The 53,245-nt window shown below is 40.4% G+C and carries 44 protein-coding genes; 29 read left to right on the top strand and 15 right to left on the bottom strand.

What is annotated here, in order from left to right; genetic code table 11:
• Window positions 1-46: 46 nt before the first annotated feature.
• The 7 genes from F1E73_RS08855 to F1E73_RS08825 form a co-directional block, all read right to left on the bottom strand.
• Window positions 47-739, bottom strand: coding sequence for an OmpA family protein (locus F1E73_RS08855; RefSeq protein ID WP_150451706.1), 693 nt, complete (start codon window positions 737-739; stop codon window positions 47-49).
• Complete coding sequence (locus F1E73_RS08850) at window positions 739-1,230, bottom strand: lipocalin-like domain-containing protein (RefSeq protein ID WP_086478327.1); 492 nt, start codon at window positions 1,228-1,230, stop codon at window positions 739-741. Before F1E73_RS08850 ends, F1E73_RS08855 begins: the two co-directional genes overlap by 1 nt.
• A gap of 327 nt (window positions 1,231-1,557) precedes the next feature.
• Window positions 1,558-1,977: a GreA/GreB family elongation factor gene (locus F1E73_RS08845; protein ID WP_086478328.1), complete on the bottom strand. Its 420-nt coding sequence runs from the start codon at window positions 1,975-1,977 to the stop codon at window positions 1,558-1,560.
• 22 nt (window positions 1,978-1,999) lie between these two features.
• Entirely contained in the window at window positions 2,000-3,283 is a 1,284-nt protein-coding gene (locus F1E73_RS08840) for a Glu/Leu/Phe/Val family dehydrogenase (RefSeq protein ID WP_150451705.1), read from the bottom strand.
• Window positions 3,284-3,643: 360 nt separating this feature from the next.
• Window positions 3,644-4,978 (bottom strand): sigma-54-dependent transcriptional regulator, encoded by a 1,335-nt coding sequence (locus F1E73_RS08835; protein ID WP_150451704.1) that lies wholly within the window; start codon window positions 4,976-4,978, stop codon window positions 3,644-3,646.
• Window positions 4,979-4,981: 3 nt separating this feature from the next.
• Window positions 4,982-6,079, bottom strand: coding sequence for a sensor histidine kinase (locus tag F1E73_RS08830; RefSeq protein WP_150451703.1), 1,098 nt, complete (start codon window positions 6,077-6,079; stop codon window positions 4,982-4,984).
• A gap of 24 nt (window positions 6,080-6,103) precedes the next feature.
• On the bottom strand, window positions 6,104-8,080 hold the full coding sequence (locus tag F1E73_RS08825) for an alpha-ketoacid dehydrogenase subunit alpha/beta (RefSeq protein ID WP_150451702.1): 1,977 nt from the start codon (window positions 8,078-8,080) through the stop codon (window positions 6,104-6,106).
• A gap of 125 nt (window positions 8,081-8,205) precedes the next feature.
• Between F1E73_RS08825 and F1E73_RS08820 the strand changes: the two genes are divergently transcribed.
• The 5 genes from F1E73_RS08820 to F1E73_RS08800 all read left to right on the top strand — a co-directional run bounded on the left by F1E73_RS08820 (window position 8,206) and on the right by F1E73_RS08800 (window position 12,393).
• Window positions 8,206-9,156 carry an isopenicillin N synthase family dioxygenase gene (locus F1E73_RS08820; RefSeq protein WP_150451701.1) on the top strand — a complete coding sequence of 317 codons (951 nt, stop codon included), beginning with the start codon at window positions 8,206-8,208 and terminating at the stop codon, window positions 9,154-9,156.
• Window positions 9,157-9,233: 77 nt separating this feature from the next.
• Window positions 9,234-9,563, top strand: coding sequence for a translation initiation factor (locus F1E73_RS08815; protein WP_086478334.1), 330 nt, complete (start codon window positions 9,234-9,236; stop codon window positions 9,561-9,563).
• 74 nt (window positions 9,564-9,637) lie between these two features.
• On the top strand, window positions 9,638-10,570 hold the full coding sequence (locus F1E73_RS08810) for a DUF1835 domain-containing protein (protein ID WP_150451700.1): 933 nt from the start codon (window positions 9,638-9,640) through the stop codon (window positions 10,568-10,570).
• 1 nt (window position 10,571) lies between these two features.
• Window positions 10,572-11,444, top strand: a complete 873-nt coding sequence (locus F1E73_RS08805; RefSeq protein WP_086478336.1) for a nucleoside phosphorylase — start codon at window positions 10,572-10,574, stop codon at window positions 11,442-11,444.
• A 100-nt stretch (window positions 11,445-11,544) separates the two neighbouring features.
• Entirely contained in the window at window positions 11,545-12,393 is an 849-nt protein-coding gene (locus F1E73_RS08800) for a substrate-binding domain-containing protein (RefSeq protein ID WP_150451699.1), read from the top strand.
• A 58-nt stretch (window positions 12,394-12,451) separates the two neighbouring features.
• Here the strand turns inward: F1E73_RS08800 and ung are convergent, their stop codons facing one another.
• Complete coding sequence (gene ung / locus F1E73_RS08795; protein ID WP_086478338.1) at window positions 12,452-13,117, bottom strand: uracil-DNA glycosylase; 666 nt, start codon at window positions 13,115-13,117, stop codon at window positions 12,452-12,454.
• 235 nt (window positions 13,118-13,352) lie between these two features.
• On the opposite strand from ung, the gene F1E73_RS08790 reads away from it, so the two are divergent.
• The 3 genes from F1E73_RS08790 to F1E73_RS08780 are packed head-to-tail and all read left to right on the top strand — an operon-like array spanning window position 13,353 to window position 14,892.
• Entirely contained in the window at window positions 13,353-13,895 is a 543-nt protein-coding gene (locus F1E73_RS08790; protein ID WP_150451707.1) for an RNA polymerase sigma factor, read from the top strand.
• Window positions 13,896-13,928: 33 nt separating this feature from the next.
• Window positions 13,929-14,435, top strand: coding sequence for a hypothetical protein (locus F1E73_RS08785; RefSeq protein WP_086478339.1), 507 nt, complete (start codon window positions 13,929-13,931; stop codon window positions 14,433-14,435).
• Window positions 14,425-14,892 (top strand): hypothetical protein, encoded by a 468-nt coding sequence (locus F1E73_RS08780; RefSeq protein WP_140157775.1) that lies wholly within the window; start codon window positions 14,425-14,427, stop codon window positions 14,890-14,892. Before F1E73_RS08785 ends, F1E73_RS08780 begins: the two co-directional genes overlap by 11 nt.
• Window positions 14,893-14,970: 78 nt before the next feature.
• Here F1E73_RS08780 and F1E73_RS08775 read toward each other — a convergent pair whose 3' ends face one another.
• On the bottom strand, window positions 14,971-16,002 hold the full coding sequence (locus F1E73_RS08775) for a WD40/YVTN/BNR-like repeat-containing protein (protein ID WP_150451698.1): 1,032 nt from the start codon (window positions 16,000-16,002) through the stop codon (window positions 14,971-14,973).
• A 72-nt stretch (window positions 16,003-16,074) separates the two neighbouring features.
• On the opposite strand from F1E73_RS08775, the gene F1E73_RS08770 reads away from it, so the two are divergent.
• Complete coding sequence (locus tag F1E73_RS08770; protein ID WP_150451697.1) at window positions 16,075-17,292, top strand: RsmB/NOP family class I SAM-dependent RNA methyltransferase; 1,218 nt, start codon at window positions 16,075-16,077, stop codon at window positions 17,290-17,292.
• A gap of 91 nt (window positions 17,293-17,383) precedes the next feature.
• Here F1E73_RS08770 and F1E73_RS08765 read toward each other — a convergent pair whose 3' ends face one another.
• Window positions 17,384-17,830 (bottom strand): hypothetical protein, encoded by a 447-nt coding sequence (locus F1E73_RS08765; protein ID WP_086478343.1) that lies wholly within the window; start codon window positions 17,828-17,830, stop codon window positions 17,384-17,386.
• Between the two features lie 106 nt (window positions 17,831-17,936).
• Window positions 17,937-19,745, bottom strand: a complete 1,809-nt coding sequence (locus tag F1E73_RS08760) for an acyl-CoA dehydrogenase (protein WP_150451696.1) — start codon at window positions 19,743-19,745, stop codon at window positions 17,937-17,939.
• 155 nt (window positions 19,746-19,900) lie between these two features.
• On the opposite strand from F1E73_RS08760, the gene F1E73_RS08755 reads away from it, so the two are divergent.
• From F1E73_RS08755 to F1E73_RS08740, 5 genes are all read left to right on the top strand, one after another.
• Entirely contained in the window at window positions 19,901-20,767 is an 867-nt protein-coding gene (locus F1E73_RS08755; protein ID WP_150451695.1) for a cation diffusion facilitator family transporter, read from the top strand.
• A gap of 278 nt (window positions 20,768-21,045) precedes the next feature.
• Window positions 21,046-24,714 (top strand): phosphoribosylformylglycinamidine synthase, encoded by a 3,669-nt coding sequence (purL, locus tag F1E73_RS08750; RefSeq protein ID WP_086478345.1) that lies wholly within the window; start codon window positions 21,046-21,048, stop codon window positions 24,712-24,714.
• 267 nt (window positions 24,715-24,981) lie between these two features.
• Window positions 24,982-25,797 (top strand): class I SAM-dependent methyltransferase, encoded by an 816-nt coding sequence (locus tag F1E73_RS08745; RefSeq protein WP_150451694.1) that lies wholly within the window; start codon window positions 24,982-24,984, stop codon window positions 25,795-25,797.
• A gap of 141 nt (window positions 25,798-25,938) precedes the next feature.
• On the top strand, window positions 25,939-26,097 hold the full coding sequence (locus F1E73_RS18055; protein ID WP_317132953.1) for a hypothetical protein: 159 nt from the start codon (window positions 25,939-25,941) through the stop codon (window positions 26,095-26,097).
• Between the two features lie 6 nt (window positions 26,098-26,103).
• Entirely contained in the window at window positions 26,104-26,655 is a 552-nt protein-coding gene (locus F1E73_RS08740) for an AAA family ATPase (RefSeq protein WP_317132952.1), read from the top strand.
• 154 nt (window positions 26,656-26,809) lie between these two features.
• Here F1E73_RS08740 and F1E73_RS08735 read toward each other — a convergent pair whose 3' ends face one another.
• Window positions 26,810-27,916 carry a glycoside hydrolase family 10 protein gene (locus F1E73_RS08735; protein WP_086478347.1) on the bottom strand — a complete coding sequence of 369 codons (1,107 nt, stop codon included), beginning with the start codon at window positions 27,914-27,916 and terminating at the stop codon, window positions 26,810-26,812.
• A 472-nt stretch (window positions 27,917-28,388) separates the two neighbouring features.
• On the opposite strand from F1E73_RS08735, the gene F1E73_RS08730 reads away from it, so the two are divergent.
• From F1E73_RS08730 to F1E73_RS08705, 6 genes are all read left to right on the top strand, one after another.
• Entirely contained in the window at window positions 28,389-30,161 is a 1,773-nt protein-coding gene (locus F1E73_RS08730) for an AMP-dependent synthetase/ligase (RefSeq protein ID WP_150451693.1), read from the top strand.
• 133 nt (window positions 30,162-30,294) lie between these two features.
• Window positions 30,295-30,747 (top strand): MarR family winged helix-turn-helix transcriptional regulator, encoded by a 453-nt coding sequence (locus F1E73_RS08725; protein WP_086478349.1) that lies wholly within the window; start codon window positions 30,295-30,297, stop codon window positions 30,745-30,747.
• An 11-nt stretch (window positions 30,748-30,758) separates the two neighbouring features.
• Window positions 30,759-33,164: a 3-hydroxyacyl-CoA dehydrogenase/enoyl-CoA hydratase family protein gene (locus F1E73_RS08720; RefSeq protein WP_086478350.1), complete on the top strand. Its 2,406-nt coding sequence runs from the start codon at window positions 30,759-30,761 to the stop codon at window positions 33,162-33,164.
• Window positions 33,165-33,207: 43 nt separating this feature from the next.
• A complete protein-coding gene (locus F1E73_RS08715) occupies window positions 33,208-33,534 on the top strand; it encodes a four helix bundle protein (protein WP_086478351.1) in 327 nt (108 codons plus the stop codon).
• A 74-nt stretch (window positions 33,535-33,608) separates the two neighbouring features.
• Window positions 33,609-34,799 carry an acetyl-CoA C-acyltransferase gene (locus tag F1E73_RS08710; protein WP_150451692.1) on the top strand — a complete coding sequence of 397 codons (1,191 nt, stop codon included), beginning with the start codon at window positions 33,609-33,611 and terminating at the stop codon, window positions 34,797-34,799.
• A 105-nt stretch (window positions 34,800-34,904) separates the two neighbouring features.
• Window positions 34,905-36,710 carry an acyl-CoA dehydrogenase family protein gene (locus tag F1E73_RS08705; RefSeq protein WP_086478353.1) on the top strand — a complete coding sequence of 602 codons (1,806 nt, stop codon included), beginning with the start codon at window positions 34,905-34,907 and terminating at the stop codon, window positions 36,708-36,710.
• A 94-nt stretch (window positions 36,711-36,804) separates the two neighbouring features.
• Here F1E73_RS08705 and F1E73_RS08700 read toward each other — a convergent pair whose 3' ends face one another.
• Both F1E73_RS08700 and F1E73_RS08695 read right to left on the bottom strand, forming a co-directional pair.
• Window positions 36,805-38,850 (bottom strand): dipeptidyl-peptidase 3 family protein, encoded by a 2,046-nt coding sequence (locus F1E73_RS08700; RefSeq protein WP_150451691.1) that lies wholly within the window; start codon window positions 38,848-38,850, stop codon window positions 36,805-36,807.
• 121 nt (window positions 38,851-38,971) lie between these two features.
• A complete protein-coding gene (locus tag F1E73_RS08695) occupies window positions 38,972-40,783 on the bottom strand; it encodes a glycoside hydrolase family 15 protein (protein ID WP_086478368.1) in 1,812 nt (603 codons plus the stop codon).
• Window positions 40,784-40,886: 103 nt separating this feature from the next.
• Between F1E73_RS08695 and F1E73_RS08690 the strand changes: the two genes are divergently transcribed.
• The 9 genes from F1E73_RS08690 to F1E73_RS08650 all read left to right on the top strand — a co-directional run bounded on the left by F1E73_RS08690 (window position 40,887) and on the right by F1E73_RS08650 (window position 52,405).
• On the top strand, window positions 40,887-43,100 hold the full coding sequence (locus F1E73_RS08690; RefSeq protein ID WP_150451690.1) for a bifunctional alpha,alpha-trehalose-phosphate synthase (UDP-forming)/trehalose-phosphatase: 2,214 nt from the start codon (window positions 40,887-40,889) through the stop codon (window positions 43,098-43,100).
• A gap of 107 nt (window positions 43,101-43,207) precedes the next feature.
• A complete protein-coding gene (locus F1E73_RS08685) occupies window positions 43,208-44,539 on the top strand; it encodes a M28 family metallopeptidase (RefSeq protein ID WP_086478356.1) in 1,332 nt (443 codons plus the stop codon).
• A 372-nt stretch (window positions 44,540-44,911) separates the two neighbouring features.
• Entirely contained in the window at window positions 44,912-46,534 is a 1,623-nt protein-coding gene (locus tag F1E73_RS08680) for a M1 family metallopeptidase (RefSeq protein ID WP_150451689.1), read from the top strand.
• A 153-nt stretch (window positions 46,535-46,687) separates the two neighbouring features.
• Window positions 46,688-47,422 carry an NYN domain-containing protein gene (locus tag F1E73_RS08675; RefSeq protein WP_086478358.1) on the top strand — a complete coding sequence of 245 codons (735 nt, stop codon included), beginning with the start codon at window positions 46,688-46,690 and terminating at the stop codon, window positions 47,420-47,422.
• A gap of 27 nt (window positions 47,423-47,449) precedes the next feature.
• Window positions 47,450-48,124, top strand: coding sequence for a DUF2490 domain-containing protein (locus F1E73_RS08670; RefSeq protein WP_150451688.1), 675 nt, complete (start codon window positions 47,450-47,452; stop codon window positions 48,122-48,124).
• Window positions 48,125-48,137: 13 nt separating this feature from the next.
• Window positions 48,138-49,352, top strand: coding sequence for a bifunctional alpha/beta hydrolase/OsmC family protein (locus F1E73_RS08665; RefSeq protein WP_150451687.1), 1,215 nt, complete (start codon window positions 48,138-48,140; stop codon window positions 49,350-49,352).
• Between the two features lie 105 nt (window positions 49,353-49,457).
• Window positions 49,458-50,045 (top strand): superoxide dismutase family protein, encoded by a 588-nt coding sequence (locus tag F1E73_RS08660; protein ID WP_086478361.1) that lies wholly within the window; start codon window positions 49,458-49,460, stop codon window positions 50,043-50,045.
• A gap of 146 nt (window positions 50,046-50,191) precedes the next feature.
• Entirely contained in the window at window positions 50,192-51,280 is a 1,089-nt protein-coding gene (locus F1E73_RS08655; protein WP_086478362.1) for a Gfo/Idh/MocA family protein, read from the top strand.
• Window positions 51,281-51,613: 333 nt separating this feature from the next.
• On the top strand, window positions 51,614-52,405 hold the full coding sequence (locus tag F1E73_RS08650) for a CPBP family intramembrane glutamic endopeptidase (protein WP_150451686.1): 792 nt from the start codon (window positions 51,614-51,616) through the stop codon (window positions 52,403-52,405).
• A gap of 42 nt (window positions 52,406-52,447) precedes the next feature.
• On the opposite strand, the gene F1E73_RS08645 is transcribed toward F1E73_RS08650, so the two are convergent.
• Entirely contained in the window at window positions 52,448-53,050 is a 603-nt protein-coding gene (locus F1E73_RS08645) for a DUF2179 domain-containing protein (protein ID WP_150451685.1), read from the bottom strand.
• Between the last annotated feature and the right edge of the window lie 195 nt (window positions 53,051-53,245).

The raw sequence follows: 53,245 nt of genomic DNA, 5'->3' as shown, positions 1-53,245 counted from the left end.
ACCCGACAATTCCTTGTCGGGTTTATACTTATATACTGGTAAGTTACTAGTTAGTTTGCCTACGAGCCTCTTCTTTTAAAGCCTCACTGGCCACAATTGCCAACTCTACCCTGCGGTTCTTAGCTCTTCCTTCTGCAGTTGAATTATCTGCCTTGGGTTGAGTTAATCCGTACCACTTTGTAGTTAGTCTGCTACCCGAAACCCCATTGGCTACCAAATAATTGGTAACAGCTTGGGCGCGCAGCTTGGACAAGTTGAGGTTATATGCTGCGCTACCTGTACTATCTGTATGCCCTTCCACCAAAATATTAGTGTCTGGATACTCCAACAATACTTTAACTAATTTATCTAAAGTAACGGCAGAAGCAGTATTAACAGCAGACTTATTGGTATCAAAATACACCCCTCCATCCTCACTGAAGGTTACATTTATACCCTCACCAACACGGGTAACATCGGCTCCTGGAATCTCTTCTTCGATTCGTTCTGCCTGTCGGTCCATCCTATCCCCAATATATCCACCGGCAACTCCACCTACTACAGCACCAATAATAGCACCCAAAGCAGTGTTGTTACCTTTCCCTACATTATTCCCGATTACTCCTCCGATTACAGCTCCACCTGCAGCACCGCCAGCAGCACCTCTTTGTTTGTGATTTGTATTTTTAAGGGCAGTACAACTACCAAGGGTTGCCATAATCATTATTAAGGACAAACTACTAACTACTATTTTTCTCATTATTCATCGTTTTTAATAAATTCATAAACTACGGTAACTGGAGTTCCATCTACCATTACTTTAGACTCTAGCCTCATATAACTCTCGCTTAAGGAAACAATATCTAATCTATATCCCTTTCCACCGGAAATATCCTTGTATCTATCATCGATAAATTTAAACTGAAGTTGAGCATTCATTCCTTCACGCTCATAAATAGACCATCTAATAAATTGCTCTTCCTGACCGCATTCTGCACGATTGGCCAAAACATAGCTACCCGTACTATTGTTGTTTCTAAAGAACCAACTACTGCCCTCAAAACAATCATCAGATGCATGGTTAAACAATTGGGACTTAAAATTACCTGGGGCTCCTGTGTAAGAAACACTGTTCAAGATCCAATAACCATTAATGGTTTTCCTATCCTTCATCGCGGATTTGGATACCGAACAGGACGATACTAATCCTACGGCCAAGAACAGTACAAAAAATGACTTTTTAAAATGCATAATTCTTTTAGTATTTAAATGATTAATGTTACGTATATACGCAGCAAACAGACAAAAAGTATACCTAAAAATCCTAAATGAAACTAAATCCAAGCTAACAGCTTCTATAGGAAAGTATTAACGCCTAAAATAATTATAGATACAACAATTTGGTAAGCAAACTTAAGGACATTTCCCCTGTAAAATTGACTGAAAACATAGAAATTAGTGCTCTAAACACCCTTGAAACTATGAGATTCCTTAAAATTAATAAAGGGAAGCGCTGCTTCCCTCTATTTTAAAAACCATTTATGCCTAATAGGTAGTTCTAGTAAAAGTTAATTATGCCTAGAGTAGCACATCGGAATTAATTGAATTTGGTTGCTGTTTCACCTCTGCAACCTTTAGGGTTTGAAGACCATTTCTAAACTCCCAAACAATATCGTCCCCTTTGGCATACCCCATAACCGCTGCCCCCATGGGAGTTAAAATTGAAATTTTACTATTTTTAAAGTCCCCTTCCGAGGGTATTACCAATTGAAATTTATTGGTAAAGCCATTTTGCCCTTCAATAGTAACCAAAGAATTAAAGCGAATGACATCAGTGGGCATATTTTCCTCACTGTATACAATAGCCGATTTTAGTTCATCGGTTAATTTTTGAATGCTGCTTTTATAGGTATTGTCCGGATAGTACCCTGAGACATTTACCAAACGCTTCAATAAAACGAATTCTTTTTTTTCCAAAACTAGATTTCCGTACTTCATGTTACATATGTTTTTAAATTATTTATGGAAAAATCCCTCTTTGCAGGTATGCTTTTTCCAATCTTTCAATAGCTATCATAAAGGCAGCGGTACGCATATCTCCCTGCCTTTCCTGGCCTTTGTCGTAGACCTTATCAAAGACCTCTTTCATTTTTTTGTCGAGCCTGGTCATCACATCTTCCAATTGCCAATACTCTCCGTTTCTATTTTGAAGCCATTCATAATAACTGGCCATCACTCCCCCACAATTACATAAAATGTCTGGTAAAACGCCAATCCCCCTATTCAACAAAATTTCTTCGCCTTCTACATCGGTAGGTCCATTAGCACCTTCTGCAATAAGAAATGCTTTTATTTTACCAGCGTTGTCCGCGGTTATCTGATTCCCTAGGGCTGCTGGGATACATATATCGCACTCCAACTCAAAAAAGTGGTCTTTGTCCAATGCGGAAGCCTCTGGGAAATTTAATATGCTCCCATTATTTTGCTCCATATACGCAGCCAACGCAGCTACCTTTATACCATTCTTATTGGTTATACTACCAAAGGCATCTTGTACACCAACTAGTTTGGCACCCTCATTCTCTAAAAAGTAGGCAGCCCAATACCCTACATTTCCAAAACCTTGCAGAATAAATCTTTTGTCTGCAAGACTAATCTTTTTCCTTTCGGCCCAGAACTTAATGTTTAAAAAGACGCCATAGCCTGTGGCCCTGTCCCTTCCTTCCGATCCACCAGTTCCTATTGGTTTTCCAGTAACCACGTGCTGGTTCTTAGATCTTTCTGTTGGGGGTTTTGTAGACATATAAGTATCCAATATCCACGCCATGGTTTGGGCATTGGTATTTACATCAGGCGCGGGAATATCGTGTTCGGGACCAATATTATCTCCTAAGGCATACGTGAATCTTCTGGTGATTCGCTCTAATTCTGAAGTAGAATACTTGGAGGGATCTATCTTAAGTCCCCCCTTGGCGCCCCCATAAGGCAAGCCGGCCAAAGAGGTTTTCCATGTCATCCACATCGCTAAGGCCTTAGCAGTCTCTATATCTACAGTCGGATGATAGCGCAATCCACCCTTATACGGTCCTAGTGCGTTATTATGTTGTACCCGATAACCTGTGAATACTTCTATTTCCCCATTATCCATCTTAACCGGGAAGTGGATGATGAGCTCATTATTGGTAATACTTAGAATCTTTCTAATATTACTATTTAACTCTATAATATCCGCAGCATGGTTAAATTGACGCATTACGTTCTCTAACATACCCTGCCTAGGCTGTTCCTTTACATTCGTTATCATAAAAAATTTTAATACGTTCTTACTTCCTTCCTTAAAATGAAGTGTGGATCCATGGACAATGATTCCGAATTGGAAAATTGAAATTCATTGCAAATCCAAATATGGTTTTTGTTTTTGGTAAGCACGCAAGTGTGGTAAAACTTACAACTAGGGCATATTCCGTTACTCTTTCCCATATTTCACTAATTTAGAGAAATAGCAAGGGCAAGTATAATGCCAATGATTATGTTGATTTAATTAATAACCTTCAAGCCCTTATTTTACAGCCGGTTGCGCGTAGCGACGGTGACAACGCTACCATGGTGTAGCTAGGGAGATATCCCCCGATGGGGAAAAAATACCCAGTATGAAATTTAGGGTTTAACGAATTTTTTGACGCAGTGTCTTTCGGTCTATCTCTAAAATTTCGGCCGCCTTGGATTTGTTGTTCCCCGTGGCTTCCAGAACTTTTAGTATGTAGTTTTTTTCCACTTCCCGTAAAGGAAGCAGCTTGTCATCGGGAAAATGGATTTTATACTTAATGGAATCGGGAAGATCCCCCAAATCAATCTTCTTATCGCACATAATTACCGCCCGTTGCACCACATTTTCCAATTCCCTAATATTCCCTGGCCAATTGTATCGCACAAGCAGGTCTAATGCATCTTGAGAAATGCTTACTATCCTATCCTTATACTCTACCCCATATTTAAAAAGAAACTTATCTACCAAAAGGGCAATATCTTCCTTGCGATCCCTTAACGGCGGTACATTTATCTCTACCACGGTTAATCGATAATACAAATCTTCCCTAAAGCTTCCTTTTTTTACCATAGCCTTAAGGTCGCTATTAGTGGCTGCTATTACGCGTAGATTAATTTTCTCCGATTTTTGAGACCCCACCTTTATCACCTCCTTTTCTTGGAGTACCCGCAGTAATTTGGATTGTACTGCTGGTGAGGCATTCCCCACTTCATCCAAAAATAGCGTACCCTTATCTGCGGCTTGAAACAACCCCTGACGTTGTTCTTGTGCCCCGGTAAAAGCGCCTTTTGCATATCCAAACAACTCGGATTCTAACAAGCTTTCCGGGATTGCGCCACAGTTCACCGCAATAAATGGTGCCCTAGAGAATTTCCCCATATAGTGAACGGAACGCGCCACCAATTCCTTCCCGGTACCACTTTCCCCATTAATCAGCACGGTGGCCTTGTTATCCTTTACCCTATCTATAATAGAGGTGACTGTCTTAATGGCCTTGGACCTCCCAATGAGCTCGCCATAACTTTCAATTTCCGACCTATCTATGGAGGCAGACCTTACTATATTTCCTGTATCACTTCCCTTTGCCGCAAAGCTTTTTGTGACGGCCTGCCGCAGCTCTTCCTTGGTAAATGGTTTAACTAGATAATCCATGGCGCCCGACTTTAAGACCGTGAGGGCATCATCTACCGAAGGGTAGCCCGTTACCACCAATTTTGGAAGCTTGGGGTAATGCTCGGACACATAGTTTATTAATTGCATCCCATCTACATCGGGCATCCGTAGGTCTGTAATTAATAAATCTATTTTGGAATCCTTTAAAATAGCGAGTGCTTCCTTTACGGATACGGCTTTAAAAGCATGGTAGTTAAACGATTGTAGATGCCTGTGTAGGAGTTCTAGTATGTTTATGTCATCATCAACAATTAGTACGTTTTCTTTTTTAAAGCCCATCTGCTACTTTTTAGGAAATTGAATCACAAATATAGTCCCTTTGGGTATATTGGGACGGTACTCAATAGTTCCTCTGTGGCTTTTTACAATACCGTGCACCACGCTTAATCCAAGCCCTGATCCTTCCCCAGTTGGCTTGGTGCTGTAAAAGGGTTCAAAAACCTTTTCACGGATGCTTGGAGCTATTCCCGGACCTTGATCCTCAATAAGCATCTCTACACCATCCTCCTTCTCTGTAATAAATAGGCGGATTACACTTCTTTGTGGGGCAAAGTAAATGGCATTCAGCATTAAATTAAAGACCACCTGGGTCAGCTGTATGGCATCTACCCTTAGGAAAATAGACTCCCCACTAAAACTAAGCTCCCCTTTTATTTTTTTACTTTTTAAGCTGGGCTGCATAAGATTAAACGCATCGGATACAATAGGCACTATATTTACCAAGTCCATCTGCTGGGGCATTTCACAGGCAAAAAACATTAATTTTTTCACCACTTCTCGTGAAAATATGGCGCTGTTGATAATCTTGTCTAAATCCCTATTCGCCTCCGAATCCTCTTTTATCCTTGCTTTTAGTAGCTCGGAAAACCCTAGGATATTGGCAAGTGGAGTATTTAGCTCATGAGCCATTCCCGCTGTGATCTCTCCCAAAATACTTAACCGATCTGTATGCTCCATTTTTCGTTTAACCAAGTCTTCCTTGTCTTTAATCTGTTTCCGCTCCAACAGATTGCCCACTTCCATACAAATGTTCTGCAAGAGCTTCTTCTCTTCTAATAAAAAGTTGGAAACAGCATACGAAGGGGAAGGATAGGCTACTTGGATATACCCCACCTTCTTGTTAAAAACTTCTACGTTCGATTTTAGGGCCACGTTGCGCTGTGGAAACTGATCGGTTTTCATGGAGTATTGATCAGTAACCAATGCTATATGGGCATCCTTATTATGTCTAAAAGCCTTTTGCAAACACCTCATAATCCCTTTTAAGGCATCTTCCATCTGATCATAATCGCAATTAACGATGATAGAGGTAACCTCGTACATACAGGTCAATTCCTTAATACGCTCCTTTAGCTTCTCCTCTGCGGGATTTACAGCCATTTTTTTTGTGATTAATAGATTTCTTTAATATTTCAACAAAGTTAGGAGTTCTGATGCAAATCGCGATTTAGGAAGGTAGGTATCTTCCAAGTTTTTGGCAAATGGAATGGGCGTATCCAAACTAGCCACCCTCTTAACGGGAGCATCTAAGTATTCAAAACAGTTTTCCATAACCATTGCAGAAATGTCGCTCGCCACACCGCCAAAGAGACTGTCTTCCTGCAAGATAATTACTTTCCCTGTTTTTTTTACCGATTGGTATACAGCCTTCATATCCAAAGGTTGTAAGGTACGTAGATCTAATAGGTCTGCTTTTACATTGGGATGACTGTCCAAAACCTCCAAGGCCCAATGTACCCCCATACCATAGGTAACTATGGTAATTTCCTCTCCCTGCCGTAAAAGGGCGGCCTCCCCAAAAGGAAGGGTGTAATAGGCTGTGGGCACCTCTTGATACTTACTTCTATAAAGTGCCTTATGTTCAAAAAACAACACTGGATTGGGATCGTTTATGGCGGTTGCTAAAAGCCCTTTGGCGTCATAAGGGAATGCAGGGTACACCACCTTAAGCCCCGGGGTTTTGGTAAACCAAGCCTCATTGGTCTGGGAGTGAAAGGGTCCAGCCCCTACTCCGGCCCCACAAGGCATGCGAATAACTACGTCCGCATTTTGTCCCCAACGATAGTGAACCTTGGCCAAGTAGTTAACAATTGGATTAAAACCAGTACTTACAAAATCGGCAAATTGCATTTCTACAACCGCCTTGGTCTGTCTTATGGAAAGACCCATAGCCATAGATACTATAATAGATTCACAGATAGGGGTGTTTCTTACCCGATCTTTTCCAAATTGATCCAGAAATCCTTCGGTAACTTTAAAAACACCTCCGTAATCTGCAATATCCTGCCCCATTATCACCAAATCCCCATGTTTCTCCATGGATTGCCTTAAACCCTCCGAAATAGCATCGACAAGCCTTATATTGGCAGTTTCAGAATTTGGCGCCACCTCTTCATAATTAAACTCTTTATACAAGTCATTAATTTCTGTGTTTGCATCCGATACTATAGGGGGTTGATCAAAAGCTATTTTTAAATGTTGATCTATTTCAGCTTGGTATTCCTCCTTAAAGGAATTGATCATCTCATTATTCAATATTTTTTCTTTTAAGAGATTGTTCTCATACGACACCAAGGGGTCTTTCTTTTTCCAAGTATTCAACAACTCCTCGGGGACATATTTTGTGCCACTAGCTTCTTCATGGCCCCGCATCCTAAAGGTTTTAAACTCTATCATTACTGGCCTGGGGTTCTCCCTAATGCTCTTACACAATTCAGAAACCTTAGTGTATACTTCCTCTACATTATTTCCATCCAGGATATGCGATTCCATTCCGTATCCTACCGCCCTATCTGCCAAGTGCTCACAGTTGTATTGCTCCTTAGTAGGGGTAGACAAGGCATAACCATTATTTTCTATACAGAACAACACAGGCAGACTCCATACGGAAGCAAGATTTAAGGCTTCGTGAAAATCCCCTTCACTAGTTCCCCCTTCACCGGTAAACACCGCAGTTACCTTCTTTTCTCCCTGGATCAACTCCGCCAAGGCAATTCCATTGGCAACTCCCATTTGTGGTCCTAAATGCGAGATCATCCCCACTACTTTGAACTCTTGAGAGCCAAAATGAAAGCTTCTATCCCTTCCTTTTGTAAATCCGCCTGCCTTTCCCTGCCATTGAGCAAAAAGTCGGTGCAAGGGTATATCCCTTGTGGTAAAGACTCCTAGATTACGGTGCATAGGAAGGATAAACTCTTCCGCAGTCAAGGCACTGGCTACACCAATATTGATAGCTTCCTGACCCATACCGCTAAACCATTTTGAAATTTTTCCCTGCCGCAGTAAGAGCAACATCTTTTCCTCTATCAACCGGGGCTTCAGCATACGTTGATACAGTGCTACTTGCGTATCCTTATCAATACCTAACTTATTAAACTGCATGTTATATATTTACTGTTTTATGGATAATAATTTATAAATGTAACGAAAGCCTAAAACAAAGACCAACAATATATGAAGAAGATTGTCTTATTATTTATTAACTTTGATTTATCTAAATAAAAGAAATGAGTACTATACCAAGCGTAAACTTAGAAGATTTTATTTCGGGAGATCCTGCCCGGAAGGAGAAATTTATAAAAGAGATTGGCAGCGCCTTTGAAGATATTGGATTTGTTGCTTTAAGCGGACACTTTTTATCGGACAAATTGGTGGAAGACCTATATGACGAGATCAAAAAGTTTTTTAACCTACCACAAGAAGTCAAAAACAAATATGAAATAGAGGGCATTGGAGGACAAAGAGGCTACACCTCTTTTGGTAAGGAACATGCCAAGGGGAGAAAGGAAGGCGACCTTAAAGAATTTTGGCATTTTGGCCAATATGTGGAAGATGACCCAAAATTGGAAAAGGAGTATCCTAGCAATGTTAGGGTGACAGAACTGGATAAATTTAATGAAGTAGGCAAGGAAACCTATAAAATGCTGGAAAAAACAGCTAAATACGTACTCAGGGCCTTGGCTCTTCACTTGAACCTGGAAGAAACGTATTTTGACAATTATATTAAGAATGGAAACTCCATTTTAAGACCCATTCATTACCCTCCCATTACAGATGAACCAAAAAATGCGGTAAGGGCAGCAGCACATGGAGACATTAATCTAATCACCCTATTAATGGGAGCTCATGGAAAAGGCCTGCAGGTAAAAAACCATGAAGGAGAATGGGTAGATGCCATTGCCAAGCCAGACCAATTAATGATTAATGTAGGGGATATGCTTTCGCGACTTAGCAACAATAAATTGAAGTCTACCATCCACCAAGTAGTGAATCCGCCAAAAGAATTATGGGGTACTTCTAGGTATTCCGTTCCGTTCTTTATGCATCCAATAAGTGAAATGCCCCTAAACTGCCTAGAGAATTGTATAGATGAATCCCATCCCAAACTTTATGAGGATATTACTGCAGGCGAGTTTTTACACCAACGCTTAATAGAACTTGGATTGATCAAAGCCTAGCGGCAAGGAGGTGTAGAACACAACAAATAACCAGCATACCAAGAATTATTATTATCATATAACGTAGTCAGTAGAAGATGGACTTAAAAGACCAACTTAAAAATTTATTTCCCGATCATCAGGTCGAAGAAAGTGAGGACGAAAAGCAGGAAGAAAATGGGATTTGGTTGCAGGACGACCCCATTATCTGTAAATATGAAAAGCGAAAGGGAAAACCCATCACTATATTAGAAGGGTATAACGGAGCAGACAGTGATTTTAAAAAGCTCGCTAAGGAATTAAAAACCAAACTTAGTGTGGGTGGTTCCGTAAAGGGCGACACCATAATCATACAGGGGGATTTCAGGGATAAAATCATGGAATTGCTTAAAAATAAGGGGTTTAAGGTAAAGCGTGTGGGAGGTTAGAATTTTGTTAATTATTTCATGATATTAAGATATTATGTTACATTTAATAGTTACAACCTAAACTACCAATGAAAATGAGTTCCCAATTACACATCACAAACGGTGATAATTTCACCAAAAAACTGCAAGGCCTTAAACTTGGCGGGGAAATTATTACCTGGCGCGAAATGTTGTGCGAAGGCAAGACCGAATCCAATGTAGGCAGTGAATCCTTTTGGAAAACCAGATTTGAGTTTTTAAACAAAAATTATAAGGTAACCAAATCCTGGTTTATTGAAAAAACCCTAAAGGAATATCGCTCCCTGTGCAACCATAAATATCAAGATCAAATTGTGCTGTGGTTTGAATACGATCTATTTTGCCAAATCAATATGCTAGCTGTTATCTCTTGGTTAAAGACCAATAGGCCTTTTGCTGAGATCTCCTTGGTGTGTAGTGGAAAAGAAGATGCATCGGACAAGCTTTATAGCTTAAATGAGCTGAGCGATGAGGAAGTTTTGAAGTTATACGAAAAGCGTACCTTCCTAACCCAGGACGATGTGGAGTATGCAGATTATGTTTGGCAGCTCTATTGTAGCGATAATCCAATTCGTTTGGAGAACTTAAAGGATTTCAGCAATTTCCAATTTACCTATTTGGAATCGGCCATTAGAGCGCATTTGATGCGTTTTCCTACCATAGAAAACGGATTGAACGAAGTGGAAAATAACATCCTTCGATTGGCCAACAGCACTAAGCCTAAATCAAAATCCGAATTATTGACCACAGTACTTAACAACCAAGGATTCTATGGTTTTGGGGATACCCAATATACCCGACTCATTGATAAATTAAAACCCCTATTCCTATCCTTTAAGCCAGTTACATTATCTAAGACTGGAAATGAAATACTCTTGGGCAATACCAGTTATTATTCCTGCATACAGGACAACGATGTATTCTTGGGGGGAGCTTTAAAATATGGTTTTCTGTACAACTCCAAAACAAACAGAATTCTAAAGTTATAGCATGCAACTTACTGCCTCAGAGCTTGTGCTAAACGCCGATAATAGTGTTTACCACCTTAACCTACATCCCGAAGAACTTGCTACCACCATTATTACGGTGGGTGACCCCGAACGCGTTCCGTTAATATCCCGATATTTTGACACCTTGGAGGTCAGTAAAATTAAAAGGGAATTCTGTACCCACACCGGGAGGATCGGCAAAAAATGGATAACCGTAATTTCCACGGGCATCGGAACCGATAATATTGATATTGTCCTTAACGAATTGGATGCGTTGGTAAATATAGATTTCAACAGCAGAATGGTTAAAAAGGAAAAAACCCAATTAGATATCATTCGTATTGGGACTTCAGGTGCTATACAACCAAATATTCCACTACATTCCTTTATAATGAGCGATTATGCAATAGGCTTGGATAGTCTCCTTCATTTTTATGATAGTGAACATGTACAGCATCCCGCTATTCAACAGGCGTTTTTAGCGCATTGCAATTGGTTAAAGGATAAATCTACCCCCTATGTGGTTCGTTGTGATGAGGAATTAGCGAAAAAGTTTACCGGCAAGCAGATGATTTCTGGTTTCACAGCCACTAATGTGGGCTTCTACGGTCCCCAAGGTAGGGTATTGCGCTTGCCCTTACAAGACGCCGAGATGAATCAGAAAATAGGTAGTTTTGACTACCAAGGCATGCAGATAACCAATATGGAAATGGAAACTGCCGGTATTTACGGACTTGCCAAGCTATTAGGCCATAGAGCCGTTTCACTTAATTGCATTCTAGCCAATAGAACTACCGGAGAGTTTTCCAAGGATCCCCAAAAAGCAACCCAAAATCTTGTTACCTATGCCCTAGAGCGCATTTTAGAAAATTGATATCCCGCATCGCTACTAGGGATTTAATGGATTTATTTAAGAAAGCATTGGTATCTTTGTAGTACTTTAATTTAGTACAAACTTCCAAACACACATCATTTTGAAAAAGATAAACATAATAGGTGTTCCTGAACATTTTAATTTCCCTTGGCATTTGGCCATTGAGGAAGGCGCATTTAAATCTAGGGGAATCGACTTAGAGTGGACAGATATTCCGGAAGGAACAGGAAAAATGGCTCAAATGCTACAGGAGGGAACTGCAGATTTAGCCATTATTCTAACCGAAGGGGTAGTGAAAAGTATTTCTGAAGGCAATCCCGTGAAAATTGTTCAAGAATATATTGCCAGTCCCCTATTATGGGGCATTCACGTTGCCCATGGCAGTGCATTTAACAGCTTGGAAGATCTGCAAGGGAAAACAGCTGCTATTAGCAGGTTTGGCAGTGGCAGTCATTTAATGGCTTATGTAAACGCACAAAATATTGGCTGGAACACCGAGGATCTTAAGTTTAAGGTGGTAGATAATCTAGAAGGAGCAGTAGCTGCTCTTACCAAAGGAACGGCCGACTATTTTATGTGGGAACGTTTTACCACAAAGCCATTGGTAGATCAACAGATATTTAAAAGAATTACAGACTGTCCTACCCCATGGCCGTGTTTTGTGGTAGCTGCTACAGATGCATTTATAACCGATAATTCTGGCATTTTACAACACATACTCGAGGTAATAAACACCTACACGGAAGATTTTAAAAATATTCCGAGCATAGACAAAACCCTATCCAACAACTATGGGCAGCAGCTAGAGGATATTCAGCACTGGCTTTCCCTTACTAGATGGAGTCAGAAAAAATTGGATGAAACCACTTTGAAATCGGTTCAGGACACCTTGTTAAATCTAAAACTTATAGAAGGAGTCTTACCGCATAGCTCAGTGATACACAGTTAAAGAAAACACCAGTCCATAACGCTTAGTAGCGCTATGGACTGTTTTTATCAGGAGTTTTCTACCAATCTATAGGCTGCAAACCACTTTTCACTAAAAGCTCATTGGTTTTCCCAAAATGCTTGTTTCCAAACCAATACCCCCTATTAGCACTAAGTGGTGAAGGATGTCCCGAGGTTAATACATGGTGCTTTTGGGCGTCTATTAATTTTATTTTTTTCTTTGCATACCCACCCCATAATAAAAACACCAAACCAGTTTTCTCCTGCGATAATTTAGAAATGACGGCATCTGTAAAGGTTTCCCATCCCTTTCCCTGATGGCTTCCGGCATGATGGGCCCTTACCGTTAGCGTAGCATTTAGTAATAATACACCCTGTTTTGCCCATTTTTCCAAATTACCGCTTTCCGGAATTGGTTTTTGCTGGTCTTCTTTGAGTTCCTTAAATATATTCACCAATGAAGGTGGGTGTGGCATTCCATCATTTACGGAAAAACAAAGTCCGTTAGCCAAACCTTGTCCGTGATAAGGGTCCTGCCCTATTAATACCACTTTGGTATCTTTTAACAAGCAGTGATTAAAGGCCGCGAAGATCTGCGACTCTGGCGGAAAGCACTGGTGCTCCGTGTACTCCTTCCTAACAAATGATTGAAGCTCCCTAAAATAAAGTTGGTTAAACTCGCTATTCAATAGCTGATGCCAATTAGGATCTAGGTTACCATACATAAGCAGTCAAATATGTTTTTTAAAATTAAGAAGGGCTTTAGGCAGTAACCCCTTAAAATATGAATCCGCTAATCTAACAAAATTTGACCAATGACAAATTTATGGCGTACCCTAAGTTTAGGAAGCTAAGGAAAACTATCTTATCTTGTTGTACTTGGAATAAATAATAATTAGGAAGCAGAATAAACCTTTTTGCTTTTTTGGAGTCCAACAATAGAACTCAAGTTAATACATGGTGATTGCAGAAGAAGTTTTGGTATTGCAATTAAAGCAAGAAGGCACCCGCTCAAAGGCTTTTGAAATCTTGGTGAACACCTATAAAGAACAATTGTATTGGCACATTAGAAGGATTGTACTAGATCATGACCATACAGACGATGTGTTACAAAACACTTTCATTAAAATTTTTAGGAACATTGAGGGCTTTAAAGGTGAGAGCAAATTGTATACTTGGATGTATAGAATTGCCACTAATGAGGCCTTGCGATTTTTAAAGTTGGAAGCCCAGAAATTAAAAATTAGCAATGAGGAGTTAATGGATTACACCTTAGGGAATTTAAAGGCTGACGTGTATTTTGATGGCGACGAAATACAATTGAGATTGCAACAGGCAATTGCCAAACTTCCCGAAAAACAGAAGCTAGTATTCAATATGAAGTATTTCCAGGAACTTAAATACGAAGAAATTTCAGAGATATTGGAAACCTCCGTAGGTGGATTAAAGGCATCCTATCATTTGGCAACAAAGAAGATTGAGGCATATTTAATGGAGCATTAAACCTTCTGCCCAAAATAAGGTCTAAATAAAAGCATGAAACAAGTTAATGAACATAGTGGTTTTAACGTTCCCGAAGGCTATTTTGACACCCTCACCGATAGGGTATTCTCCAAAATGCAAATGGAGAAGGTAAATAGTACCGAAAACGAGGACTTTAAATTACCAGAAGGGTATTTTAATACGCTCACTGACAAAATCCTTCTTAAGATAGAAACAGAGAAGGAGGTTCCCGTTAGATCATTAAAAAGATGGTATTATGCAGCCGCCTCTATTGCAGCAATACTCCTTATAATGCTTAGTTTCCCATGGAATAAAACAGCCAACAATAATGAGAATATCTTGGCTATTACCGATATAGAAAACTACTTGGAATTAGATGGTTGGGGTGGTTCATCCTATGAGCTCACAGAAATGTTCCTAGACAACGATTTGGAGTTAAGTGCCCTACCGGATAACCAACTAGACCAGGAAAGTGTAATAGAATATTTAAGTGCCAACATAGTGGATTTGGAAGAATTAAATTGGAACAATGATGATTAAAAAAATACGCATAGTACTACCCGTTTTTTGGTTGATGACCCTTGTGGCTTCAAATGCCCAAGGAAAGCATGATTGGGATAAGATAAAATCCTATAAGATTGCTTTTATCACAGAGCGCCTAACCCTTAGCCCGAAGGAAGCACAAGACTTTTGGCCCCTCTATAACGAATATGAGGCCCAAAAAATTGAATTTCATAAAAAGGAGCATCAGGAAATTAAAGACAAAATAAAGAATTTGGATGCACTTTCTTCAAAGGAGGCAGATGCGCTCTTAAATCAGATGAAAAAATTAGAGGAAGAAAAACACCGTGCACACAAGGCGTATGTAGAGCGGGTCTCTAACACTATCTCTGCAAAAAAGACCATCATTCTTTTGCAGTCGGAAGAAGCCTTTAAACGACAGTTGATAAGGCAATATAGAAAGAAACGCGGGGAAGATTCGGGAGCAGATAACTAATCAGTCTCAACCCTCAGAAATCAAGAAGGATTTTTGTAAATAATTGCTATTTATGTTTTATCCATAAAACTTGCCCACTTACTTAAAGGTTAATTTAGCAATTCTATTTGCCCCAGCTGCATAGGCTACGGAATCATTTAAAAAACGTAGGGTATAAAATGACTCATCGGATAGCTGCTTCCAGTTTTCTCCACTATCATGGGAATAGGCAATCCCCTTAAATCCGATTGCCACTAATTCTTTTCCCTCAGAGTTGGGAATATATTGTACACAACTTCTATAATCCGGTAAGTTACCACTAGCAACCAAATTCCACGTTTTCCCCCCATCAAAAGTAACTGCCTTATTTTTTAGATTGCTCTCTGGATCCGTATAGTCCCCACCTATTATAAACCCTGTTTTTTCGTCATAAAAATCAACGGAAAAGATTCCTTGGGTTGATTTCTCACTAAGAATGGGAGTAGAAATAATTTCCCAAGACCTTCCTTTATCTCCTGAATAATAAATATTCCCAGTAGTTGTAGCAATCCAGGTTTTGTCTCCCATCACCTTTATGTTGGTATTACTAGCTGCAAAGGCTCCTTCACCTTCTTTGGCTTTTGGAAGAGACGAGCAGGCTAATTTTTTCCAGCTAATACCTCCGTCTCGCGTAATTATTATTGAAAGACAGCCCTCCATACTATCCCCAACTGCAATCCCCTCCCTATTATTCCAAAAAGTCATGGCATTGTAGAACACCTTATCGTCCTCCTCCTTATACACCAACTCCATAGAGCCCGTATCACCTGTTTTATATAACAGGGCCGGATTGCCAACAGAAAGCATAAAAAAGTCCGTAGCGGTATGTGCCACTGCTCTAAACTCTGGAGCAACGGAATCGTACATCTGGGTATTTACCCTTGCATGTTCACTTTCAAGGTCTAATAAACCAAAGGCACCTTTATTGGCAGCAAAGGCCAAGCTTTTACCATCCATCAATTCTATAGCTCTGATGCTTAATGAATCGGTTAAAACAGTTTTAATATCTACTGAAGTAAAAACCTTTGACTCTTCCTTTTGCGCACAGGAAACCATCAGCAATAGTAACAAAACAGGGATAAATCTGGTCATGCTCATAATTTTTAGTAAAAATAATAGGAATAGCTTCTAATACAATACCTTTGCAATCTTAATTTTTTATAAATGCGATTACACAGAAATCTAGTATTTGCAGTTGTTGATGCCCTTAATCTTATATTTAATGAGGGCGAATATGCAGATAAGGTAGTAGAAAAAGTACTAAAATACGATAAGCGCTGGGGCGCACGGGATAGAGGTTTTATAGCCGAAACCACCTATGATATGGTGCGTTGGAAAAGGCTTTATGCAGAAATTGCCGAGGTAAAGGCGCCATACAGTAGGCCCAACCTATTTAGAATGTTTGCTGTTTGGGCAGTTCTAAAAGGAATTCGACTTCCAGATTGGAAGCAAATAGAACCAACCCCTGAAAGAAGGATTAAAGGTAAGTTTGATGAACTTTCCAAAATCAGAAAATTTAGGGAATCCGTTCCAGACTGGATGGACGAGATGGCCGTTAAAGCCCTAGGAGAAGACCTGTGGACCAAGGAAATTGCAGCTCTAAATCAGCAAGCCGACGTTATCCTTCGCGTAAACACTTTAAAAACCGATAAGGAAACCCTAAAGAATTCACTTCGTGAAGCTGGGATAGAAACGGAAAGTTTACGAGGATACCCAGATGCCTTAAAACTGGTTGAGCGAAGCAATGTATTTATCACCGAACCCTTTAAAATGGGCTGGTTTGAAGTACAGGATGCATCGTCACAATTGGTAGCTCCGTTTTTGGATATACAACCCGGACAGCGAGTTGTGGATACTTGTGCTGGTGCAGGAGGCAAAACTCTCCACCTAGCTGCCTTAATGGAGAATAAGGGGCAATTGATTTCCTTGGACATCTATGGAAATAAGCTAAAAGAGCTTAAAAGAAGAGCCAAGAGAGCTGGGGCACACAATGTGGAAACCAGACTTATTGAAACCACCAAGGTAATTAAGAAGTTAACCAATACCGCAGATCGCGTACTTATAGACGCTCCTTGTACCGGACTTGGTGTGCTTAAGAGAAACCCAGATGCAAAATGGAAATTGCAACCAGAATTTCTTGAAAAAATTATGGGTACCCAGCAAGATATTCTACAAGATTACAGTCGCATCGTTAAACCTGGCGGTAAGCTAGTTTATGCCACCTGTTCTATCCTACCGCAGGAAAACATCCTGCAGGTAAAGAAATTCCTTGGGTCTGAGGCTGGAAAAGATTTTAGCCTAATTAAGGATACCAAAATCTATGCCTCCAAAACAGGCTACGACGGATTCTATATGGCGCAATTAGAGAAGAATCCCGCATAAGGATGCCACTAAAACAAACGATCCCCGATGCAAACATCGGGGATCGTTTGTTTATAAGGCTATGTAAAAACCTTCTCAGGTTATACACCTATTAAATTCCAACTCGTATAATAGCATTGGGCATTCTCACCCCAACCCCTGTTCTTATAGTAGTTCCTCTATAAGGCCTATGAGGGCGGTAGTGCGCATTATGGTAATAGTAGAAAGAAGCATGACTGTGGTAATGGCTACTGTGGTGACAGTGAGCGTTACAATGCTGCCTGTGCTCCGCATAAGCGTCTCTTTTACCTTTTAGATAAGCTTTATAGGCTTTTCTGTTGCGCTTCTTAAGTTTCCGCTCATATGCCTTCTGCTCTTCCCAAAACTCCTCTTCCTCTGCTTCAGCCAATTGTAGGGATTGTTCATACTCTGCATCTTCCATACCACGCTGCTCATAGTAAGATGGGCTATCTTTTTCATCCGTATCTTTTTCTTGGGCAAAAGCACCAACTGTTATGAATAACAGACTCAACAATGATAAAAAATTAATTCTCTTCATAATTGTAATTATTATTTTTCGAACCTTCCCGTTCGAAGCGTTGATTTGTATATGAAACAACTAAAAGAGAAAAAACCCTACCTACTTCCTCAACAAACTATGTACTTTAAAAATAATCTCCCCCAGCTTTTAGGGTTAACCCATCTTTATGCATTATGATATCAGCTAGTGCATTGGTTTTTATCAACTCGTACTTAAAGTAAAACTTCATAGCGTGAATTTTACTTTGATAGAATGGGGTAGAATAGGTTTTGTCCTTAGCTCGCAGGTCGGATTCGGCTTTTAACGCGATATCTAGCCATACCCAACCAAGCACTAAATTCCCCATAAATTCCATAAACACCGTGGCATCCGCTAGAAAACGTTCATAATCTCCTTGTTTGGCAATAGGCATTAAATAGGCGGTTACCTCTTGTATCAACTTAATTTTATCACCTAATATTTTAGCATAGGGAATTAACGAATCCATGGCAATTGCCTCGGTAATGGTAGTATGTATTTCATTTAGCAAAAACTCCAAAGCTTTCCCATTATCCATAAGTACCTTGCGCCCCAAGAGGTCCTGAGACTGTATTCCCGTTGTTCCCTCGTAAATACTATAAATCCGAATATCCCTGTAATATTGTTGCAGTATATAATCTGAGCAGAAACCATAGCCCCCCAGCACCTGAAGTCCGTTACTTACTGCCCTTGCTCCTGCCTCGGAGGGATATGTTTTTACAATGGGCGTTATAATTTCCAAAAGGTATTCGTACTTCTTTTTAGTCTCAGAATCTTTTTTGGCAAGCGCTAGATCGTGATACTTTGCGGCCAACAATATGAGACCTAAGGAACCTTCGGCAATTGTCTTTTGCAGTAACAACATGCGCCTTACATCTGGGTGTTCTATTATTAAACACGGTTTCTCCATAGGGTCTTTTTTGCCAGAACTACGGAGTTTTCTGCCTTGTGTACGTTCTCTTGCGTAGGCGAGTGAGGCCTGGTAAGCCGCCATCGCTATTGCTCCAGCTCCCCTACCTACCCCAATCCGAGCGTCGTTCATCATTTGGAACATATATTTTAATCCCTGGTGTGCTTCTCCTACCAACCATCCCCTACAGTTATTATGGTCCCCAAACCCCAAATGCGTGGTAGCAAAACCACGTTGCCCCATTTTCTCAAAATCGGCCAAAGTGCTTACATCGTTTTTTACAAGCTCGCCGCCCTCTAGCCGTAATTTTGGCACTACAAATAAAGAAATTCCCTTGGTACCTGCGGGTGCTCCTTCTATACGGGCCAATACCAGGTGAACAATATTTTCCACATAGGGGTAATCGCCCCCGGAAATAAATATTTTTTGCCCCTTTATCAGATGATACCCCTTCTGCTGGGGTATGGCCTTGGTAGTAATATCCGACAAGGAGCTGCCAGCATCGGGTTCTGTGAGGCACATAGTACCTCCCCACTCGCCCGACAGCATTTTTGAGATATAGGTTTCCTTTAGATCGCTATTACCAAAATGGGTGATTAGCTCCGCAGCTCCCAAGGTTAAGGTGAGGTGTCCGGGGAGGTGATTATTAGCCGCATCCATCACGTACATAGCTGCTGTATGTACTATAAATGGTAGCTGCAATCCGCCTATCTCATAATCGAAAGGACCACAGATTAAACCCATTTCTCCCCCCTTCTTCATTATCACCCCCACCTGCTTATGCACCATCACTTCCCCCTCCCTAAACTCGGCAGGAAATTGGTCCATCTCTCTAAAAAACGGAAACAGTTCACGATCGGAAAATTCCTTTACCGCATCCAAAAACAACTCCATGGATTCCATATTGTGATCCTGATACCGCTCCAATTGTAACAAGGAGGGAAGTCCGTGTACCTTGTCCAATAAATATTTTAGGGTCAGAAAATCGATGTATTGCGCTGCCATAGTATAGATTGGTTTGGTTAATATCCTTACTAAGATAAAATATAATCGATCCAAATCTGATCCCTTCTCCTATCATTCCCTTGCAAGCATAAAAATCTAAGGTACTATATCAATTAAGTCCGCTATCTTTGGGGATTAAAACTCACTATTCAGGATTGAAGAACGAAAATAAAGCCATAAAGACCATTTATTTTAGTATTGCCGGGAGTTTATTATTGGCAATTATAAAGGCCTTGGCAGGCTTTTTTGGAAACTCTTATGCGTTAATAGCGGATGCTATAGAGTCTACCACCGATATATTCTCTTCCCTCTTGGTGCTTTTTGGCTTAAAGTATGCCAAAAGACCAGCAGACGAAAACCACCCTTATGGCCATGGTAAAATAGAACCCCTTATTACCTTTATGGTAGTTGGTTTTTTACTATTATCAGCAGGTTTAATCGCCTACACCAGTATACAGAATATACAAACCCCTCACTTACCCCCTAAGCCGTGGACCTTGGCAGTCCTAGCGGGTATCATTGTATGGAAGGAAGTATCCTTTAGACTTGTGCTCAAAAAAAGTATTGCTACCAACAGCTCCTCCCTAAAAGCGGATGCTTGGCACCATAGAAGTGATGCCATCACCTCGGTAATGGCGTTTATAGGTATCTCCATTGCCCTCTTATTAGGGGATGGCTTTGAAACTGCCGATGATTGGGCAGCCTTATTTGCGGCCGGCTTCATTATTTACAATAGCTATTTGATATTCCGTCCTGCATTAGGTGAGGTGATGGACGAACATAGGTACGACGACCTGATTGAGGAGATAAGAGTAGTTTCGGCAGGTGTAAAAGGGGTTCTGGGAACCGAAAAATGCTTTGTAAGAAAGACAGGCACTAGATACCATGTAGATCTTCATGCCTTGGTTGATGGGAAAATAAGCGTAACGGAAGGTCACGCTATATCCCACCTACTAAAAGACACCCTGATGAGTAAAATACCGAATCTAGATAACGTATTAATCCATATTGAACCTAAATAATACCTAAAGTTGCCTCCCTTTTGATTGTATACTGAAAGGTTCTTCCTGAGTCCTAAATCCTAGGCATCCCTCCAAAATGAGGAAACCAATAAATTGTAGAAACTGAGAGAAGAATTCCAAGCCGATTTGGTATAAAGAACGTCATCAAAATCCCCCTTTTCACCCCACTTTTCCATTTATTACCAACTACCCTAAAAAACTGTTGATCAATCCCCTTAAAAATTACAGTTTAAAACCGTAAATTTGTGCCTTTCTTAATCATACAATTTATAAACTAGATGATTCATTTCTTCGGAGACCTCGACACCAAAGTATTTGCGGTACAAACCAAGCAAGATCTGTTACAGGAAGATATTTTAAAACTTAGCTGGTTGTTTGGTAATCAGCCCAAAATAATAGCGGCGTCCTTAGACGCCTTTTTTGTTGGTCCTAGGGCAGCCATGATTACTCCATGGAGTACCAATGCCACGGAAATCACCCAAAACATGGGGATATCCGGGATAATAAGAATTGAGGAGTTTGTAGCTTCTACCAAGGAGTTTAAAGACTACGACCCCATGCTGTCTCAAAAATACAGTTCCTTAGATCAGGATATTTTTAAGGTAGACGTTCAGCCTGCCCCTATCTTGGAGATAGAGGACATTGCTGCCTACAATGAGCAGGAAGGCTTGGCCTTAAACGAGGAGGAAGTGGAATACCTAGAGCAAATGTCTCAGAAGATTGGACGTAAACTAACCGATTCCGAAGTTTTTGGATTTAGTCAGGTTAACTCCGAACACTGTAGACATAAGATATTTAACGGCACCTTTATTATAGATGGGGAAGAAAAGCCGTCCTCCCTATTCCAGCTAATTAAAAAGACCTCCAAGGAGAATCCCGGGGATATAGTATCGGCCTATAAAGATAATGTGGCCTTTATTAAAGGGCCTAAAGCGGTACAATTTGCCCCGAAATCTGCAGACAAGCCCGACTTCTATGAAGAAAGCGAATTCGATTCTGTGATTTCGCTAAAAGCGGAAACCCATAACTTCCCTACAACGGTAGAACCCTTTAACGGGGCAGCTACTGGTGCAGGGGGTGAAATACGCGACCGTCTTGCTGGTGGTAAAGGATCACTTCCCTTGGCAGGTACGGCAGTGTACATGACCGCTTACTCCAGGTTGGAAGAAAACAGACCTTGGGAGAAGGCTATGGAAGAAAGGGAGTGGTTATACCAAACCCCTATGGACATCCTGATAAAAGCCTCTAACGGAGCTTCAGATTTCGGAAATAAATTTGGTCAGCCTTTAATTGCCGGTTCGGTACTCACATTTGAACATGAAGAGGACGCTCGTAAATTAGGTTTCGACAAAGTAATAATGCAGGCTGGTGGAATAGGATATGGAAAAGCAGAGCAAGCGTTGAAGGACGAACCAAAATCTGGGGATAAGATAGTTATCCTTGGTGGTGACAACTACCGAATTGGGATGGGTGGTGCTGCAGTTTCCAGTGCCAATACCGGAGAATTTGGTTCAACGATTGAACTAAACGCCATTCAGCGTTCTAACCCTGAAATGCAAAAAAGGGCCGCCAATGCTATTAGGGGTATGGTAGAGGCAAAAAACAACCCTATTGTTTCAATTCACGATCACGGTGCTGGAGGGCATTTAAACTGTCTTTCCGAATTAGTGGAAGACACAGGCGGACAGATAGATTTGGATAAACTCCCTGTGGGAGATCCTACCTTATCGGCTAAGGAAACCATTGGGAACGAATCCCAAGAGAGAATGGGATTGGTAATCGGGAAGCAAGACATAGACATGCTGCAACGTATTGCAGATAGGGAAAGATCCCCCATGTATAAAGTAGGAGAGGTCACTGGCGATAAACGTTTTACCTTCGAATCTAGCACTACAGGTGAAAAACCAATGGACTTGGACCTTTCCGACATGTTTGGAAGCTCTCCAAAGACCATTATGACAGATACTACCATTAATAGGGAGTACGCTGCTCCTTCTTATTCTTTGGAGCATTTCCACGAGTACTTGGAGAACGTACTTCAGTTAGAAGCAGTTGCCTCCAAGGATTGGCTTACCAACAAGGTAGACCGTTGTGTGGGAGGAAGAGTTGCCAAGCAACAATGTGTAGGACCTCTTCAACTACCCTTGAACAATTGCGGTGTAATGGCCTTAGATTTTAAAGGAAAGGAAGGAATTGCAACCTCTATTGGGCACTCCCCCATTTCCGGATTAATAGACCCTACCGCTGGAAGCAAAAACAGTATAGCAGAAGCCTTAACCAATATTGTTTGGGCGCCGTTAAAAGACGGACTCTCTTCTGTTTCATTATCCGCAAACTGGATGTGGCCGTGTAACAATGAAGGGGAAGATGCCAGATTGTATGAAGCGGTATCTGCGGTTTCCGATTTTTCTATCGCATTGGGCATTAATGTACCTACCGGGAAAGATTCGCTTTCTATGAAACAGCGTTATAAGAACGATGAGGTAATTGCACCCGGAACAGTAATCATCTCCGCTGCTGCCAACTGTAACGATATTAATAAGGTAGTGGAGCCCGTTTTACAAAAAAATGGAGGAGATATTTATTATATCAACTTATCGGAAGATAGTCACAAATTAGGCGGATCTTCTTTTGCTCAAGTTTTCAATACTATTGGCAACGAAGCACCTTCCGTACTGAACGCCCAGAACTTTAAAAACACCTTTAACACTATACAAACCTTAATTGGGGATGGGAAAATCCTTGCTGGGCATGACGTGGCCTCAGGCGGTTTAATTACTACGCTCTTAGAACTCTGTTTTGCAGATCAACAACTAGGTGCTAATTTAGATTTAAGCCCTATCTCGGAAGCCGATACCATTAAGGTGTTATTTGCCGAAAATTCAGGAATCGTTTTCCAGGCAAAGGACGCCTCCGTAGAAGCGGTACTTAAGGAAGCCGGAATCACCTTTTATAATATTGGTTCTGTTACCGAAGAAGCCACGCTAACCATTAAGAATAATGAGGTGGAATTAGGGCTGAATATCGAATCATTAAGGGATACTTGGTTTAAAACCTCCTACTTGTTAGATCAACGACAAACAGCCAATAATTTGGCGAAAGATCGTTATGACAACTATAAGAAGCAGCCTTTAAAATATAGCTTCCCATCTCATTTTGATGGAAAAGCACCACAAATACCTGCCGCTGGAAATAGACCGAAAGCAGCAATTTTGAGGGAAAAAGGAAGTAATTCTGAACGAGAAATGGCCAACGCTATGTATTTGGCCGGATTTGATGTTAAGGACGTTCATATGACCGACTTAATATCAGGTAGAGAAACCTTGGAGGATATTCAATTTATTGGCGCTGTAGGCGGATTCTCTAACTCCGATGTATTGGGAAGTGCCAAAGGTTGGGCTGGAGCGTTTAAGTACAACGAAAAAGCCAACAAAGCATTGAAGGCATTCTTTGATAGACCAGACACCTTATCTGTTGGGATCTGTAATGGCTGTCAATTATTCATGGAATTGGAGTTGATCAACCCAGATCATGAAACCCATGGTAAAATGACCTATAACGATTCCAAAAAGCACGAGAGCGGATTTAGTTCCGTGACCATCCAGAAAAATAACTCTGTGATGCTTTCTACCTTAGAAGGTGCCAAACTAGGAGTTTGGATATCTCATGGGGAAGGGAAATTTAGCCTACCCCTATCGCAGGAAAACTATCAGATTGTAGCCCAATACGGCTATGAAGGATATCCGGCAAATCCCAATGGCAGTGATTACAATACTGCCATGATGTGTGATAAGACTGGGAGACATTTAGTTACCATGCCCCATATAGAACGGTCTATATTCCAATGGAACTGGCCTTACTACCCCAAGGATAGAAAAGATGAAGTTTCTCCTTGGTTAGAAGCATTTGTAAACGCTAGAAAATGGTTGGAGAAGAACGCTAAGTAATTCTCATTTATCAATTTTAATACAAATTACCCCGTTGGACATTTCCTTCGGGGTAATTTATTTTTAGAGCCTAGTTGATGTTGTTCAGTAAACTTAGTTTTACCGAATATTTACCATATTTCTTAAATAGTTTATGACCGAAAAATCATTACTTTTAAAAGTTCCTGATTTTTCATTTCTAGGTTTTATGAACGTTGATTGATCATATATACGCCTAGTTCTTAATTATCCATATTTCAGGAATTTGAATTCTAAACAGCTTATAAATTGAAGAAAACCACCAACTATAAAGCCATAAATAGAGCCTCTTGGAATAGCCGGGTAGAAACACATTTAAGTTCGGCATTCTATGACCTTAATGGTTTTCTAAATGGAAAATCGTCCTTAAAATCAATAGAACTAGACTTGTTGGGCAATGTGAAGGGTAAAAGTATACTTCATTTGCAGTGTCACTTTGGTCAAGATACCATCTCTCTTAGCCGTTTAGGAGCACATGCTACAGGTATAGATCTGTCTGACAAAGCAATTGAGGCTGCCAAGAAAATTGCCGCTGATACAAACTCCAAAACAACTTTTATTTGTTGCGATATATATGATTTACCAAAACATTTAAAAAAACGATTTGATATTGTTTTTACAAGCTATGGAACCATTGGATGGTTACCCGATTTAAGTCAATGGTCGGAAATTATTTCTCGATTTCTAAAACCGGGTGGAAAGTTTGTATTCGTAGAATTTCATCCTGTAGTATGGATGTTTGATGACAATTTTGAAAAAATTGGCTATAATTACTTCAACTCAGGAGCAATTGTAGAAACAGAACAAGGAACTTATGCCGATAAAAATGCAGGAATTGAACAGGAGTATGTAATGTGGAACCACAGCTTAAGCGAAGTGATCCATAACCTACTTATGGCGGGACTAGAAATTAAAGCATTTGAGGAATTTGATTACTCACCTTATAATTGTTTCAATCATACCGTTGAAATAGCACCTGGGAAATTCAGAATAAAACACCTGGAAAATAAGATTCCAATGGTCTATTCCTTAGTCGCAACTAAAAAAAATACTTCCTCAGAATAATAAAAGGTTAGTCGCACATAGTTTTCCCTCTAATACATTAATGCCCTTTTTTTTACTACCTGTTACTGATATCCCATAAAACGCTTGGTTTTAAATATCTTTGGGGCGTATAATCCATCAAATCATATTCAAAAAGACTCTATGGGAATTTATGACTTATTGATCAAATCCACGGAAATAAAGCTTTCCTTGGATGATATCCATTTTAGCCAAGAGAACAAGAAAAGTTTAAATCAGTTATTAAACGAGTTTAAGCATTTTGAAGCTTTAAAGGAGTACGATTTGCCCATCGATAATTAGATATTATTGCACGGCCATACAGGATGCGGAAAAACGGCCACCGCAAAGGCAATAGCCAAGCGATTAAATAAGGATATCATTATCCTTAATTTAGGGGGAATAGTATCTTCCCGCTTAGGAGAAACAGCTAAGAATGTTACCAATATTTTCCAACGGGCCCGAAGGGAAAAAGCAGTACTTTTTATAGATGAATTCGATTTTTTGGGAAAACTAAGAGACTATGATGAAAAGGATTCTGGAGAAATGAAGCGCTTGGTAAATACGGTTATTCAGTTAATCGATTATCTTTCCAATGACACCCTACTTATAGCAGCAACCAACCATTTGGAGGTAATAGATAAGGCCATCTTACGGCGATTTCAATTAAGGCTAAAGTTTACCCTTCCCTCCAAAAGCGAGCTAGATAGTTATTACGACGAATTGCTAATCAACTATCCAACAGCATTCCGAAAAATTACAAGGAAATATGACATTTCCTATGCCGAAGCACAGGACATTATCCATAGGGAAGTGAAAAAACTAATTATAGAAAGGGAAGAAAGCAAAGAGCAAAAATAAGGTTCTTAGTTTTTTTGCAAACATTACCCCTTTATCTATAAAAATAAAAAAACCCGCAGTCCTCTTTTCCAGATTCAATGGGCTTTTTTGGTATCAACTTAATGTTCTTGCCTCCCAATCCTATAGTTCAGTTTGGTTGGCTTATATCCTATTCTTATTTTGAATAGCTTGTATAGATCGCCTTCTCCAGGGCCTCCCAATGTTCGGCAGTCATACGTTCTGGAGTAAATAGGCAAATCCCTGTAGCTCCATTTTCCATAGACGCTCTTATGGCAGTGCCTATCTCGGAAGGTAGTAATCCGTGATTTTCAGGATCATTTTCCTCTGTTTTAGTTTCTGGAGTAGGACATATAAACAATCCGCTATAAATAGGTTTTTGATTGTTTACAGCAGCCACTTCCTCTTTGGTAACCTCCCCTACCCATTCTGGACCTTTTAGGTAAAAGTCGTTATAGTTCATAGGATATACAGCGTCCAAATTCCATTTATCCCATTCTTGTCTAACCAGCTTTTTGGAAATACTGGGACCTGGAAAAACAGCAGCATTTAATTTTTTCCCTTTTCCATGAACTACTTCGGCGATATTGTTTACCACATTGGTAATCAAATTATACCTAAACTGCTTCCATTCGGCAACTTGGGAAGGATCTTCCACCTCCTTAATATCTATTCTGGATTCTTCTTTAAAATCTGCAACACAGTCGTCACAATAGCAATAATCAGCCACGGGATACTCTTCATTCATCACCAAGCCGTACTTGTCCCAAAGCCCTTCGGCAAGAATAACATCAGGAAAGCGGATATAATCTAAATGAATTCCGTCTACTTCCGCTACATCCGCAATACTCCCATATAATTCGGCCAAAAATTGATGCGTTCCCTCCTTATTAGGGCAGAGAAATTTATAATAGGGAACATAAGCAGGTTTCTCAAAGGCAGATTCACCATTCCTATTGATTGCATATAGTTCCGGGGCTAGTTTTGGGTTTTCACCCTGTACCATAGTGGGCACCCAGGTATGGAATTCCAATCCGGCTTCCTTTACCAATTTCCCCACCCTTTTGTAGGTTTCTGGATCTTGCCCCCCATTGTACATTAATCCGTCAATTCCCTTTTGCTTATAATCCTTAAAGGTATTCAGCAACTCCTGATCGGTGGCCTCACCAGGCCCTCCAGTCCATGCATAGACCGGAATTTTTGATTTCTCCGCGCAAGAATACAGCGTAAAAACTACCATCAAGGCGGCAAATAATTTTTTCATATACGTAATTTAAAGGTTAAAATATGTCATTTAAGTATGCGTTTTCAAAATAATCAAAAATCCCACTATAATGAAAGTGGAATCCGCTATATTTTATAGGTCCTCTAAATAAAATCCATTAATTTTTCATTCGTTTATAATAGGCCCTTGTTACCTTAATTACTCTTTATAATTACCAATCTATAGATGTGGGCGTGTACTCCTAAAGATTTATCATACATAATTGTAATTTAGGGAATAATGTACTTCATAACTTGTTTAAGGTAACCCCATATAATTAGTCAAAGAAACCCATTGCCATGCCAAAAATCACCCATTATTAAGGTAAGCATAACCATTTTTATCGATTCAGATATTGGTTGGTTTGATAATAATAATGTAAATTCAGCAGTTATAAATAACCATTTTTACGAATGTGATTTTATTATATGGGTCCATTCCCTTAATTTGCCAAACCATTAGTTTATAAAATATGCAAGAAATTACCCGTCTTTTTGATTTCCCCTATTATCAATTGGAGAAATATAACCTAAAAAAATCTTTAGTAACCAAATACCAGGGAACATGGATTGCCACTTCTTCCCAAGAGTATGTGGACAAGGCAAATCAAATGAGTAGAGCTTTGCTCCGATTGGGAATTAAAGCAAATGATAAGATTGCCTTGATATCCATGAACAACAGAACGGAATGGAATATCATGGATATCGCTATTCTGCAATTGGGCGCACAAACTGTCCCAATCTACCCTACCGTTTCCGAAAACGATTATGAATATGTTCTTAATCATTCCGAGGCCAGCCACTGCTTTGTTTCTTGTAAGGAGGTATACGATAAGTTGGCATCTGTTAGAGGTAATACGCCCCATTTAAAAGAGGTGTATTCCTTTGATAAATTGGATGAATGTAAAAACTGGGACGAACTTTTAACATTGGGGGAAGATACTTCCAATCAGCCAGCGGTAGAGGAACATAAAAACTCGGTACAGCCACATGATCTGGCAACCTTAATTTACACCTCAGGAACCACAGGAAAGCCTAAAGGTGTGATGCTAACCCATGATAATGTGGTAAGTAATGCGATAGAAAGCTCCAAAAGATTTCCCATTACCCCTGGAAATACAACGGGACTTAGTTTTTTACCCCTATGCCATATCTATGAGCGCATGGTAATCTATCTCTACCAATATATGGGAGTCTCCATTCATTACGCAGAGTCCATGGATAAAATTGCCGATAATATCAAGGAAGTGGCTCCACATGTTATGACTGCTGTTCCTAGGGTTTTGGAAAAGGTATACAACTCTATCATTGCCAAAGGAACCGCATTAACCGGGATTAAAAAAATGCTGTTTTTCTGGGCCGTCGATGTCGGATTAAAATATAAACCATACGGACAAAACGGATGGTGGTACGAGTGGCAATTAAAGCTGGCGAGAAAATTGATTTTTAGCAAGTGGAAAGAAGGCCTTGGAGGCAACCTAATGCTGGTAGCTTCCGGAAGTGCAGCCTTACAACCCCGCTTGGCGAGAATATTCAATGCAGCCGAGATGGGAGTCATGGAAGGGTATGGACTTACAGAGACCTCCCCGGTGATTGCCGTTAACGATATGCGCAACGGCGGATTTAAAATAGGCACCGTTGGTAAATTATTGGATCGCACTGAGGTTAAAATAGCCGAAGATGGGGAAATTTGTGTAAAAGGTCCGCAAGTAATGCTAGGCTATTATAAGGATAAGGAGAAAACCGATCAGGTGTTAGAAAACGGGTACTTCCATACTGGAGATATTGGCGAAATAGATTCTGAAGGATTTTTAAAGATCACAGACCGAAAGAAAGAGATGTTTAAAACCTCTGGTGGAAAATATGTAGCCCCTCAAATATTGGAAAACCGCTTTAAACAATCCCGATTTATAGAACAGATCATGGTAGTGGGAGAAGGCGAGAAAATGCCCGCCGCCCTAATTCAACCCGACTTCGCATTTGTTAGGGATTGGGCCAAAATTCATCAAATTGAATTAGGTGACAATGAAGACTTGGTAACCAATGAAAAAGTTTTGGCACGCTACCAAGAGGAAATAGACCTGGCCAATGAAAAATTCGCTAAATGGGAAAAAGTGAAGCAGTTTAGATTAACTCCCGATGTATGGAGTATAGAAGAAGGCCACCTTACCCCTACCCTAAAATTGAAAAGAAAAATAATCAAGGAAAAATACAAGGTTCTTTACAACGATATCTACGGACATTAAAAGAATTCCTACTATCCAGTAATACTCAGCTCCTTATATCTATAAGGAGCTTTTTTATGCCTTTATTTTTTTACAACATTTATTATGCATGCATAATAAATTTTCCTATATTTGGGACACTGGCAAAAAATAAATGAAAGATATAACAATAGATTATGCGTTACGGGCCACTTGGCAAGCAGTAACTAAAATGTATAATGAAGAGGCTAAAAAGTTTGAAAGCACCATGGCCGTGGGTTTTACCTTATTGAGTATAGATCCTAAAACAGGAACTCCTTCCACCGCCTTAGGGCCAAAAATGGGTATGGAAGCCACCAGTTTGTCCAGAATTCTAAAAAGTATGGAGCAAAAGGGATTGATTGTACGTAAACCTAATCCCAATGATGGCAGAGGGGTACTGATTCACCTAACAGATTTTGGAAGGGAAAAAAGGGACGATTCCAAAGCTGTGGTACTCCGGTTTAATGAAACGGTACGCTCCCATGTTTCCGAAGAAAAGCTAGATGCCTTTTTTGAGGTTACCGAGCTGATTAACCGTTTAGTCTCCGAAAAGAAAATTTATCCTAAAAAGACCATAACTAATTAATATTAAAATTGATGAAAAGACATATTAAAAAGGTAGCAGTAATTGGCTCCGGTATTATGGGAAGTGGAATTGCATGCCATTTTGCCAATATAGGTGTAGAAGTATTGCTATTGGATATTGTTCCTAGGGAACTCAATGAGAAAGAGAAAGCTAGCGGACTCACCTTAGAGGATAAGGTAGTTCGCAATAGATTGGTGAACAATTCCCTGAAAACTGCACTTAGTTCCAAGCCCTCCCCTATTTACCATCAAAAATTTGCCCAGCGTATCGTTACAGGAAACCTAGAAGATGATATTGCTAAAGTGGGTAATGTTGATTGGATTATTGAGGTGGTGGTAGAACGATTGGATATTAAGAAAAAAGTGTTCGAGAATCTGGAAAAACACAGGAAACCAGGAACCTTAATTACCAGTAATACCTCTGGTATTCCCATAAAATTTATGAGTGAGGGAAGAAGTGAGGATTTCCAAAAACACTTCTGTGGAACCCACTTTTTTAATCCAGCCAGATACTTAAAATTGTTCGAAATTATCCCAGGACCCAAAACCTCTCCGGAAGTCTTGGAGTTTTTAAATGGGTATGGGGAACGGTTTTTAGGAAAGACTTCTGTTATAGCTAAGGACACCCCCGCCTTTATTGGTAACCGGATCGGCATCTTTGGCATCCAAAGCCTATTCCATATGGTAAAGGAAATGGATCTTACCGTAGAAGAGGTAGATAAATTAACAGGCCCTGTAATAGGTAGACCTAAGTCTGCCACCTTCCGTACGGTAGATGTTGTAGGCTTGGATACCTTGGTACACGTAGCCAATGGTATCCATGAGAATTGCCCTAAGGATGAACGGCACCAGCTGTTTCAGCTTCCCGACTTCATCAATACTATGATGGAGAACAACTGGTTGGGTAGTAAAACAGGGCAAGGATTCTACAAGAAAATAAAAAATGAGGACGGTTCTAGTGAAATAAAGACCTTAGACCTCAATACCATGGAATACAGGTCCAAGAAAAGGGCCAATTTTGCTACTTTAGAACTTACCAAGACCATAGACAAGGTAGTAGACCGCTATAAAGTATTGGTAGGTGGAAAAGATAAGGCCGGGGAATTTTATAGAAAAAGTTTCGCTGCTCTTTTCGCCTATGTTTCCAATAGGATTCCTGAAATAGCCGATGACCTTTATAAAATAGATGATGCCATGAAGGCCGGATTTGGCTGGGAGCATGGGCCGTTTCAAATCTGGGATGCCATTGGGGTCCAAGAAGGCTTGGAAATGATTAAAAGCGAAGGATTATCTGCAGCCCCATGGGTTACAGATATGATGGAGTCCAATTCTAAATCGTTTTATACAGTGAAGGAGGGCGCTACCTATTATTATAACATCCAATCTAAAAAATCGGAAAAGGTACCTGGTCAAGATGCCTTTATTATCCTAGACAACATTCGCAAGTCTAACCAAGTTTTCAAAAACAGCGGAGTAGTTGTGGAAGATCTAGGGGATGGAATCTTAAATGTAGAGTTCCAATCCAAAATGAACACCATTGGCGGCGATGTATTGGCCGGATTAAATAAAGCCATTGACATAGCAGAAAAAGATTTCCAAGGTTTGGTGGTGGGGAACCAAGCCCCTAATTTTTCGGTTGGTGCCAATATCGGAATGATTTTTATGATGGCTGTAGAACAGGAGTATGACGAGCTGAATATGGCCATTAAAATGTTCCAGGACACCATGATGCGGATGCGATACTCTGCTATTCCTACGGTATCTGCTCCTCATGGAATGACCTTGGGAGGAGGTTGTGAGCTCACCTTACATGCAGACAAGGTAGTAGCCGCCGCAGAGACCTATATAGGACTAGTAGAATTTGGCGTAGGAGTTATCCCAGGTGGTGGTGGATCCAAGGAGTTTGCCCTCCGTGCCCAAGACACTTTTAAAAAGAACGATGTGGAACTCAACGTGCTACAAGAATATTTCCTAACCATTGGTATGGCTAAAGTTTCCACTTCTGCCTACGAAGCCTACGATCTTGGAATTTTACAGCATGGCAAGGATATCGTAGTGGTTAATAAAGACCGACAAATAGCTACTGCCAAGGCTCATGCCCAGCTAATGGCAGAGGCCGGATACACTCAACCCATTAAGCGAAAGGATATAAAAGTACTGGGAAAGCAAGCACTTGGAATGTTCTTGGTGGGAACCGATGCCATGGAAGATAGCAATTATATTAGTGAACACGATAAGAAAATAGCCGATAAGCTAGCCTATGTTATGGCAGGTGGAGATCTTTCCGAACCTACCTTGGTATCAGAACAGTATTTATTGGATCTGGAAAGGGAGGCCTTTCTTTCCCTATGTACGGAACGAAAAACCTTGGAAAGAATTCAGCATATGCTAAAGACTGGGAAGCCCTTGAGAAATTAAACTTTTTAGTAGTGAGTAGTTAGTATTGAGTAGTTAGATTGTAATGCATAAAGTTGAGAGTTTAAAAATATGGCGAAAGTCTATGGATTTATCTAAATCCATCTATCAACTTGTTTCAGAGTTACCCTCCGATGAAAAATATGGGCTTAATTCTCAAATAAAACGGAGTTTTATCTCAATTCCTTCAAATATAGCAGAGGGTGCGGGAAGAAATTCTAATAAAGAGTTTAAACATTTTTTGGCAATTGCAAATGGACCGACCTATGAATTGCAAACCCAATTAATACTCCTAGGAGAGCTAAATTTAGTGACAAAAGAAAAAGTGCAACCAATTATTGATAAATGTATCGAAATTCAAAAAACACTATAAATCATAATATCTCAATACTAACTTCTCAATACTCAATACTAACTACTTTGTACTAAGTACTTAATACTTATTAAATGAAAACAGCATATATAGTAAAAGCATATAGAACAGCGGTAGGAAAGGCACCAAGAGGGGTCTTCCGTTTTAAACGAACCGATGAATTGGCAGCGGAAACCATCGAATATATGATGAAAGAACTGCCACAATTGGACAAAAAACGAATTGATGACGTAATTGTAGGGAACGCCATGCCAGAAGGCTCTCAGGGTCTAAATATGGCCCGACTCATATCTTTGATGGGGTTAGACATCGTAGATGTTCCCGGGGTGACCGTCAATCGTTTTTGTGCCTCTGGGATTGAAACCATTGGAGTAGCCACCGCCAAGATTCAGGCCGGGATGGCCGATTGTATCATTGCAGGAGGTGCCGAAAGCATGAGTGCGGTCCCTATGACGGGCTACAAAACGGAGCTGAACTACGACTTGGCAAAATCTGGTCACGAAGATTACTACTGGGGAATGGGGAATACGGCCGAAGCCGTTGCCAAGCAGTTTAAGGTATCTAGGGAGGATCAGGACGAGTTTGCCTACCAATCTCATATGAAAGCCCTAAGGGCACAGGCAGAAGATCGCTTCCAGAGTCAGATTGTACCCATAGATGTAGAGCAGGTGTACGTAGACGAGAATGGAAAGAAAGCCACTAAAAACTACACGGTTACCAAAGATGAAGGTCCGCGTAAAGGAACCAATTTGGAGGCCTTAGCAAAGCTCCGCCCAGTATTTGCCGCCGGAGGAAGCGTTACCGCCGGGAACTCTTCCCAAATGAGTGATGGAGCAGCCTTTGTAATGGTAATGAGTGAGGAGATGGTAAAGGAATTAAACTTAGAGCCGATTGCCAGATTGGTAAATTATGCGGCCGCAGGGGTAGAACCGCGGATTATGGGCATTGGTCCGGTAAAAGCAATTCCAAAAACATTAAAACAAGCGGGATTAAAGCAAGACGATGTATCTCTAATTGAACTCAACGAGGCTTTTGCCTCCCAATCTATCGCCGTAATAAGGGAATTAGACCTTAATCCAGACATCGTGAATGTAAACGGTGGCGCCATCGCCCTTGGTCACCCCCTAGGTTGTACTGGAGCAAAGCTATCCGTACAATTGTTCGATGAAATGAGAAAGCGGGATATGAAAGGTAAATATGGTATGGTAACCATGTGTGTGGGAACCGGACAAGGAGCAGCTGGTATTTTTGAGTTCCTTAATTAGAAAGGTTTTCTAAATAATAGTAATATCAACAAACAATAATTAATGTTAAACTATAAAAACCCCAGAACACCTGTGATTTAAAAGGCAGGTAGGGAAAAATGGCCTATGGAAACTACAAATAAAGAAATCTTACGGGGAGGTCAGTTCCTTGTAAAAGAAACTAAATGTGAAGATGTTTTTACCTTGGAGGATCTCTCCGAGGAGCAAAAGATGATGCGGGAGAGCACAAAGGAATTTGTGGATAGGGAACTTTGGGCTCATTGGGAGCGTTTTGAAAAAAGGGATTACGCCTATACGGAAGAAGTAATGCGCAAGGCAGGGGAACTTGGACTCTTAAGTGTGGCTGTACCAGAAGCCTATGGTGGCATGGGCATGGGTTTTGTATCCACCATGTTGGTGTGCGATTATATTTCTGGAGCAACTGGATCTTTTAGCACCGCATTTGGCGCCCATACGGGGATAGGAACCATGCCAATTACCCTATATGGTACCGAGGAACAAAAACAAAAATACGTTCCCAAATTGGCTTCCGGGGAATGGTTTGGCGCTTACTGCCTTACGGAACCAGGTGCTGGCTCCGATGCCAATTCCGGAAAAACAAAAGCTGTGCTTACGGACGATGGGAAACACTACCTTATCTCCGGACAAAAAATGTGGATTTCCAATGCGGGATTCTGTAATTTATTCATTGTTTTTGCGCGAATTGAGGACGATAAGAATATTACCGGCTTTATAGTAGAAAACGACCCCAGAAATGGCATTAGCATGGGTGAGGAAGAAAAGAAATTAGGAATCCACTCCTCCTCTACCCGACAGGTATTTTTTAACGAAACCAAGGTTCCGGTAGAAAATATGTTATCGGAGCGCGGCAATGGCTTTAAGATAGCTATGAACGCTTTAAATATTGGAAGAATTAAATTGGCAGCGGCCTGTTTGGAAGCACAAAGACGTGTAATTGGTGAGGCTACGAAATATGCCAACGAAAGAATTCAGTTTAAAACTCCCATCGTAAATTTTGGTGCCATAAAAGCAAAACTCGCCGATATGGCCACCAATTGCTACGCAGATGAAGCTGCTAGCTATAGGGCTGCTAAGAATATTGAAGATAGGATAGCTATGCGCCTGGCAGCTGGAAACACACACCAAGAAGCAGAATTAAAGGGCGTGGAAGAATATGCTATTGAATGTTCTATCCTAAAAGTAGCGGTTTCAGAAGACGTACAAAACACCACGGACGAAGGGATCCAGATTTTTGGGGGAATGGGCTTTTCTGCCGATACACCTATGGAATCTGCCTGGAGGGATGCCCGTATTGCTAGGATATACGAGGGCACCAATGAAATAAATAGAATGTTGGTGGTAGGAATGCTGGTTAAAAAAGCCATGAAAGGCCATGTAGACTTATTGGGGCCAGCAACCCAGGTAGGCGAAGAACTTATGGGAATCCCATCTTTTGAGGCTCCCGATTTTTCGGAATTGTTTGCCGAGGAAAAGGACTTGGTGGCGCGACTCAAAAAGGTGTTTTTAATGGTTGCAGGAAGTGCTGTTCAAAAATACGGTCCAGATTTGGAAAACCATCAGCAATTAATGTTATCGGCTGCAGATATCCTAATCGAAATCTATATGGCAGAATCTACCATCTTGAGAACGGAGAAAAATGCGAAACGTTTTGGGGAAGAGGCGCAGGCCACTCAAATTGCCATGTCTAGATTGTATTTGTACAATGCGGTAGATACTATTATTAGAAAAGGTAAAGAGGCAATTGTTTCATTTGCCGAAGGCGATGAACAACGCATGATGCTTATGGGACTCAGACGATTTACCAAGTATACCAATCAGCCCAATGTAGTTGCCCTACGAAACCAAATTGCCGAAAGGGTAGCCGCGGATAATGGTTATAAATTCGACTAATTAACATTTAACAAAATGTAAAAAGCCGCTCCTTTCTGGAGCGGCTTTATTATTTATATATAGCGCTGAGTAAAAGTTAACTATGAGCGCCTACCTAATTAACAGCTTCAAGAACTTGCGCCTTTAAAAAGTGAAACTTATCTGCATATTCCAACATCTGAGATTCAAAGTTATCGGGCTGTGTTACCTTAACATCGGTAATTTCGCCAGCATCATCTACCTCCGCTACCAACACTGGATTTACAAATCCACTATAAGGAGCAGATGAAAATTGTGAATTCCTTTCCAACACTTCTGCATGGATCGCTTGGTCTACTTTTACCCCGTATCCTTCTACCAAATCTTGGGCAGCTTTAAAATCGCCTTCAGATTTCATTCGTTGCGTTTCCTGCAATAACTGACCAAACAATTCCCTTAATTTCTGATAGTCGTTAATATTGAAATAGGTCTTCCCATCTCTAGTAATCTTTTCAATTACATTATCGGCTTTTCCTTTCTCGTAAGCCCAAGCAGAAACCCACTGCCGGTTCACCATATGATCCTCCTCTATGTCGTCCCCAAGATTAATTCTGATCAACTGAGTCATTAAGCCATTTCGGATATAACCGTCATAGGCTGCTTTCCCCACTTTCTCCCAATCGTCTACCAAACCAAGCTCCTGCAATTTAGGATCCATCAAATAGTAGAGTCCAATTAGGTCTGCTCTCCCCTCTTCAATGGTAGAAGCGTAATTTTTAAGGGTCTCTTTTGGCTGACCAATTCCCGGATTAATCTGTCCCGATGCATGACCTATAACCTCGTGTAGTGCTGTATGCAGCTTATCTGCTATTTCCCCGTATTGTTTTTCCAAAGCCACTTCCTCCTCGTCATTGGCAAATTCTTTTAACCTGCCAGTACCACCAGCATGGTTATAGGCATTAATGATATTGCCTAAGGAAACCGATTTACTGCCGTGTTGCTGCCTAATCCAGTTGTTGTTGGGAAGGTTTACCCCTATTGGTGTACTAGGGGATGCATCCCCTGCTTCGCCAGCAACATTTACAGTTTTATAGGAAACACCTACTACTTCCTTCTTTTTATGCTCTTGCAACAAGGGGGCATTATCCTCAAACCACTGCGCATTTTCGGATAAAACAGACATTTGTCTAGACATTTCAAAGTCTTTGATCTGCACAATGGACTCATAGGAACCTTTATATCCTTTTGGATCGTTATACACCTCTATAAAACCATTAATCCAATCTATATTTCCAGAGGTGGTAGTAGCCCACTCTATACAGTACTGATCCCAGGTGTCCAAACTTCCGGTTTTATAATACTCAATGAGAAGTCCCAGGGTCTTTGCCTGCTTTTCGTTCTCTGCTACTTCCTGGGCTTTTTCTAACCATTTAATAATTTCGTCGATCGCCTCTCCATAGAGTCCGCCAGACTTCCAGACCTTTTCAACCAATTGTCCGTTTTCCTTAACTAATTTAGAATTCAATCCAGTCTCTACTGGTTGGCCCTTTGGTCCTTTATAGGCTTTTTTATAAAAGGCTTCTACCTCCGCATCGGTGATAGACGGATCGTAAAAATTAACCGCTGAGGAAGCAACTATATCCACTCCTTTCTTCTTGTTCACCTTTTTGTTATCCTTATCATTGAAAATTACGTCAAAGGCTTCCCCTTGCAGCTCTGTATCGGTTTCTGCCAGAAGGAATTTTAAATACTCAGAAGAGAATTCGGGTTTAATCTTATCGTTGGAATAGTGATGATGTATTCCGTTAGAAAACCACAATCGCTTAAGATAAACCTCAAAAGCCATCCAATCTGCCGTGTTTTTATCCCCTGTATAGTTGGTGTAAATAGATTCCAAGGCATTTCTGATGGCAAGATTATGTCGGTAATTCTGATCCCATATGATATCCCTACCCGATAATCCGGCCTGCGTAAGGTAATAGACCAATTTTTTTTCCTTAAGGCTTAATTCATCAAAACCAGGAATCCGGTACCTTAATATTTTTATGTCGGCAAACTGATCCACCGAATAATCAAATCCCTGTTCTGTTTCCAAAACGGGTTTTTCTACCTCTTTTTTCTCCTTGCAAGAGACTAATGCACCTAGCAATAAGGCGCTAACTGCCATTAATTTAATATTCATAACACCGATATTTATTTTGGTTATATTGGTGTAAAATTAACGATTCAGCATTTAAGGATAGGTGTTGCCCCCAATTTATTTAAGGTGATTTTCGGTGAAATGTAACCAAAAAGGACAGCATTTAAGTGTTTTTATGCTCCATAGACTCCATGAGATCCTCTTCACTATGCTTTTTAGAAAAGTTCATCGCACATTCTATTAAGGCTAAATGAGAATAGGCCTGCGGAAAGTTTCCTAACAATCTTTTAGTCTCAAAATCAATATCTTCACTAAACAGACCTAAATGATTACTATAGCTTAATAACTGGTCAAAATGTGCCATCGCTTTTTCTTCCTCTCCAATTTTGAACAGGCTATTTATAAACCAAAAAGTACAAATGGTGAACGAGGACGATGGGATTCCAAAATCGTCTTCGTTCTTATAACGAAATAGCAATCCATCATGACATAAATCCTTTTCTATGGCATGCACCGTACTAACATATTTAGGATCTTTGGCATCTATAAATCCGTAAGACTCCATTAATAACACTGAGGCATCCATATGGGGCGAGCCATAAGACTGTGTAAAGGCTTTTTTCTCCTCATTCCAGGCCTTCTCATAGATATCCTCCCTAATTTCCTTTTCCAGGGCGCGCCATTTTTCAAGCTTATTTTCCTTCCCAAAGAATTCGGCCACTTTAATAGCCCTATCTACAGCCGTCCAGCATAAAACCTTGGAAAAGGTAAAATGTTGGTCTTCTGCCCTAAATTCCCAAATCCCCTTGTCTGGTTCCTGCCAGTGTTTGCCAACGATCCATACAATACCTTTGGTGATGCTCCAAAGCTCCTCTCCATTTTCAATATCTGTTCTAAACTCCATCAACTGCGTATAAATAACATCCATCAAGATGCCATATATATCGTTTTGTCGCTGCTTATAGGCGGCATTCCCCACCCTTACCGGGGTAGACCCCATATAACCGCTTAAATGATCTAAGGTTTGCTCCGTGAGTTTCTTCTCCTTATTAATGCCATACATAATTTGCAGCTTCTCGTCCTTATCTGGCATTAAATCGATTATAAATTGCAGGTATCTCTTGGCAATATTCATGTGGCCCAATTTAGACACCACCTTAATCACCATGGAAGCATCTCGAATCCAGCAAAAACGGTAATCCCAATTTCTTACTTCCCCTATAGTTTCGGGCAAGGAAGTGGTAGCGGCCGCCAATACGGCGCCAGATTTATCATAGCAAAGCATTTTAAGGGTAAGGGCACTTCGCTTTATCTGTTCTCTGTATTTTTTGTAGGTAGGCGTAGTAAACGACCAATTAAGCCAATATACCTTGGTACGTTCCAATTCTAGGTATACTTTTTCTAGGTTAGGGGTCAGTATTTTTTCATTGTATCCCAAAAGAAAGTACCCATCTTCTTCCAGGCGTATCTCCCCCCCATCCATCACCACTTGCTTATCGAAAGACGTATAAAGAAAAACCGTATCGAACTTCACATCCTTGGTAAGACTTGCTATAAAGTTCTTTTTTATAAAGGACGTGGTCTCGCCTTGAGCATATTCCAATTTTGGATTATAATGCACCCTAAATACTGGATTTCCATAGACATAACGGATATACCTAATGATTTCGGGAGGCGCGTAGTATCCACCTTCCAATCGGTGGTACCGAGGCATAAAATCGAGCACCTCAAAAATATTCACTCCGTCCGAATATCGGGTCACCAAAATTGCAGTGTCTGGAATATATTCTTGATTAATAGAGTAATTGTCATCTACCAGAATCTCGAAACTCCCTCCCTTTTTCTCGTCCAAAAGCTTGGCGAAAATAGAGGGCGAATCAAACTCAGGCAAGCAACACCAATCCAATGATCCGTGCTTGGAAATCAATGCTGCGCTTCTACAATTACCTATTATACCATAATCCAAATTGTTCAATACCATAAAAAACTAGTTCTAAAGGTTCAAAAAATAGGAAATACCCATGATTTTGTCGAAATTTAGGAAAAATTAATAGCAAATTAACCTAAAAACTCATTTTATGTCTAAAACTATCATAATCTCAAACAGGTTACCCGTTCAATTAAAAATTGATGATCGGCAAATCACAGCCACTCCCAGTGTAGGAGGATTGGCTACTGGAATGAAATCTGTACATGCTGGTGGAGATAGTCTTTGGATTGGGTGGAGTGGCTTAACGGATGAGGAAATCCCAGATGGTCTGTCTCCAGCAATAGATGAAGCCCTAGCGAAGCACGGATCTTCCAAGGTAAGCTTAACTGAGGAGGAAGTAGACGGATTTTATTATGGGTTTAGTAATCGTACCATTTGGCCACTCTATCATTATTTTCTAGAATATTCCGAGTTTGAACTGGATAGCTGGAATATTTATAAGTCCGTGAACCAAAAATTTGCCGATGCCATTCTGGATAAAGCCGGGGATGATGATATTATATGGGTACATGACTACCAATTGATGCTTGTCCCCCAGATGGTTAGAGAGCAACGCCCCAACGTCTCTATAGGTTTCTTTCTACATATTCCCTTTCCTTCTTATGAGATTTTTAGAACCCTACCATGGCGTAAAGAAGTACTGCAAGGCCTATTAGGAGCAGATCTAATAGGGTTTCACACCTATGATTACGAGCGACATTTTTTAAGTTCGGTTAGACGACTATTGCGCCTAGAAGTAAGCTTTAATGACATTCACTTGGACGATAGGGTTATAAAAGTGGACTCCTTTCCAATGGGCATCGATTATAAAAAGTTTAGTGAGGCTGCTAAAAAGCATCATGATAATAAGGAAGAAGATAAGTCCGAACTGCAAAAACGTCTAGATCGGCACAAACAAAATCAGCCGGAGGCCAAGTTTATCCTTTCTATAGACCGATTAGATTATTCCAAAGGCATTGCCAAACGTCTAAAGGCTTTCGAATATTTTTTAAACAAACACCCTCAGTACAAAGAAAAGGTTAGACTCATTGTCTTGGCTGTTCCCTCTAGATCTAACGTGCCTCAATACCAATTACTGAAAAAGGAAATAGACGAGCTGGTAGGGCGAATCAATGGGGAATTTTCCACTGTGAGCTGGACCCCTATCTGGTATTTTTATCGTTCCATGCCATTTAACAATCTAATAGACCTATATACTTCCAGTGATATTGCTTGGTTAACCCCCATCCGGGATGGTATGAACTTGGTAGCCAAAGAATATATCGCCACCAGAACAGATAAGACCGGAGTGCTTATTCTGAGTGAGATGGCAGGCTCTGCCAACGAAATGAACGAATCCCTTCTTATCAACCCAAATAACTTTGAAGAAATATCAGATGCTCTCCTACAGGCGATTACCATGCCCGCGGAAGAACAGCAAGCAAGAAATAGTGTATTACAGAAAAGGTTAGAGCGATACAACGTAGAGAAATGGGCGAACGACTTTATGAATTCCCTGATGGAGCAAAAGAAAAATGAATCTCAACATAAATCGCGAAGGCTATCTACTAATAGAACCAATAGAATAGTAGAGAAATACCGCGCTGCTAACAGGAAACTATTGTTTTTGGATTATGACGGAACCCTGGCCGGATTTCAGAACGACCCACAAAAAGCAAGTCCGGACAAGGAGTTGTATGTTCTACTGGATAAGCTTGCAGCCATGAAAAATACCGATATGTATTTAATAAGCGGGAGAGACAAAGAAACTTTCTCCAAATGGTTTTTACCCAACAAGTACAATATGATAGTAGAGCACGGCGTATGGATTTCGCAAAATGGAGAGGATTTTAGAATGCTGGAAAATGTTAAAAAAGACTGGATGGATAAGATTCTTCCCGTATTGGAGTCTTTTGTAGATAGGACCCCAGGTAGTTTTATAGAACAAAAGAACTACTCTTTGGCATGGCATTACCGGAATACAGATCCCGATTTTGGCCTGAAACGTGCCACAGAACTAAACACCGTACTTACCAGCCTTATTGCCAATGATGACCTAAGTGTTCTAAACGGTAACAAGGTCATGGAAATAAAGAGCAGCAATGTAAACAAAGGACGTGCCGCCATGCGGGTATTCTCCGAAAAGGAGTACGATTTTGTTTTTGCTATAGGGGATGACTGGACCGATGAGTTTATGTTCCAAGAACTCCCAGATTGGGCTACTACAGTAAAGGTGGGGCGCCACAAGACCCAAGCCAATTTTTATGTGGACGGAATTTCCAAAGTAAGAGAATTAATTGAAAGGTTTACGGAAGAAAACTGATTGGGAAATCGCTAGATGCACCTAAAAGGAAAAGAAGGTATCCTAGTGGACTCCCTATAATTTTCATTCTCAACCAAAATTAAATAACCAAATCTCAAAATTGAACCATGAAATTACTGTTTACCCCCGTTTTATTATTGATGATCACTTTTGCTAAAGCGCAGACGGATCAACGCTTGTACGATATCATTGATGCGGTCTCTGCTGAGCGGTTAGAAAACGATATAAGTACCCTCGCCAATTTTGGTACCAGGCATACCCTTAGCGACACCGTTTCGGATACTCGTGGAATTGGTGCTGCCAGAAGGTGGATCAAAAAAGAGTTTGAAAGCATCTCCAGCAACTGTAATGGGTGTCTTGAAGTATCATTTCAAAAGAACCTTATTAAGAAAGGTGAAAATCAGCGTATTGTTCACGACACCTGGGTGGTGAATGTGGTAGCCATCCAAAGAGGCACTACTTTCCCCAACCGGTATATTATTATAAGCGGGGATATAGATTCTCGTGTTAGTGACCCCAATAACTTCTCTTCAGACTCCCCAGGTGCCAATGACAATGCCAGTGGAATGGCAGGTGCGCTAGAGGCTGCCAGGGTCCTTACAAACTATCAATTTCACAGTAGTATTATTTACTTAGGTCTTTCTGGAGAAGAACAAGGCTTATTAGGCGGACAAGGCTTTGCAAAACATGCCAAAGAGCAGGGGTGGAATATCATTGGTGTCTTTAACAACGACATGATAGGAAATATTAAGGGTGTAGATGGCATCATCAGTAATACAGATTTTAGGATATTTTCTGAACCTGTCCCACCCACAGAAACAGAAGAGGAACGCAGGCGACGTAGGTTTTATGGAGGCGAGGTAGATGGGATAAGTAGGCAATTGGCACGCTATGTACATAAAAATGTGCAAACCTACATGCCCGAAATGAATCCGATGATGATTTACAGACTGGATCGTTTTGGACGCGGCGGACACCATAGGCCTTTTAACGATGAAGGCTACGCCGGTATACGGATTATGGAGGCCCATGAAAATTACACCCAACAACATCAGGATATTAGAGTAGAGAATGGTATTGCCTATGGAGATGTCCTAGAACACGTCAATTTTAATTATGCCAGAAAATTAACAGCTGTAAACGCCATTAATCTTGCGTCTCTGGCTTGGGCCCCTCCCGCCCCTCAAGAAGTGGGAATAGGCGGGATAGTGGCCCCCTCGGCCATATTACAATGGAGTCCGGTAAAAAATGCTAAGGGTTATAAAATTTACTGGAGAGATACCACCTCCCCAACCTGGGACCATAGCCGATATGTAGGCGATGTTACTAATTATACACTGGAAGGAGTAGTTATTGATAATTATTATTTTGGAGTGTCGGCCGTTGGAGAAAACGACCTAGAAAGTGTGGTGGTTTTTCCGAACAAGATTATTAGATAATAAATTGGACATTACATACCGTTTGTAATATAGGTTAGTAATAACTAGGATAAAGTCTTGTTATGTTTTAGCTTTGCCAAGCGCGGTCTAAAGACTATGTGAATAGATTTTACATTGGGCAATAGTTCAATTACCTAGTACATCGGCCTCCAAAATACCTGAGGTATTCTTTTCCACCTACTACAAATCTAACCACCAAATGGGTTAATCCTAGGGATTCACCAATAGCTCCCTGTGGAAGACTTTAGCCAAAACAGCTTGTAGATATTGTTTTTGTATAAAAATAAAACAATAAATTTGTGGGAAAGGACTTTACTTTGTCCATTATGAGTTAATAAAACAACTGCTATCAGTACAATCATCTAATACAATATGCACAAACTTTTCACGCTATTACTTTTAAGTGTTTTTTTTAATGTCTTTGGACAAGACCCAGGTTTTACCGAACAAGATACCCTACGTGGCAGTATTACCCCGCAAAGGGCGTGGTGGGATGTAGACTTTTACCACTTAAAATTAGAAGTGAAACCAGATGAGAAATTTATTTCGGGAAGCAATCTAGTACGTTATACGGTATTAAACGAATCCCAAGAGCTACAAATAGACTTACAAGCCCCATTAAAAATAGAAAAGGTAGAACAAGATGGGAAACGCTTACATGTTCGTTCCAATGGGAATGCACATTTTATCCAATTAAAAAAACGGCAACATAAGGGGGCGGTGAATGAACTAACCGTTTATTATTCTGGACACCCTAAGGAAGCGGAGAATGCCCCTTGGGATGGTGGATTCTCTTGGAAAAAAGACGCCAATGGGAAGCATTTTATAGGGTCTTCCTGTCAAGGGCTGGGTGCTAGCGTATGGTGGCCTAATAAGGACCATATGTATGATGAGGTAGACAGCATGGCCATCAGCGTTACTGTTCCCAAAGGATTGATGAATATTTCTAACGGGCAATTGAAGCAAGTAGAAGAACACGAGAAAACCACCACTTACCATTGGTATGTGAAGAATCCGATTAACAATTATGGTGTAAATGTTAATATTGGCGACTATGTGCATTTTGGTGAGACCTACGAGGGGGAGAATGGCACTTTAAACCTGGATTATTATGTATTGGCGGGGAACTTGGAAAAAGCTAAAAAGCAATTTATACAGGCGCCAATGACGCTTAGGGCCTTTGAACATTGGTTTGGCCCCTACCCTTTTTATGAAGATGGGTACAAACTGGTACAGGCTCCGTATTTAGGTATGGAACACCAGAGTTCGGTCACCTATGGAAACGAATTTAAGAATGGCTATTTAGGTCGTGACCTGTCTGGTACAGGATGGGGCCTAAAGTTCGATTTTATCTTGGTCCACGAGTCGGGACACGAATGGTTTGCCAACAATATTACCTATAAGGATATCGCAGATATGTGGATCCATGAAAGTTTTACCGCTTATTCTGAGAGTTTGTATCTAGACTACCATTTTGGCAAAAAAGCAGGGGCAGAATATGTGGTAGGAACAAGAAGCGGTATTGCCAATGATATTCCCATCATAGGCCCTTACAATGTAAACAAAAGCGGTTCTGGGGATATGTACTATAAAGGCGCTAATATGCTACATACACTGCGACAATTGTTGGAGGATGATGAAAAATGGAGGACCATTTTAAGAGGATTAAACAGGGATTTTTATCATCAGACCGTGACCACGGCGCAAATTGAAAATTATCTTAGCACCCATACTGGTATAGACCTAGGTAAATTTTTTGACCAGTACCTGCGAACCACAAAAATCCCACAGCTGCAGTACAAGGTAACAGCTAAGGACATTCAATTTAGGTATACGGATATAGTGGATGGTTTTGATATGCCAATAAAAATTACTGTGGATGCCCAAGAAACCTGGATCTTTCCCACCGCTGAATGGAAAACAAAATCCTTTGACAAGGAAGTAATGACTGTAGCGGTTGATCCAAACTTTTTTGTTAAGTCAACAAAAATGTAAGGAATCACTGATTAAGTCCACTTAGACAAAACAATTTCGCTATTTATTGTTTAAAATTAGTGTAAGCGTTGCATTATACAGGAAGGTAAAAACCACCTGTAAACAAGAAATCATTTATTAACTTTAACAAGTATCTTAAAAATCACCCAAAATATGGATGTAAATCTGGCTGTATTAATCGATGGCGACAATATTCCGTCTGCGTATGTAAAGGAAATGATGGAGGAAATTGCCAAATACGGCAATCCTACTATAAAACGAATTTATGGGGATTGGACCAATCCCAAACTATCAAAATGGAAAAAGCTATTGTTGGAAAATGCCATTACCCCTATTCAGCAATATGCCTATACTACAGGGAAGAACGCTACGGACTCTGCAATGATCATCGATGCAATGGACATCCTTTACAGCAATAAAGTAAGTGGTTTTTGCATTGTTTCTAGCGACAGTGACTTTACGCGATTGGCAACTAGATTAAGGGAGGCTGGGATGAATGTAATTGGAATTGGGGAGAGAAAAACCCCTAATCCATTCATTGTGGCCTGTGACCGTTTCATTTATATTGAGATTCTGAAGAATCAGGCAGAAGAGAGCAGTTCTGAATCTGAAGATCGCAGAAAAAGCAAGAAATCTGACGTAGATAAGATCACCGCCAAAGAAATCAAATTAATTGCCGCTACCATTTCTGATGTGGCTGATGACGATGGTTGGGCATTTTTAGGGGACGTGGGCAGCCTTTTACAAAAAAAGCAACCCAATTTCGACTCTAGGAATTACGGATTTCAAAAACTGACCCCTCTAATTAAATCTATCAAGCAATTTGAGGTAGACCAACGGGAAAATGTAAAGGGGCGATTTAAACTAATTTATGTTCGGAATAAATAGGCGATGCTAAACACTATGAATTTAAGTATGAGGAAGATTATAGGCCTATGCCTATTGCTCCAAGCTTTAAACCTTAGTGCTCAAGAAGGCGGCGAACAAAAGTTGGGCTCCTGGTATAAATATGTGGGCAACAACCTGCTGTCAGAGAAAGTTAGCCTACTTACCGAAGTACAGCTACGATATTACGAGCAGGGGAAAAACTTTAACCAAAGCGTACTGCGGTCCGGAATAGATTACAAATTTTCCGACAATGCCCATGTTTTTGTGGGATACACACATCGGGTTATAGACGATAGTTTTGAGGAGATTCCAGGAGAATCTAATATTAGGGAACATCGAATATCGGAGCAGTTTATACTGAAAAATAAGATCTGGGAAGTGCTTCTTCAGCACAGGTACGGACTTGAACAACGGTTTTTTGATTTTGGGGATCGCACAGAGGTGCAACACCGAGGTAGGTATCAATTGCAACTAACCCTTCCCCTTACCGATGTATTTTTTGTGAACTTATCCGAAGAGGTACTACTGAATTTACAAGGGAATATTTTTGATCAGAACCGACTCTACGCAGGTCTTGGGATACATATAACCCACAACCTGAGTCTGGAAACTGGTTTTTTAAAGACCCATTTCTCCAATTATAACCATGAGAGGTTAGTGATAGGAGTTACCTTTAGTCCCAATCTAATAGGAGTATTTTAAAAAAAGCAACGCTATGAATCTTCAGAAAATTTCTTTTACCAACATCCATGGGGAAACACTGGTAGGCCGTCTCGCTATGCCGGCCGATCAACACCCCCATAATTTTGTTCTTTTTGCCCACTGTTTCACCTGTAATAAAAACTTTTCCGCTATCCGAAATATTAGTCGCGCCCTAACCTCCAAAGGTTTTGGAGTGCTGCGGTTCGATTTTACTGGTTTAGGCGAAAGTGAGGGCGAGTTTGGCGATACCAATTTCTCCGGTAATGTAGCCGATCTGTTGGAAGCCGCCAATTACTTAAAAGAACATCACGCTTCCCCATCAGTGATTATTGGCCATTCCTTGGGGGGAGCTGCTGCAATTTTAGCATCCCAGGAAATAAGTTCTATTAAGGCTATTGCCACTATAGGATCTCCTTCAGATCCCAAACATGTTACCCATATCTTTAAAGACCAATTGGAAACTATAAAAGACACTGGTGATGCTGAGGTAAATATTGGAGGGCGTAGTTTTACCATAAAAAATCAGTTTTTAAAAGATATTCAATCCCACACCTTAAAAGAGCGTATAAAAAGCAACAGAAAAGCACTCCTCGTATTGCATTCCCCACAAGATTCAGTCGTGGGAATTAAAAATGCGGAGGAAATATACCTAGCAGCTCATCACCCTAAGAGTTTTGTAAGCTTAGACGGAGCCGATCATCTATTGAGCAATGAGGAAGACGGTCATTATACCGGGAATTTAATTGCAGCCTGGGCCCAACGCTATTTGGAAATTCCCCAAACCAAACCTGTAGATACCAAACATGAGGTGGTAGCAAGTCTAAATAAGGAAGACGGATTTACAACCGCAATGAAAATTGGCAACCATTATTTTACTGCCGATGAACCTGTTTCCTTTGGGGGGAACAATTTTGGGCCCTCACCGTACGAATATGTTTCGGCTGGACTATCTGCTTGTACGGCAATGACTATTCAGATGTATGCTAAAAGAAAAAAATGGCCCTTAGAAAATGTGGAAGTACATACCTCTTATAAAAAGGTTCATATGGAAGATTGTGAAAACTGTGAGTCCAAAGACGCCAAAATAGATACTTTTGAAAGGGAAATACGATTGGCAGGTACCTTGGCAGCGCCCCAGATTGCAAAAATCTTGGAAATTGCCGATAAATGTCCCGTTCATCGAACCCTGGAAAATAAGGTCCATATAAACACCAAACTTCTTTCGTAAGGGAAGTCGCGCTTAAAACGTAATAAAATCATTTTTTAATTTTAGGTTGATGCCCCCTAAAATTATTCTTAACTTTATGTTTTTAAATTTTAAAACTAAAAACCTATGAAGAAAATACAAATCTTATCCTTGAGTTTATTATTGTTTGCGAGCTATAGTTGCAAGGAAACAAAAAAAGAAGGCAAGGAAGCGATGGATGAAATTGAATCCAAAATGGAAAAAGTAACAGAGAATGAGGAAGTGAAGGTCCTTAAATTCTCTATGGAGCCAAAAAGCGGAAGCGATGTTAAAGGCGAAGTAACTTTTACCGAAGAAAATGGAACCGTTAGAATGGAGGCTACTATCACAGGATTAACTCCTGGAGAGCATGCCATCCATATTCACGAGAAAGCAGACTGCTCTGCCGAGGACGGTACGTCTACTGGAGGACACTGGAACCCTACCCATGCAAAACATGGAAAATGGGGTGATCCCGAAGGCTACCACCGTGGGGATATTGGAAATATCACTGCGGATGCCGATGGAACGGCTACCTTGGATTTTTCTACGGATGAATGGTGTTTAGGCTGTGAGGATGAAACCAAAAACCTAATCGGAAAAGCAGTAATTGTACACGAAGGTGTAGATGATTTTGAGACTCAACCTACCGGCGCTGCAGGAGGAAGAGTAAGTTGCGCAGGAATTATAAAGTAATTTCCTTTAAGTGATTATTGGAAGGCTGTCCCATCGGGCGGCCTTTTTTTATGGTTAATTATTAATGACCCCTTAGCCTAGACAAAGATTTACTGAATTGATTTATTGGAAATCTTATCGTAAATTCCTAGAGAAAACAGGGAACCATGGAAAATAAAAGACGCATTTTTATCCAGAATACGGGAATAATTACCGCTACAGCTGCATTCTCCCCAAACATATTATTATCGGCCACTAGAAAATCTAACAAAAAGCTAGGCATTGCCCTGGTAGGTTTGGGTTATTATAGCAGGGATCTCCTGGCCCCTGCCCTTCTACTTACCAAGCACTGTGAGTTAAGGGGTATTGTGACGGGAAGCCCAGAAAAAATTCCAATATGGAAAGCCAAATACGGCATCAAAGATCAAAATATTTATAACTACACTAATTTTGATAGCATTGCCAACAATCCGGATATAGATGTGGTATATGTGGTACTTCCCCCTTCCATGCATGCAGAATACACTATTAGGGCTGCCAATGCAGGGAAGCATGTGTGGTGCGAAAAACCAATGGCACCCACGGTGTCAGCCTGCGAGGCCATGATTAAAGCCTGTAAGGATAATAAGGTGAAATTGGCTATCGGTTACCGTTGCCAGCACGATCCAAATATTCAGGCATATATGAAGGTAGGTAAAGAGCGTCCCTTTGGAAAAATTAAAATGATTAACGCAGCTGCGGGTTATTTTGATGGGAGAGCGGATCATTGGAAACAAAGCAAGGAAATGGGTGGTGGTGCCATGGGTGATATGGGGGTATATGCCTTACAAGCGGCTAGATTAGCCACTGGAGAGGAGCCAATATCCGTGGTAGCACAAGCTTCCACTACCCGACCTGAAATTTATAAGGAAGTGGAAGAAACCATGATGTTTCAACTTACATTTCCAAGTGGGGCCTTGGCAGCATGCCAAACCAGCTTTGGAATCAATATGAACCATTTACATGTGGTCTACGAAAAAGGATGGTTAAAAATGGAACCTCATTCCAGTTATCGTGGCAACAACGGAAGTATGTCTAACGGCACCCTCATAAACTATCCCATACCAAACCAACAGGCAAAGCAAATGGATAATGATGCACTTGCTATTTTAAACAACACAGATATGTTGGTGCCAGGGGAAGAGGGGTTGCGTGATATTAATGTAGTGGAAGCTGTTTACAAATCGGCTCAACAACAATGTGCCATAAAGATTTAGTAATTAAGAATTTAGGGCGTACTCCTTCAAAATTTCAGGTCTTGAATAGGCATGTTCTTCATCAGGGTAGTTCAGCTATACAACCAGATTTTAGATTACCCTATATTTTCTTAACTAGTTGATTTAAAGTAGATTCTTTAATCCTATAACAACTTGCGAGGTATAGACTTCCAATAATAGTTAATAAATTTATGTAACCAGATTCCCAAGATGACATCCAAGATACGGCACTTTAATGCGCTATCTATCTCAGCTTTATAAAAATATTTAGATTTTAGATGCGAAGTCGTTTAGTTTTTTTTGAATTGCCAGCTTAACATTAATTCAAAAATTATGAGCAGGACCTTACAGGTAACTACAATTACATTTTTATTTTTCGGGATCTATTATTTACTCGATAGTTTATGGTTTCACGATTTAAGAGCATGGTTAAACAATGAGATTCACCAGATTGGAATAAGTCATTTTCTTGCATATAGCCTCATGGGACTTCCAATATTTATAGGCACACAACTAATTCAACCCCGATGGAGCATAACCCAAAATCTAGGCCTTAATAAATCCTTTTGGAAAGGGATGGTCTTTGCTATCATAGTGACCCTTCCCATGTTTATTGGCTTTGCTTTTGCATTTGAGTTTAATCATGATATATCCATCAATACCATACTAATTTCACTGATATCTGCAGCATTATTTGAAGAGTTATATTTTAGGGGATTTTTGTTTGGGCAGTTATTTAGACACAGTAAATTAGGTTTTATACCTGCCGTATTTTTAGGAGCACTGTTGTTTGGGCTTATCCATTTGTACCAGAGTAATGAGCTTGGGGAACTCATAGGAATATTTTTAGTAACATTTTTTGGAGCTATCCTTTTTGCATGGGTATATGTAGAATGGGGGTTTAATATATGGGTCCCCATCTTTTTACACCTCTTCATGAATTTTTCTTGGGAGTTGTTTTCGGTTAGCGATAATGCCTTTGGCGACACCTATTCTAACATATTTCGCCTAGTCACAATAGCCCTCACCATACTTCTAACAATTCTTTACAAGAAAAGGAAGAATGAAAAATTAGCGGTTAATACATCCAGTATTTGGTGGAAACCCGAGGACAACCTCCTTTAATTACTCTCTAATTTGAAAGGTGGTTCACTCTGTGGTCCTCGCTTACTTTCGTTTCAGTTGCATCCACCTAAAGCCTATTCCCTTAGGAACCTCCTCTGAAATATCCGCTTCTTTTACCATTTTCACCCCTTCAATAGTATAGAATGCATTGGGATGGAATTTATTGACAGCCTCTAATAAATTATCGAGTAGATCTCTTTTTACAACTAGGAATACCACGTTTACTTTCCCAGTTTTCCCTTTGGCATCTATCATGGAGTACCTCAATTTGTTCTGGTTAAGGTATTCCAATAGCTCATCTACAGGCTGCTTGGTAATTAACCTAAGAACTACCCTCCCTAAGGCTAGTCGTTCTTCTAAATACATCCCCACATAGGTGCCTGTCGCAAATCCGCTAGCATAGGCTAAATAGGAGAAAACGTTATCTATATTGCTTATAATTTGCCCAATGGCCAACAGCCATATCAAGGCTTCAAAAAAGCCAAGAATGGGAGCTATATTTCTTTTTCCACTCATAACAAATATGATTCGGATAGTAGAAATGGAAACATCCCCTATTCTTGCCACAAATATTAAAATAGGAATGATTACATAGTTGAGCACCCCCTCACTTACACCAAAAGTATTGTAAAAAAATTCTTCCATAATTTTAAAAAGTCATTCTAAAACGGGCTCTTATCGCCCTAACAATCTCGTTATCAACGGCCCAATTTGCAAAGATATTGATTCGGTTTACACGACATAATAAAAAACAATAAACTTCTTATATGTCGTTATTGTTATTTACTAGACCTCTATAAACCTCTGTTTTCTAAAAGGGTCACCTATCCAATTTAGTAA

It is taken from the genome of Arenibacter lacus (assembly GCF_008711145.1).
Classification (GTDB): Bacteria; Bacteroidota; Bacteroidia; order Flavobacteriales; family Flavobacteriaceae; genus Arenibacter; species Arenibacter amylolyticus.
This window is presented reverse-complemented; position numbering and strand designations above follow the sequence as displayed.

Bases quoted from the DNA above. Each gene is read 5' to 3' on its own strand.
- F1E73_RS08725 (WP_086478349.1), top strand. From the start codon at position 30,295: ATGAAAGATATAACAATAGATTATGCGTTACGGGCCACTTGGCAAGCA.
- F1E73_RS08685 (WP_086478356.1), top strand. From the start codon at position 43,208: ATGAAATTACTGTTTACCCCCGTTTTATTATTGATGATCACTTTTGCT.
- F1E73_RS08805 (WP_086478336.1), top strand. From the start codon at position 10,572: ATGCAACTTACTGCCTCAGAGCTTGTGCTAAACGCCGATAATAGTGTT.
- F1E73_RS08675 (WP_086478358.1), top strand. From the start codon at position 46,688: ATGGATGTAAATCTGGCTGTATTAATCGATGGCGACAATATTCCGTCT.
- F1E73_RS08840 (WP_150451705.1), bottom strand. From the start codon at position 3,283: ATGATAACGAATGTAAAGGAACAGCCTAGGCAGGGTATGTTAGAGAAC.
- F1E73_RS08700 (WP_150451691.1), bottom strand. From the start codon at position 38,850: ATGAATATTAAATTAATGGCAGTTAGCGCCTTATTGCTAGGTGCATTA.
- F1E73_RS08690 (WP_150451690.1), top strand. From the start codon at position 40,887: ATGTCTAAAACTATCATAATCTCAAACAGGTTACCCGTTCAATTAAAA.
- F1E73_RS08730 (WP_150451693.1), top strand. From the start codon at position 28,389: ATGCAAGAAATTACCCGTCTTTTTGATTTCCCCTATTATCAATTGGAG.
- F1E73_RS08715 (WP_086478351.1), top strand. From the start codon at position 33,208: ATGCATAAAGTTGAGAGTTTAAAAATATGGCGAAAGTCTATGGATTTA.
- F1E73_RS08760 (WP_150451696.1), bottom strand. From the start codon at position 19,745: ATGGCAGCGCAATACATCGATTTTCTGACCCTAAAATATTTATTGGAC.
- F1E73_RS08645 (WP_150451685.1), bottom strand. From the start codon at position 53,050: ATGGAAGAATTTTTTTACAATACTTTTGGTGTAAGTGAGGGGGTGCTC.
- ung (WP_086478338.1), bottom strand. From the start codon at position 13,117: ATGTATGGTAACCTAGATCCTAATTGGCATCAGCTATTGAATAGCGAG.
- F1E73_RS08815 (WP_086478334.1), top strand. From the start codon at position 9,234: ATGGACTTAAAAGACCAACTTAAAAATTTATTTCCCGATCATCAGGTC.
- F1E73_RS08820 (WP_150451701.1), top strand. From the start codon at position 8,206: ATGAGTACTATACCAAGCGTAAACTTAGAAGATTTTATTTCGGGAGAT.
- F1E73_RS08810 (WP_150451700.1), top strand. From the start codon at position 9,638: ATGAGTTCCCAATTACACATCACAAACGGTGATAATTTCACCAAAAAA.
- F1E73_RS08780 (WP_140157775.1), top strand. From the start codon at position 14,425: ATGATGATTAAAAAAATACGCATAGTACTACCCGTTTTTTGGTTGATG.
- F1E73_RS08680 (WP_150451689.1), top strand. From the start codon at position 44,912: ATGCACAAACTTTTCACGCTATTACTTTTAAGTGTTTTTTTTAATGTC.
- F1E73_RS08650 (WP_150451686.1), top strand. From the start codon at position 51,614: ATGAGCAGGACCTTACAGGTAACTACAATTACATTTTTATTTTTCGGG.
- F1E73_RS08775 (WP_150451698.1), bottom strand. From the start codon at position 16,002: ATGACCAGATTTATCCCTGTTTTGTTACTATTGCTGATGGTTTCCTGT.
- F1E73_RS08720 (WP_086478350.1), top strand. From the start codon at position 30,759: ATGAAAAGACATATTAAAAAGGTAGCAGTAATTGGCTCCGGTATTATG.
- F1E73_RS08855 (WP_150451706.1), bottom strand. From the start codon at position 739: ATGAGAAAAATAGTAGTTAGTAGTTTGTCCTTAATAATGATTATGGCA.
- F1E73_RS08850 (WP_086478327.1), bottom strand. From the start codon at position 1,230: ATGCATTTTAAAAAGTCATTTTTTGTACTGTTCTTGGCCGTAGGATTA.
- F1E73_RS08710 (WP_150451692.1), top strand. From the start codon at position 33,609: ATGAAAACAGCATATATAGTAAAAGCATATAGAACAGCGGTAGGAAAG.
- F1E73_RS08735 (WP_086478347.1), bottom strand. From the start codon at position 27,916: ATGAAAAAATTATTTGCCGCCTTGATGGTAGTTTTTACGCTGTATTCT.
- F1E73_RS08825 (WP_150451702.1), bottom strand. From the start codon at position 8,080: ATGCAGTTTAATAAGTTAGGTATTGATAAGGATACGCAAGTAGCACTG.
- F1E73_RS08835 (WP_150451704.1), bottom strand. From the start codon at position 4,978: ATGGGCTTTAAAAAAGAAAACGTACTAATTGTTGATGATGACATAAAC.
- F1E73_RS08785 (WP_086478339.1), top strand. From the start codon at position 13,929: ATGAAACAAGTTAATGAACATAGTGGTTTTAACGTTCCCGAAGGCTAT.
- F1E73_RS08660 (WP_086478361.1), top strand. From the start codon at position 49,458: ATGAAGAAAATACAAATCTTATCCTTGAGTTTATTATTGTTTGCGAGC.
- F1E73_RS08665 (WP_150451687.1), top strand. From the start codon at position 48,138: ATGAATCTTCAGAAAATTTCTTTTACCAACATCCATGGGGAAACACTG.
- F1E73_RS18055 (WP_317132953.1), top strand. From the start codon at position 25,939: ATGGGAATTTATGACTTATTGATCAAATCCACGGAAATAAAGCTTTCC.
- F1E73_RS08830 (WP_150451703.1), bottom strand. From the start codon at position 6,079: ATGGCTGTAAATCCCGCAGAGGAGAAGCTAAAGGAGCGTATTAAGGAA.
- F1E73_RS08670 (WP_150451688.1), top strand. From the start codon at position 47,450: ATGAGGAAGATTATAGGCCTATGCCTATTGCTCCAAGCTTTAAACCTT.
- F1E73_RS08770 (WP_150451697.1), top strand. From the start codon at position 16,075: ATGCGATTACACAGAAATCTAGTATTTGCAGTTGTTGATGCCCTTAAT.
- F1E73_RS08845 (WP_086478328.1), bottom strand. From the start codon at position 1,977: ATGAAGTACGGAAATCTAGTTTTGGAAAAAAAAGAATTCGTTTTATTG.
- purL (WP_086478345.1), top strand. From the start codon at position 21,046: ATGATTCATTTCTTCGGAGACCTCGACACCAAAGTATTTGCGGTACAA.
- F1E73_RS08655 (WP_086478362.1), top strand. From the start codon at position 50,192: ATGGAAAATAAAAGACGCATTTTTATCCAGAATACGGGAATAATTACC.
- F1E73_RS08765 (WP_086478343.1), bottom strand. From the start codon at position 17,830: ATGAAGAGAATTAATTTTTTATCATTGTTGAGTCTGTTATTCATAACA.
- F1E73_RS08705 (WP_086478353.1), top strand. From the start codon at position 34,905: ATGGAAACTACAAATAAAGAAATCTTACGGGGAGGTCAGTTCCTTGTA.